Source organism: Streptomyces sp. NPDC088350 (genome assembly GCF_044753545.1).
Taxonomy (GTDB): Bacteria; Actinomycetota; Actinomycetes; order Streptomycetales; family Streptomycetaceae; genus Streptomyces.
This window is the reverse complement of the sequence record NZ_JBIVNL010000019.1, coordinates 1-57671: the sequence shown is the minus strand read 5'-3', so window position 1 is coordinate 57671 and position 57671 is coordinate 1. Positions and strand designations below refer to the sequence as shown.

General features: G+C 67.6%; 44 protein-coding genes, 3 pseudogenes and 1 riboswitch (1 of these 48 running past the window's edge). Of the genes and pseudogenes, 23 read left to right on the top strand and 24 right to left on the bottom strand.

Translation table 11 applies throughout. The features are described from left to right. The 3 genes from ACIQBL_RS44405 to ACIQBL_RS44395 all read right to left on the bottom strand — a co-directional run. Positions 1–179 carry the 5' end (the start) of an ATP-binding protein gene (locus ACIQBL_RS44405; RefSeq protein WP_401953732.1) on the bottom strand. It extends 1516 nt beyond the left edge of the window, so the window shows 179 of its 1695 coding nt (coding positions 1–179); it begins with the start codon at positions 177–179; its stop codon lies beyond the left edge, outside the window. A gap of 136 nt (positions 180–315) precedes the next feature. Further along, positions 316–1254: a sucrase ferredoxin gene (locus tag ACIQBL_RS44400; RefSeq protein ID WP_401953730.1), complete on the bottom strand. Its 939-nt coding sequence runs from the start codon at positions 1252–1254 to the stop codon at positions 316–318. Between the two features lie 54 nt (positions 1255–1308). Further along, complete coding sequence (locus ACIQBL_RS44395) at positions 1309–2565, bottom strand: citrate synthase family protein (protein WP_401953727.1); 1257 nt, start codon at positions 2563–2565, stop codon at positions 1309–1311. A gap of 98 nt (positions 2566–2663) precedes the next feature. Between ACIQBL_RS44395 and ACIQBL_RS44390 the strand changes: the two genes are divergently transcribed. Next, the gene (locus ACIQBL_RS44390) at positions 2664–3896 is read left to right on the top strand and encodes a citrate synthase/methylcitrate synthase (RefSeq protein WP_401953724.1); all 1233 of its coding nucleotides are present in this window, start codon (positions 2664–2666) and stop codon (positions 3894–3896) included. A gap of 83 nt (positions 3897–3979) precedes the next feature. Here ACIQBL_RS44390 and ACIQBL_RS44385 read toward each other — a convergent pair whose 3' ends face one another. Together ACIQBL_RS44385 and ACIQBL_RS44380 are read right to left on the bottom strand one after the other, a co-directional pair. Then, on the bottom strand, positions 3980–4216 hold the full coding sequence (locus ACIQBL_RS44385; RefSeq protein ID WP_401953721.1) for a hypothetical protein: 237 nt from the start codon (positions 4214–4216) through the stop codon (positions 3980–3982). A 278-nt stretch (positions 4217–4494) separates the two neighbouring features. After that, positions 4495–4938: a DUF6082 family protein gene (locus tag ACIQBL_RS44380; protein WP_401953719.1), complete on the bottom strand. Its 444-nt coding sequence runs from the start codon at positions 4936–4938 to the stop codon at positions 4495–4497. Between the two features lie 539 nt (positions 4939–5477). Between ACIQBL_RS44380 and ACIQBL_RS44375 the strand changes: the two genes are divergently transcribed. After that, the gene (locus ACIQBL_RS44375) at positions 5478–6635 is read left to right on the top strand and encodes a GTP-binding protein (protein WP_401953952.1); all 1158 of its coding nucleotides are present in this window, start codon (positions 5478–5480) and stop codon (positions 6633–6635) included. 22 nt (positions 6636–6657) lie between these two features. Here ACIQBL_RS44375 and ACIQBL_RS44370 read toward each other — a convergent pair whose 3' ends face one another. Next, the gene (locus ACIQBL_RS44370; RefSeq protein WP_401953716.1) at positions 6658–9114 is read right to left on the bottom strand and encodes a DNA topoisomerase (ATP-hydrolyzing) subunit A; all 2457 of its coding nucleotides are present in this window, start codon (positions 9112–9114) and stop codon (positions 6658–6660) included. A gap of 327 nt (positions 9115–9441) precedes the next feature. Here ACIQBL_RS44370 and ACIQBL_RS44365 point away from each other — a divergent pair, with 327 nt between their 5' ends. The 4 genes from ACIQBL_RS44365 (at position 9442) to ACIQBL_RS44350 (ending at position 14238) form a co-directional block, all read left to right on the top strand. After that, on the top strand, positions 9442–10812 hold the full coding sequence (locus ACIQBL_RS44365; protein ID WP_401953713.1) for a M16 family metallopeptidase: 1371 nt from the start codon (positions 9442–9444) through the stop codon (positions 10810–10812). Beyond that, positions 10809–12197, top strand: a complete 1389-nt coding sequence (locus tag ACIQBL_RS44360) for a M16 family metallopeptidase (protein WP_401953710.1) — start codon at positions 10809–10811, stop codon at positions 12195–12197. The genes ACIQBL_RS44365 and ACIQBL_RS44360 overlap by 4 nt, the downstream gene beginning before the upstream one ends. A gap of 214 nt (positions 12198–12411) precedes the next feature. Further along, positions 12412–12577, top strand: a riboswitch (cyclic di-AMP (ydaO/yuaA leader). A gap of 12 nt (positions 12578–12589) precedes the next feature. Beyond that, complete coding sequence (locus tag ACIQBL_RS44355) at positions 12590–13345, top strand: M23 family metallopeptidase (protein WP_401953707.1); 756 nt, start codon at positions 12590–12592, stop codon at positions 13343–13345. A gap of 188 nt (positions 13346–13533) precedes the next feature. Then, positions 13534–14238, top strand: coding sequence for a GntR family transcriptional regulator (locus ACIQBL_RS44350; protein WP_401953704.1), 705 nt, complete (start codon positions 13534–13536; stop codon positions 14236–14238). A gap of 162 nt (positions 14239–14400) precedes the next feature. Here the strand turns inward: ACIQBL_RS44350 and ACIQBL_RS44345 are convergent, their stop codons facing one another. Further along, positions 14401–14682, bottom strand: coding sequence for an HPr family phosphocarrier protein (locus tag ACIQBL_RS44345; RefSeq protein WP_401953701.1), 282 nt, complete (start codon positions 14680–14682; stop codon positions 14401–14403). Positions 14683–14870: 188 nt separating this feature from the next. On the opposite strand from ACIQBL_RS44345, the gene ACIQBL_RS44340 reads away from it, so the two are divergent. The 5 genes from ACIQBL_RS44340 to ACIQBL_RS44320 all read left to right on the top strand — a co-directional run bounded on the left by ACIQBL_RS44340 (position 14871) and on the right by ACIQBL_RS44320 (position 21066). Further along, entirely contained in the window at positions 14871–17675 is a 2805-nt protein-coding gene (locus tag ACIQBL_RS44340; RefSeq protein ID WP_401953698.1) for a GNAT family N-acetyltransferase, read from the top strand. A gap of 57 nt (positions 17676–17732) precedes the next feature. Next, positions 17733–18329, top strand: coding sequence for a DUF5998 family protein (locus ACIQBL_RS44335; protein WP_401953949.1), 597 nt, complete (start codon positions 17733–17735; stop codon positions 18327–18329). Beyond that, positions 18329–19519 carry an alkaline phosphatase family protein gene (locus ACIQBL_RS44330; protein ID WP_401953695.1) on the top strand — a complete coding sequence of 397 codons (1191 nt, stop codon included), beginning with the start codon at positions 18329–18331 and terminating at the stop codon, positions 19517–19519. The genes ACIQBL_RS44335 and ACIQBL_RS44330 overlap by 1 nt, the downstream gene beginning before the upstream one ends. Before the next feature lie 233 nt (positions 19520–19752). Beyond that, positions 19753–20403: a thymidine kinase gene (locus tag ACIQBL_RS44325; RefSeq protein WP_401953692.1), complete on the top strand. Its 651-nt coding sequence runs from the start codon at positions 19753–19755 to the stop codon at positions 20401–20403. A 363-nt stretch (positions 20404–20766) separates the two neighbouring features. Further along, positions 20767–21066, top strand: a complete 300-nt coding sequence (locus ACIQBL_RS44320; protein WP_401953689.1) for a hypothetical protein — start codon at positions 20767–20769, stop codon at positions 21064–21066. 847 nt (positions 21067–21913) lie between these two features. On the opposite strand, the gene gmd is transcribed toward ACIQBL_RS44320, so the two are convergent. The 3 genes from gmd to ACIQBL_RS44305 all read right to left on the bottom strand — a co-directional run bounded on the left by gmd (position 21914) and on the right by ACIQBL_RS44305 (position 24078). Continuing rightward, the gene (gmd, locus tag ACIQBL_RS44315) at positions 21914–22906 is read right to left on the bottom strand and encodes a GDP-mannose 4,6-dehydratase (RefSeq protein ID WP_401953686.1); all 993 of its coding nucleotides are present in this window, start codon (positions 22904–22906) and stop codon (positions 21914–21916) included. Positions 22907–22976: 70 nt separating this feature from the next. Continuing rightward, positions 22977–23720, bottom strand: a complete 744-nt coding sequence (locus ACIQBL_RS44310) for an alpha-1,2-fucosyltransferase (RefSeq protein WP_401953683.1) — start codon at positions 23718–23720, stop codon at positions 22977–22979. Then, positions 23713–24078 (bottom strand): hypothetical protein, encoded by a 366-nt coding sequence (locus ACIQBL_RS44305; RefSeq protein ID WP_401953680.1) that lies wholly within the window; start codon positions 24076–24078, stop codon positions 23713–23715. The genes ACIQBL_RS44310 and ACIQBL_RS44305 overlap by 8 nt, the downstream gene beginning before the upstream one ends. Before the next feature lie 887 nt (positions 24079–24965). Between ACIQBL_RS44305 and ACIQBL_RS44300 the strand changes: the two are divergent. Beyond that, positions 24966–25280: pseudogene (locus tag ACIQBL_RS44300) on the top strand (transposase family protein); the annotation flags it as partial. A 118-nt stretch (positions 25281–25398) separates the two neighbouring features. On the opposite strand, the gene ACIQBL_RS44295 reads toward ACIQBL_RS44300, so the two are convergent. From ACIQBL_RS44295 to ACIQBL_RS44255, 9 genes are all read right to left on the bottom strand, one after another. Further along, entirely contained in the window at positions 25399–25983 is a 585-nt protein-coding gene (locus ACIQBL_RS44295) for a flavin reductase family protein (protein ID WP_401953677.1), read from the bottom strand. Positions 25984–26710: 727 nt separating this feature from the next. Further along, positions 26711–26914 (bottom strand): MbtH family protein, encoded by a 204-nt coding sequence (locus ACIQBL_RS44290; RefSeq protein ID WP_401953674.1) that lies wholly within the window; start codon positions 26912–26914, stop codon positions 26711–26713. Next, a complete protein-coding gene (locus ACIQBL_RS44285) occupies positions 26911–28146 on the bottom strand; it encodes a cytochrome P450 (RefSeq protein WP_401953671.1) in 1236 nt (411 codons plus the stop codon). Before ACIQBL_RS44285 ends, ACIQBL_RS44290 begins: the two co-directional genes overlap by 4 nt. Before the next feature lie 2 nt (positions 28147–28148). After that, a complete protein-coding gene (locus tag ACIQBL_RS44280; protein ID WP_401953668.1) occupies positions 28149–29933 on the bottom strand; it encodes a beta-ketoacyl synthase N-terminal-like domain-containing protein in 1785 nt (594 codons plus the stop codon). Positions 29934–29968: 35 nt separating this feature from the next. Then, positions 29969–31789 (bottom strand): amino acid adenylation domain-containing protein, encoded by a 1821-nt coding sequence (locus tag ACIQBL_RS44275; RefSeq protein ID WP_401953665.1) that lies wholly within the window; start codon positions 31787–31789, stop codon positions 29969–29971. Further along, positions 31786–33711, bottom strand: a complete 1926-nt coding sequence (locus tag ACIQBL_RS44270; RefSeq protein ID WP_401953662.1) for a condensation domain-containing protein — start codon at positions 33709–33711, stop codon at positions 31786–31788. The genes ACIQBL_RS44275 and ACIQBL_RS44270 overlap by 4 nt, the downstream gene beginning before the upstream one ends. A gap of 187 nt (positions 33712–33898) precedes the next feature. After that, positions 33899–34723, bottom strand: a complete 825-nt coding sequence (locus ACIQBL_RS44265) for a transglutaminase domain-containing protein (RefSeq protein WP_401953659.1) — start codon at positions 34721–34723, stop codon at positions 33899–33901. Positions 34724–36188: 1465 nt separating this feature from the next. Further along, the gene (locus ACIQBL_RS44260; RefSeq protein ID WP_401953656.1) at positions 36189–36353 is read right to left on the bottom strand and encodes a hypothetical protein; all 165 of its coding nucleotides are present in this window, start codon (positions 36351–36353) and stop codon (positions 36189–36191) included. 93 nt (positions 36354–36446) lie between these two features. Continuing rightward, the gene (locus ACIQBL_RS44255) at positions 36447–36605 is read right to left on the bottom strand and encodes a hypothetical protein (protein WP_401953653.1); all 159 of its coding nucleotides are present in this window, start codon (positions 36603–36605) and stop codon (positions 36447–36449) included. Positions 36606–37812: 1207 nt separating this feature from the next. On the opposite strand from ACIQBL_RS44255, the gene ACIQBL_RS44250 reads away from it, so the two are divergent. The 4 genes from ACIQBL_RS44250 to ACIQBL_RS44235 all read left to right on the top strand — a co-directional run bounded on the left by ACIQBL_RS44250 (position 37813) and on the right by ACIQBL_RS44235 (position 44789). Beyond that, positions 37813–39855, top strand: a complete 2043-nt coding sequence (locus ACIQBL_RS44250) for a beta-galactosidase (RefSeq protein WP_401953946.1) — start codon at positions 37813–37815, stop codon at positions 39853–39855. Positions 39856–40087: 232 nt separating this feature from the next. Further along, positions 40088–41902: an ABC transporter ATP-binding protein gene (locus ACIQBL_RS44245; protein ID WP_401953650.1), complete on the top strand. Its 1815-nt coding sequence runs from the start codon at positions 40088–40090 to the stop codon at positions 41900–41902. Further along, the gene (locus ACIQBL_RS44240; protein ID WP_401953647.1) at positions 41899–43701 is read left to right on the top strand and encodes an ABC transporter ATP-binding protein; all 1803 of its coding nucleotides are present in this window, start codon (positions 41899–41901) and stop codon (positions 43699–43701) included. The genes ACIQBL_RS44245 and ACIQBL_RS44240 overlap by 4 nt, the downstream gene beginning before the upstream one ends. Positions 43702–43916: 215 nt before the next feature. Further along, positions 43917–44789, top strand: a complete 873-nt coding sequence (locus ACIQBL_RS44235) for a hypothetical protein (RefSeq protein WP_401953644.1) — start codon at positions 43917–43919, stop codon at positions 44787–44789. Positions 44790–44955: 166 nt separating this feature from the next. Here the strand turns inward: ACIQBL_RS44235 and ACIQBL_RS44230 are convergent. The 5 genes and pseudogenes from ACIQBL_RS44230 to ACIQBL_RS44210 all read right to left on the bottom strand — a co-directional run bounded on the left by ACIQBL_RS44230 (position 44956) and on the right by ACIQBL_RS44210 (position 50275). Next, positions 44956–45868 (bottom strand): annotated as a pseudogene (locus tag ACIQBL_RS44230) (transposase). Positions 45869–46037: 169 nt separating this feature from the next. Beyond that, on the bottom strand, positions 46038–47432 hold the full coding sequence (locus tag ACIQBL_RS44225) for a GH1 family beta-glucosidase (protein ID WP_401953641.1): 1395 nt from the start codon (positions 47430–47432) through the stop codon (positions 46038–46040). A 159-nt stretch (positions 47433–47591) separates the two neighbouring features. Beyond that, positions 47592–48002, bottom strand: a complete 411-nt coding sequence (locus ACIQBL_RS44220; RefSeq protein ID WP_401953638.1) for a hypothetical protein — start codon at positions 48000–48002, stop codon at positions 47592–47594. Further along, positions 47986–48153, bottom strand: coding sequence for a hypothetical protein (locus ACIQBL_RS44215; protein ID WP_401953636.1), 168 nt, complete (start codon positions 48151–48153; stop codon positions 47986–47988). The genes ACIQBL_RS44220 and ACIQBL_RS44215 overlap by 17 nt, the downstream gene beginning before the upstream one ends. Before the next feature lie 28 nt (positions 48154–48181). Then, positions 48182–50275, bottom strand: coding sequence for an aldo/keto reductase (locus ACIQBL_RS44210; protein WP_401953633.1), 2094 nt, complete (start codon positions 50273–50275; stop codon positions 48182–48184). Positions 50276–51102: 827 nt separating this feature from the next. On the opposite strand from ACIQBL_RS44210, the gene ACIQBL_RS44205 reads away from it, so the two are divergent. From ACIQBL_RS44205 to ACIQBL_RS44175, 7 genes and pseudogenes are all read left to right on the top strand, one after another. Further along, positions 51103–51417, top strand: a complete 315-nt coding sequence (locus tag ACIQBL_RS44205) for a hypothetical protein (protein ID WP_401953630.1) — start codon at positions 51103–51105, stop codon at positions 51415–51417. A gap of 137 nt (positions 51418–51554) precedes the next feature. Beyond that, on the top strand, positions 51555–52811 hold the full coding sequence (locus ACIQBL_RS44200; protein ID WP_401953627.1) for a sedoheptulose 7-phosphate cyclase: 1257 nt from the start codon (positions 51555–51557) through the stop codon (positions 52809–52811). Position 52812: 1 nt separating this feature from the next. After that, the gene (locus ACIQBL_RS44195; RefSeq protein WP_401953624.1) at positions 52813–53931 is read left to right on the top strand and encodes a sugar phosphate nucleotidyltransferase; all 1119 of its coding nucleotides are present in this window, start codon (positions 52813–52815) and stop codon (positions 53929–53931) included. Between the two features lie 5 nt (positions 53932–53936). Continuing rightward, on the top strand, positions 53937–55001 hold the full coding sequence (locus ACIQBL_RS44190) for an ROK family protein (protein WP_401953621.1): 1065 nt from the start codon (positions 53937–53939) through the stop codon (positions 54999–55001). Continuing rightward, complete coding sequence (locus ACIQBL_RS44185; RefSeq protein ID WP_401953618.1) at positions 54998–55969, top strand: SDR family oxidoreductase; 972 nt, start codon at positions 54998–55000, stop codon at positions 55967–55969. The genes ACIQBL_RS44190 and ACIQBL_RS44185 overlap by 4 nt, the downstream gene beginning before the upstream one ends. Beyond that, on the top strand, positions 55966–57102 hold the full coding sequence (locus ACIQBL_RS44180) for a VOC family protein (protein WP_401953615.1): 1137 nt from the start codon (positions 55966–55968) through the stop codon (positions 57100–57102). The genes ACIQBL_RS44185 and ACIQBL_RS44180 overlap by 4 nt, the downstream gene beginning before the upstream one ends. A 52-nt stretch (positions 57103–57154) precedes the next feature. Then, positions 57155–57671: pseudogene (locus ACIQBL_RS44175) on the top strand (hypothetical protein); the annotation flags it as partial.

Sequence of the window (57671 nt, the reverse complement as noted above, 5' to 3'; positions counted from 1 at the left end):
ATGGCCAGGGCGCGGTTCATCGCCTCCTGGTCCAGCTGTTTGCTGAGCGGCGCGAGGAACAGCCCGGTCGCCAGGACGGCGACTCCCGCGGCGATCGCCAACTGCATCAGCAGCACCTGCGAGAACACCCGCCGCGGCAGCCCGAGGCGACGGCGGCGTGCGGGGGGAGTGGGGCTCATACCCCTGACCGTACGTGCCGGGGCGGGGGCTGCCCCAGGGGTGTGGCGTGGATCTCTTGACCAGTTCTTGGGGAAACCGGCCGCCAGGAGAGGGCGGTTTTCTGTACGGGCACCAGGAGACCGGCCGTCGGGCGGCTCAGCCCGCCAGAGCTGTCGCCAGCTCGCGCACCGCCACCACGTCCATCCGGGCCGGTGCGCCGAGGACCGACGTCCCGCAGCTCTCCGGGCGGGGCGGCAGGGAGGCGCCCTGGGCGACGATCACGCGCCAGTGGCGTCCGTCGGTGTGCGCGACGGTCACCTCCCAGCGCGGTGCGCCGCCGTCCGTCCGTACGACGCTCAGCGCGTCCGTCGCGTACTCGTCCGTCGCCCTCCGGACGGCCAGCTCCGCCGCCTGTCCGGGCCGCTCCCAGGCCGAGCCGCCCCGGCAGCCCTCGACGACCACACGGCCCTCCTGGACGCCCTGCAGGATCTCCTTGACGGCGTGGGCCTCGGCCCGTCCGTACGCGTAGCCGTACGGCAGGACGAGCACCGTCGGCGAGAAACGGTGACCACCCAGATGGGTGACCTCCCAGGCGCCCTCGACCCCGGAGGCGGCCAGTTCGGCCGCGAGGGGACGGCCCAGGAGCGCACAGCAGCGGTCGCGCTTGCCGTTGGTGCACACGAGCGCGAGCGGGTCACCGGTGTGGGCCCGCCCGCCGAGCGCGGAGCCGAACGAGCGCGGGTCACCCGCGCCCAGGGTGGCGAAGTCGAGGGCGAGCAGGTCCCGCGGGTCGGTGGTCGTGGCGCTGTGCAGCCACGCGTTTCCGGGAACGGTGTGGGCCGCGTACACCTGGCGTACCCGTGACGGCGCGGGGTCGGCGTGCCGCCCCGGGCGGCGGATGAGCGCGATCCGTACGCCCGTGTTCGCGGCGGCGGCCTCCAGGGCACGCCCCAGCACGGGGTCCAGGTGGCTCGAAGTGAGCGCTTTGGCACCCCAAGGACCGGGCTGTTCCAGCAGCAGCCACGTCGTCGCCGTGGCCGCGGTTCCGGAAATGGGCTCGTCGAGGTCCCGAGAGACGGTCGCGCACGTACTCACAGAGGTGAGCCTAACCTGACTTGCCCCGGGGTGACTTCCGGTCGCGCTCGTGTCCTACTCCGGTAGTGGTTGAGGCGGCTTCGGGCCCACGTAGTGACCACTGGGCCGCATACGCAGCGGGCGCTCCCCGTACTCCTCCAGGGCGTGTGCGATCCAGCCCGCCGTACGGGCGACGGCGAAGACGGTCTCGCCCGCCGTGGAGGGCATCCCGGAGGAGACGGTGAGCACGGCGAGCGCGAGGTCGACGTTGGCGTGCAGTGGGGTGTGCCGCGCGGTGGTGGCCACGATGTCGCGGGCCGCGGCGAGGGCGGGCGCGGCACCCGGAATCTCCTTCAGGAGGGCGAACAGGGCACGCGCGCGTGGGTCTTCACCCGGGTAGAGCCGGTGGCCGAGTCCGGGGATACGGCGGCCGGCGCGCAGTTCGTCCGCGATCACCGGGGCCGCGTCGCCCTGGTCGAGCACGTCGAGCAGCAGCCGGTGCGCCAGGCCGCTGGCCGCGCCGTGCAGGGGGCCTTCGAGCACGCCCAGGCCGGAGGAGACGGCCGCGTAGGCGTGCGCACGGGCCGAGGCGGCGACCCGCACCGCGAGCGTCGACGCGGCCAGATCATGGTCGACGAGCAGGCCGAGTGCCGTGTCCAGGGCGCGTAGTGACACCTCGTCGGACGGTCGTCCGCTCAGCCGAGCCCACAGACGGTGGGCCAGCGGGCCCTCGTCGCGATGGGTGCGCCGGACCGGCGGCAGAGCGGCCACGAGGGTGGGGATGAGGATGCGCGCGGTGCCGAGCACGGCGTCCTCGGAGAGGTCGAAGCGCAGCGGGTCAGCGGTCGCCGCCGCGATGGCCGCGACCCGCAACCGGTCGGTGGGGCCCGCGTGTTCGGGCAGCGCGTCCACCGCGCGGCGGGCTACGGCGACGGCCGCCTTGGGCGCGGTGAACGTGATCCCCGGACGCAACTCCCCGGTCCACAGCCACTCGGCGATCTCTTCGTAGGAGTGACGCGCGGCCAGCTCGGTCGCGTCGACGCCCCGGAAGTAGTACCGGTCCTTGTCGATGAGCGTGATGCGGGTCCGTACCGACAGTTCGCCCCCGGAGCCCGAACTCCCGCTGCTCTCCCGCCTGTTGCGCCGGGCGAGCGCCTCCACCTCCTTGGCGTCGAAGGTGCTGCCCCGGCCGCCGGGCTCGCGCCTGCTGCCCAACTGCCCACGACTCACGTACGCGTACACGGTCTCGGGCTTCACGCCGAGCAGCTCGGCGGTCTCTTTGGTGCTCAGCCGTCGCTCGGGGTGACCGGGGGTGGTGTCTTGATCGCGCATGAAGCTCACCGTACCCACTTCATGGACAGGTTGATTCAATCAATATTGACAGAGATTGAGTCAAGAATGGACATTGGAATCAAGTCCAGGGAGGAAACATGTCCATCAACAGGGCCACAGCCACTCGTATCGAGGTTCCGCGGGGACTCGCGGGCGTCGTCGTCACCGACACCCGAATCGGTGACGTCCGGGGGACCGAGGGCTTTTACCACTACCGCCAGTACTCCGCCGTCGAACTCGCGCAGACCCGCGGCTTCGAGGACGTCTGGCATCTCCTGGCCCACGGTGAACTGCCGGACGCCGAACAGAGCGCCGCCTTCGCCGCCGAGACCGCCGCGTCGCGCCGACTGCCCGACGAAGTGCGGGCCGCACTGCCTGCCGTGGCGGCGGCGAGCGGCACATCAGGACCGCTGTCCGGCATGCGTACGGCGCTGTCGCTGCTCGGCGCCGCGAAGGGATTCCGGCCGGTGTACGACATCGACGCCGACGAGCGCCGCAGGGACACCCTCGTTGCCTCCGCGGCCGTGCCGACGCTGCTGACCGCGCTGTACCGGCTGGGGCAGGGGCTGGACCCGGTGGAGCCGCGCGAGGACCTCTCCTTCGCGGCCAACTACCTCTACATGCTGACGGGTTCGGAGCCGGACAAGCAGCAGGCCAGGGCGATCGAGCAATACTTGATCTCAACCATTGACCACGGATTCAATGCGTCAACCTTCACCGCGCGGGTCATCGCGTCGACGGGGGCGGATGTGGCGGCCTGCCTGGTCGGGGCGGTCGGGGCACTCTCGGGTCCGCTGCACGGCGGTGCGCCCAGCCGTGCCCTGGACACCCTGGACGCGATCGGTACCCCGGACCGTATCGACCCTTGGATCCGCGAACGCGTTCTCGCCGGCGACCGCATCATGGGCTTCGGCCACGCGATCTACCGCACGGAGGACCCTCGCTCCCGGATGCTGCGCGAGGTCGCCCAGCAGTTCGGCGGGCCCCGGGTCGAGTTCGCCGTCGAGGTGGAGCGCCAGGTCGAGGCGATCCTCGCGGAACTCAAGCCGGGGCGTGAGCTGCACACGAACGTCGAGTTCTACGCGGGGCTGGTCATGGAACTCTGCGGGCTGCCGCGGGAGATGTTCACTCCCACGTTCGCGGCTGCGCGGGTGGTGGGGTGGGGTGCGAATGTGGTGGAGCAGGCGGAGGACTCGAAGATCATTCGGCCGGTGGCTCGGTATGTGGGGGTGGGGGCGCCGGTGGCGGTGCCGCTGATGAGCCGACTTCGCGGAACGATCGAAGGCGGAGTGGATCTGGCCCCGCCCTCGGTGCGGATGGGCAAGCCATAGCGAGGTGGCGGAGCCCCGGCACCGTGGGGCGCCGGGTTCTCTGTGTGTGCAGATGGAGAGACGTGCCTTGATGGTCGGAGGTGTCAGGCGTCAGGGATGTCCTGTTTCGCGCGTACGAGGGTCTCGCGACTGATGACGACGATGCGCTCGTAGTCGGCACGTGCGGCGTCAGGAGGGAGCTCGGAATCGAGTTCCGCGGTCGCTTCGCGCCCAATGACGGCGAAGTCGCCGTCACTGAGTTCGAAGATGTCGGGGCAAGTCTGGCCAGTGGTGCTGCCTCGCTCGCGAGGCGAAGCCCCGACACGTCGCACGATTCTCACGTAAAGTTACCAACCTTACTCGGAGTGTTCTCCGAGTGCGGCTCCTTGTGGCTCGGAGGGATGGGGACTCCGAGCGGTGCGGCACCCCGGGCAGGTGTGGCGCCGGAACCGCAGGTCTCCGAGCGTGAAGGGTGTTCGTCGGAGTGCCCGGAGGGGGCCAGACGACAAGGTAGACCATTCCGCGACTGACAGTGAGGCAGTTGAGGGCAGGCATTAAGGTGAACTGGGCCGCCTGCTCTTGACGGAGTGGTTTTTGGGGCATTGGTGCTCTCTTGAGGTCAGGATGGATCGCCCGGGGTCTCTCCGACGACCCACCACTCGTCGGTGTCCGAGTCGTCGAGTTCCTTGATCAGTTCGTCCATGATGTGGCCGAGCGAGGCCTCCTCGGAGGTGACGGGCAGGCTCTTCCTGTGGTGTCCGGTAGCGGCCCAGTACTCGCGGAAGACCTGGTTCTGGCACATGACCCGGAAGTGGCCGTGAAGCTCTGCCAGAGTCAGGGCGCCGATTCGGTGGTAGTACAGGGCATTCACGTAGAGCGCGTTCGCGAAGAGGTACTGACGCTGCTTCTCGGGCGGCACGGGAGTCTCGTAGGTGTCGAGGACGCTGGCCAGGGCGGGGTCGTCCATGGCTTTGCACAGCAGGGCGAAGTGGAGTCGATGCTGTTCGGCGAGGGCGGCTTTGCGCCGATGGCGCGCGGTCGGCCTGGCGAGGGACGCGAACATGGTTCCGATCCACGCTTTGGCGGCTGAGCTGAGCCCCCGTATCCCCACGTTCTGTGTGGCCATGTCAACTACCCCCGAATCAGGCGGCCGTCCGCCGGTCGTCGGGGTGCGGGTCGACTGATGGGGACCGGCGAGCGATGGGCGGCGCTTGCCGTCTCCCAGAGTGCCGAGCGGCTCTGATCGGCAGGGAGGCGGAGAGGAGGCGCACGGAGGGAAGCGAGGGTCGCACGAACCGGCGCCTTCCCCAACGTCTGCCCCGCAAGTGCTGCTAACAATCGTTCACTTCGCGGCGATTCTTCCGGCTCGTATCCTGGGGCGGCATTCAACCTCCGTACGTGTGCCGGACCGCGAGCCGGTGCACGCGTCGGCGTGAAAGAGGTCGCACGTTGAGCCAGCAGAGCCCGAGCGCAAGCCCGAGCCCGAATCCGAGCCCGAATCCGAGCCCGAATCCGAGTACGAGTACGAGTGCGAGTACGAGTGCGAGTCGAGCGTCGGTGCCGACCACGCACACGGCGTCCGTTCCGAGCGAGTTCCCGAGCCTGCGTCCGGCCCCGGTTTCCAGCCCCGTGCAGATCCCCGTCCTCGTCCTCGCCGGATTCCTCGGCTCCGGCAAGACAACCCTGCTCAACCATCTCCTCCACCGCAGCGGAGGCAGCCGTATCGGTGCCATCGTCAACGACTTCGGGGCGATCGAGATCGACGCGCTGGCCGTGGCCGGGGCCCTCGGTGACTCGACTGTCTCGCTCGGCAACGGGTGCCTGTGCTGTGCCGTCGACGCCAGTGAACTCGACGTCTATCTGGAGCGGTTGGCCAGGCCGTCCGCCGGTATCGACGTCATCGTCATCGAGGCCAGCGGACTCGCCGAACCGGAGGAACTGGTGCGCATGCTGCTCGCCAGCGAGCACCCGGGGATCGTCTACGGCGGCCTCGTCGAGGTCGTCGACGCCGCCGAGTTCGACGACACGCGCGCGAAGCACCCCGAGATCGACCGGCATCTCTCCCTCGCCGACCTCGTCGTCGTCAACAAACTCGACCGGGCGGCCGACGCCCCGCGCGTCCTCGGCCTCGTCCGCTCCCTCACCGACCGCGCCGCCGTCGTGCCCGCCACCTACGGCCGTATCGACCCGGAGTTCCTCTTCGACTGCCGGCCGAACGAGGAGCGCGTCGGGCAGTTGACCTTCGACGACCTGCACGAGCACGCCGGCGACACCCACGCCGGCGACACCCACGCCGACCACCTGCACACCGCCTACGACAGCCTCTCCTTCGCCTCCGACGTGCCCATGGAACCGCGCCGGCTGATGGGGTTCCTGGACAGCAGGCCCGAGGGGCTCTACCGCATCAAGGGGTACGTCGACTTCGGCGCCCATGACGTGCGCAACCGGTACGCCGTGCACGCCGTCGGACGGTTCCTGCGGTTCTACCCCGAGCCCTGGGCGAGCGGTGACGCCCGGCTGACCCAGCTCGTGCTCATCGGTACCGGCCTCGACATGGCCGCCCTCGGCAAGGAGTTGGAGGCGTGCAGGGACGACGACGCCCCACACGCCGACGAGCACGGCATGTGGGGCGTCCTCCGTTACGTACAGGAGCCGGAGTCGGGCCAGGAGTCGGAGTCGGGCCACGAGCCGGACCATGAACCTGACCACGAGCCGGGATCCGAGCCGGAGTTGGACCCGGATCCTGAACTCGGATCCTGAACTCGGGCTCTGACAGGGCGGGTTACACCGGACCCGCCACCACCGACACCGTCTTCGGCAGTGACACGCCCGAGCCGTCGCGGCGCGGGTCCATCTCCGGGAGTTCGGCCGGTGTGCCGTCCCGTTGTGCGGCCTTGGCCGGTACGGCGCCGGCCCAGGCCAGGGACAGGCAGTCCTCGCCCTTCAGGAAGCGCTGGCAGCGGACACCGCCGGTGGCGCGGCCCTTGCGGGGGTACTGGTCGAACGGGGTCAGCTTGGCCGTCGTCTGGACGGAGTCGTCCAGGGTGCCGCGCGAGCCGGCGACCGTGAACACCACCGCGTCCACGGCCGGGTCGACCGCCGTGAACGAGATGACCTTCGCGCCCTCGACGAGCTTGATGCCCGCCATCCCGCCGGCCGGGCGGCCCTGGGGGCGGACCTGGGAGGCCTGGTAGCGCAGGAGTTGAGCGTCGTCCGTGATGAAGACCAGGTCCTCCTCGCCGGTGCGCAACTCGATCGCGCCGACGATCCGGTCGCCGTCCTTGAGTGTGATGACCTCCAACTCCTCCTTGTTCGTGGGGTAGTCGGGGACCACGCGCTTGACGACGCCCTGCTCCGTGCCGATGGCCAGGCCGGGGGACGACTCGTCGAGGGTTGTCAGGCAGATGACCGTCTCGCCCTCGTCCAGGGAGACGAACTCCGAGACCGGCGCGCCACCGGAGAGGTTCGGCGCCGCGGCCGTCTCCGGGAGTTGGGGGAGGTCGACGACGTTGATCCGCAGCAGGCGGCCGGCCGAGGTGACCGCGCCCAGCTCGCCGCGGGCCGTCGCAGGGACCGCCGAGACGATCACGTCGTGCTTGACGCGCCGGGCCTCGGAGTCCTCCGGGAAGGGCTCGCCGTTCGCCGTACGGGCCAGCAGACCCGTCGAGGAGAGCAGCACCCGGCACGGGTCGTCGGCGACCTGGAGCGGCACGGTGGCGGCGGGGGCGCCCGCCGACTCCAGCAGGACCGTACGCCGGTCGGTGCCGAACTTCTTGGCCACCGCGGCCAGTTCGGTCGAGACCAGCTTGCGCAGCTCGGTGTCCGACTCCAGGATGCGGGTCAGCTCCTCGATCTCCGCGCGGAGTCGCTCCATCTCCGACTCCAGCTCGATCCGGTCGAACCGGGTGAGCCGACGCAGCGGCGTGTCCAGGATGTACTGCGTCTGGATGTCCGAGAGGGAGAAGCGCTCCATCAGGCTCTGCTTCGCCTGCGCCGAGTTGTCGCTGGAGCGGATGATCCGGATGACCTCGTCGATGTCGACGAGCGCGGTGAGCAGGCCTTCGACCAGGTGGAGGCGGTCGCGCCGCTTGGTGCGGCGGAACTCGCTGCGGCGCCGTACGACGTCGAAGCGGTGGTCGAGATAGACCTCCAGGAGTTCCTTGAGGCCGAGCGTGAGGGGCTGGCCGTCGACCAGCGCCACGTTGTTGATGCCGAAGGACTCCTCCATCGGCGTCAGCTTGTAGAGCTGCTCCAGGACCGCTTCCGGTACGAAGCCGTTCTTGATCTCGATGACCAGGCGCAGGCCGTGCGCGCGGTCGGTGAGGTCCTTGACGTCGGCGATGCCCTGCAGCTTCTTCGCGCCGACCAGGTCCTTGATCTTGGCGATCACCTTCTCCGGGCCGACGGAGAAGGGGAGTTCGGTGACGACCAGGCCCTTGCGGCGCGGCGTGACGTCGTCCACCGCCACCGTGGCGCGGATCTTGAACGTGCCGCGGCCCGTCTCGTACGCGTCCCGGATGCCGGTCAGGCCGACGATCCGGCCGCCCGTGGGCAGGTCGGGGCCCGGGACGTGCCGCATCAGGGTGTCCAGGTCCGCGTTCGGATAGCGGATCAGATGGCGGGCCGCCGCGATGACCTCGCCCAGGTTGTGCGGCGGCATGTTGGTGGCCATGCCGACGGCGATGCCCGACGAGCCGTTCACCAGGAGGTTAGGGAAGGCGGCGGGCAGGGCCACCGGCTCCTGCTCCTGGCCGTCGTAGTTCGGGGTGAAGTCGACCGTGTCCTCGTCGATCGACTCGGTCATCAGGTTGGCGGCCTCGGACGGCCGGCACTCGGTGTACCGCATGGCGGCCGGCGGGTCGTCGTTGCCCAGCGAGCCGAAGTTGCCGTGGCCGTCGGCCAGGGGCACGCGCATGGAGAAGGGCTGGGCCATGCGCACCAGGGCGTCGTAGATCGACGCGTCGCCGTGCGGGTGCAGCTTGCCCATGACCTCGCCGACGACGCGCGCGCACTTCACAAAGCCGCGGTCGGGGCGCAGGCCCATCTCGTCCATCTGGTAGACGATCCGTCGGTGGACCGGCTTCAGGCCGTCCCGGGCGTCCGGCAGGGCGCGGGAGTAGATGACCGAGTACGCGTACTCAAGGTAGGAGCCCTGCATCTCGTCGACGACGTCGATGTCGAGGATCCGCTCCTCGAACGAGTCGTCGGGCGGCGGGGTCTTCGTGCTGCGGCGGGCCATCGCTGCCGGCTCCTCTTTTCTGGTCGCTCGCCTGGGGGTCGCTCCCCTTCGGCTCACTCTTGCTGAAGCGTGAACGGGGTCTTGACGTGAACCATTGTGGACCGCGGCACTGACAACGCGGACCAGGACCCGGCGTTGGCCGCTCGGCTCCGTCACCGACGGCTGCCGCGTGAGTCCACGTGTGCGACTGCCCGCAGGCTACGCGATCTCGCTCTCGGCGTACGTCCGCCGGGAACTTCGCCGACGGTCCGCACGCTTGCATACAGTGGCGGGACGAGCAGGATTTCTGCGGTTCCAGCCAGAGAATCCGCGATCGAAGGGACGTACATGCCCATGGGTCACACGGCCACCGCCGAGGCAGGATCCGGCGGTCTGACAGCGACCGAACACCGCTTGGCCAACGGTCTGCGCGTGGTGCTCTCCGAGGACCACCTGACCCCGGTCGCGGCGGTGTGCCTCTGGTACGACGTCGGTTCCCGCCACGAGGTCAAGGGGCGTACCGGCCTGGCTCACCTCTTCGAGCACCTGATGTTCCAGGGCTCCGGACAGGTGAAGGGCAACGGACACTTCGAACTGGTGCAGGGCGCGGGCGGTTCGCTCAACGGCACCACCAGCTTCGAGCGCACGAACTACTTCGAGACCATGCCCACCCACCAGTTGGAGCTCGCCCTCTGGCTGGAGGCCGACCGCATGGGTTCCCTGCTCGCCGCCCTCGACGACGAGTCCATGGAGAACCAGCGGGACGTCGTCAAGAACGAGCGACGCCAGCGCTACGACAACGTGCCCTACGGCACCGCGTTCGAGAAGCTGACCGCCCTCGCCTACCCGGAGGGCCACCCGTACCACCACACGCCCATCGGCTCGATGGCTGACCTGGACGCGGCCACCCTGGAGGACGCGCGCGCGTTCTTCCGCACCTACTACGCGCCCAACAACGCCGTCCTGTCCGTGGTCGGCGACATCGACCCCGAGCAGACACTCGCCTGGGTCGAGAAGTACTTCGGATCCATCGCCGCGCACGACGGCAAGCCGACGCCCCGTGACGGCGCACTGCCCGACACGATGGGCGCCGAGCTGCGCGAGGTCGTCGTCGAGGAGGTCCCGGCCCGCGCCCTGATGTGCGCCTACCGGCTCCCGGAGGACGGCACGCGCGCGTCCGACGCGGCCGACCTCGCCCTCACCATCCTCGGCGGCGGCGAGTCCTCGCTCCTCTACAACCGCCTTGTACGGCGCGACCGTACGGCCGTCGCGGCCGGCTTCGGACTGCTGCGACTGGCGGGAGCGCCCTCCCTGGGGTGGCTGGACGTCAAGACGTCCGGTGACGTCGAGGTGCCGGTCATCGAGGCCGCCATCGACGAGGAGCTCGCCCGGTTCGCCGAGGAGGGCCCCACGGCCGAGGAAATGGAGCGCGCCCAGGCCCAGTTGGAGCGCGAGTGGCTGGACCGGCTCGGCACCGTCGCGGGCCGCGCCGACGAACTGTGCCGCTACGCCGTCCTGTTCGGCGACCCGCAGCTCGCCCTGACCGCCGTACAGCGCGTCCTGGACGTGACGGCACAGGAGGTCCAGGAGGTCGCCAAGGCCCGCCTGCGACCCGACAACCGCGCGGTGCTCGTGTACGAGCCGATCGCGGACGAGGACGAAGAGGACGACGAAGCAGCGGCCGCGGCCGGCGACGAGAACGAGGAGGCGGCCAAGTGACCGAGCTCGCCACGATGGAATTCCACCCGCAGCCCCAGGCCGGCGAGGCCAGGCCGTGGGCCTTCCCGGCGCCCGAGCGCGAGACGCTGGGCAACGGCCTGACCGTCCTGCGCTGCCACCGCCCCGGCCAGCAGGTCGTCGCCGTGGAGGTGCTCCTGGACGCGCCCCTGGAGGCCGAACCGGCCGGTCTGGACGGTGTCGCCACGATCACCGCGCGCGCCTTCTCCGAGGGCACCGACAAGCACTCCGCCGAGGAGTTCGCCGCCGAGCTGGAGCGCTCCGGTGCCACCCTCGACGCGCACGCCGACCACCCCGGGCTGCGCCTGAGCCTGGAGGTCCCGGCCTCGCGCCTGGCCAAGGGCCTCGGCCTGCTGTCGGACGCCCTCAGGGCGCCCGCCTTCGCCGACAGCGAGGTCGAGCGGCTGGTCCGCAACCGCCTCGACGAGATCCCGCACGAGACGGCCAACCCGTCCCGCCGCGCGGCCAAGGAGCTCTCCAAGGAGCTGTTCCCGGCGACCTCGCGCATGTCGCGCCCGCGCCAGGGCACCGAGGAGACCGTCCAGAAGATCGACTCCGGGGCCGTACGCGCCTTCTACGACCGGCACGTCCGCCCCGCGACGGCCACCGTCGTGGTCGTCGGCGACCTCACCGGCATCGACCTGGACGCGCTGCTCGCCGACACCCTCGGCTCGTGGACGGGCTCCGCCGGCCGGCCGCGCCCCGTGCCGCCGGTCACCGCCGACGACACCGGGCGGGTCGTGATCGTGCACCGGCCCGGCGCCGTCCAGACCCAACTGCTCATCGGCCGCGTCGGATCCGACCGGCACGACCGCGTGTGGCCCGCCCAGGTGCTCGGCACGTACTGCCTCGGCGGCACCCTCACCTCCCGCCTGGACCGCGTCCTGCGCGAGGAGAAGGGCTACACCTACGGTGTGCGCGCGTTCGGCCAGGTGCTGCGCTCGGCACCCGACGGCACGGGCGCCTCGATGCTCGCCATCAGCGGCTCCGTGGACACCCCGAACACCGGTCCCGCCCTGGACGACCTGTGGACGGTCCTGCGCAAGCTCGCCGAGGGCGGCCTCACCGACGCCGAGCGCGATGTCGCCGTACAGAACCTCGTCGGGGTGGCGCCGCTCAAGTACGAGACCGCGGCGGCCGTGGCGAGCACGCTGGCCGACCAGGTCGAGCAGCACCTGCCCGACGACTACCAGGCGACGCTGTACCAGCAGCTCGCCGCGACCGGCACCGTGGAGGCTACCGCGGCGGTCGTGAACGCCTTCCCGGTGGACCGTCTGGTGACGATCCTCGTCGGCGACGCGGAGCAGATCAAGGAGCCCGTGGAGGCGCTCGGCATCGGCGAAGTGACCGTCGTACCGGCCGAGTAGAGAGTCGCGCGGAGAGCCGCGTAGCAGCACGCGCGTGTGGGAGCCCTGGTGACAAAAGAGTCACCAGGGCTCCCTAATGTCCGAATTGGGGAGAGGTTGCCTGTCTGCCCTGTGGCATACCCAACAAAAGCCGTGATCCGTTTGGGGATTGAAAGTGGCCCCCCTTAGCGTCGGTCCGGCTGTCCGTCAGGCACCGCGCCGCACTCGCGGCACCGGACAGTCATCGCCGAGTCCCCGTACGGCGCGAGCCAGGGGAGCCGGGGACCCACATCAAGAGTCCCTGGGGTGAATCGGACGCCCGCGTACCGCGAGGGGGTCCGTAGGAGACCTTCCTGCTCCGAACCCGTCAGCTAACCCGGTAGGCGAGAAGGAAGGAAAGGACCAGCCACTCCATGGCGTTCACCCGCGCCACCGGGAAGCACCGTCGCCCGAGCCGGACCCACCGCACCACCGTTCGCGCCGCGAGCGTCGCGGCGCTCGCCACCACCGGCGTCGTCGGTACCCTCGCCACCGCCCCGGCGTTCGCCGCCGAGACCTCCGTCGAGCAGACCGGTCTCACCCCCGTCGTCGCCATCGGCGAGTCCGTCGCCGACAAGATCGACGCCCAGGCCGCCGCCCAGAAGCAGGCCGCCGCCGAAGCGCTGGCCAAGGAGGCCGCCCGGGCCAGGGCCGCCGCGCAGGCCAAGGCGGAGCGCGAGGCCACGGCACGCGCCGCCCGCGAGGCCGAGCGCAAGAAGCTCAACACCTTCGTCGCGCCGGTCTACGGTTCGTACGTCTCCACCGGCTACAAGACCGGCGGCTCCCTGTGGTCCTCCGGCGCCCATACGGGCATCGACTTCCACGCCTCGACCGGCACCTCCGTCCACGCGGTGGGCTCCGGCACCGTCGTCGCGGCCGGCTGGGGAGGCTCGTACGGCAACCAGGTCGTGATCAAGATGGCCGACGGCATGTACACCATGTACGGCCACCTGTCGTCCATCGGCGTCAGCGTCGGCCAGACGGTCACCCCGGGCCGGCAGATCGGCCTCTCCGGGGCGACCGGCAACGTCACCGGACCGCACCTCCACTTCGAGGCCCGGACGACCGCCGAGTACGGCTCCGACGTCGACCCGGTCGCCTACCTCCGCACGCACGGCGTGAACGTCTGACGACACAACGCCGCCCTTCCCGAAGCCCTGGCCCGCCCGGCCGGGGCTTTCGGCGTTTCCGGAGCCCATCTGTCCAAAAAATATGCATGGATTCCGGTCCGCCATCGGAAATTCCCGCTCATTGCAATAGAGTCACGGAACACACGTCAATCGTCGACGTTTCACGGGGATTAAGGCGGAGGTCGGACATGCGTATTCCGGCGCACTCGGTATGCACGGCGATCCGGGACGACATCGTCGCCGGTGTCTACGAGCGCGGGAGCCGGCTCACGGAGGAACTCCTCGCGCGCCGGTACGGTGTCTCGCGCGTCCCTGTCCGGGAGGCCCTGCGCACGCTGGAGGCCGAGGGGTTCGTGGTGACCCGGCGGCACGCGGGCGCGTGCGTCGCGGAACCGACCGAGCAGGAGGCCGCCGACCTGCTGGAGATGCGGATGCTGCTGGAGCCGCTCGGCGCCTCGCGGGCCGCCCAGCGGCGCACCGAGGCCCACCTGAAGGTGCTGCGCGGCCTCGTCAGGCTGGGCCAGGAGCGCGCCAGGAGGGGCAACAGCGAGGATCTGCGCTCCCTGGGCAGCTGGTTCCACGAGACGCTGGCACAGGCCTCCGGGAGCCCCGCGCTGACCTCGATGCTGACCCAGCTGCGGCACAAGATCGCCTGGATGTACGCGGTGGACGCGCCGGCCAACCCCGTCGAGTCCTGGGCCGAGCACGGGGCCATCGTGGACGCGGTGGCGCGCGGCGACAGCGAGCGCGCGCGGGCGATCACGGCCCTGCACACCGAGCGGGCGGGCACCGCGCACCGGCTGCGCTTTCCCGGCGGGGCGAACGGCGCGCACGGCCCGGATCGTGTGAGGACTTCGCAACCTCCCGTAAACATGTCCGGCCTGCGGCATTAACACGGGCACCGTATACAAAGAGGAGATAATTCGCGGGGGATTATTTCTGCTGCCCGCAAGGGGAATTGCGAAGGGCTCGCCCGGTAATTCGGACGAGCCCTTCGAGCTTGCGGTACATCGTTTTTTGGGCGAAAAGCACCGCCCCCATCAATGGGGAGCCGTTCAGACGGTCTCGGGGAGCTCCTCGAGGCCCTCCGCCACCAGCTTCGCCAGTCGGTCGAGGGCCGTGTCCGCGCCCTCGGCCTCGGAGGCGAGGACGATCTCCTCGCCGCCCTGGGCGCCCAGGCCCAGGACCGCGAGCATGGAGGCCGCGTTGACGGGGTTGCCGTCGGCCTTGGCGATCGTCACGGGGATACCCGCGGCCGTGGTGGCCCGGACGAAGATGGAGGCGGGGCGGGCGTGAAGGCCCTCCGCCCAGCCGACGTTGACGCGGCGCTCAGCCATGTGATGCTGCCCTTCAGAGTCTCAGGGTTGTCTAGACCAGTTTCCCACACGTGAAGCGAGCCCGGAACGGCCCTGCGAACCGTCCGGAGCGGGGCGTCGGACCGCGGCCTCGGCCCGACTTCCCCTCGCTGCTTTCCCCCACAGACTGCCTCGCGCCGTTGTCGGACGCGAGCCGTACGCTGGGGCCCATGCAGACCTCGTCGGACCGGCACGAGTACCCCGCCCACTGGGAAGCCGACGTGGTGCTGCGCGACGGGGGTACCGCGCGCATCAGGCCCATCACCGTCGACGACGCCGATCGCCTGGTCAGCTTCTACGAGCAGGTCTCCGACGAGTCGAAGTACTACCGCTTCTTCGCGCCGTACCCTCGCCTGTCCGCCAAGGACGTCCACCGCTTCACGCACCACGACTTCGTGGACCGGGTGGGACTCGCGGCCACGGTCGGCGGCGAGTTCATCGCCACCGTACGCTATGACCGCATTAGTGCCGACGGGCGTGCCGCCTCCGCCCCCGCCGACGAGGCCGAGGTCGCCTTCCTGGTGCAGGACGCGCACCAGGGCAGGGGCGTCGCCTCCGCCCTCCTCGAACACATCGCGGCCGTCGCCCGCGAGCGCGGCATCCGCCGTTTCGCCGCCGAGGTGCTGCCCGCCAACAACAAGATGATCAAGGTGTTCACCGACGCCGGGTACACCCAGAAGCGCAGCTTCGAGGACGGCGTCGTACGCCTGGAGTTCGACCTCGAACCGACGGACCGTTCCGTCGCGGTGCAGCGCGCGCGGGAGCAGCGCGCCGAAGCACGGTCCGTACGACGGCTGTTGGGGCCCGGCTCGGTCGCCGTCGTCGGTGTGGGCCGCACCCCAGGAGGGGTCGGCCGCAGCGTTCTCGACAACATCAGGGACGCCGGTTTCACCGGCAGCCTGTACGCCGTGAACAGGGCCTTCCCCGAGGAGCAGAAGGAACTCGACGGGGTGCCGGCCCACCGCTCGGTGCGCGAGATCGAAGGGCCCGTCGACCTCGTGGTCGTCGCCGTCCCGGTCGAACACGTCCCCGAGGTCGTCACCGAGTGCGGCGAGCACGGGGTGCAGGGGCTCGTCGTGGTCACCGCCGGATACGCCGAGAGCGGCCCCGAGGGACGCGAGCGCCAGCGTGAACTCGTCCGCCACGCGCGTACGTACGGCATGCGGATCATCGGGCCGAACGCCTTCGGTGTCATCAACACCAACGCCGGCGTGCGGCTGAACGCGTCCCTCGCCCCCGAGATGCCGCGCCCCGGACGCATCGGGCTGTTCGCGCAGTCCGGCGCCATCGGCATCGCCCTGCTGTCCCGGTTGCACCGGCGCGGCGGCGGGGTCACGGGGGTCACCGGCGTGTCCACCTTCGTGTCGTCCGGCAACCGCGCGGACGTGTCCGGCAACGACGTCCTTCAGTACTGGTACGACGATCCCGACACCGACGTCGCCCTCATGTACCTGGAGTCCATCGGCAACCCCCGCAAGTTCACCCGCCTCGCCCGGCGCACGGCGGCGGCGAAGCCGCTGGTCGTGGTCCAGGGCGCCGGATCCGCCCCCCAGGGACACGCCGTACGCGCGACGCGCCTTCCGCACGCGACCGTGTCCGCGCTGCTGCGGCAGGCCGGGGTCATCCGCGTCGAGACGATCACCGAACTGGTCGACACGGGGCTGCTGCTCGCGCGCCAGCCGTTGCCCGGCGGAGCGCGGGTGGCGATCGTGGGGAACTCCGAGTCGCTGGGGTTGCTGACGTACGACGCGTGCCTCTCCGAGGGGCTGCGGCCGCTCGCTCCGCTGGACCTGACCACGGCGGCTTCCGCGGAGGACTTCCATCGGGCGCTGTCGGAGGCGTTGGCGGACGAGGCGTGCGACGCGGTCGTGGTGACCGCGATACCGGCCGTGGGGGAGGGGCCGGCGGAGGACGCGGCGCTGGCGGAGGCGTTGAAGTCGGCGGCCGAGGCCGTTCCTGGGAAGCCGGTGCTGGTGGTGCATGTGGAACTCGGGGGGCTTGCCGAGGCGTTGTCGGCGGCGATGAGTACGGCACCACAGGCCGTTTCGAAGCGGGGCGACGCCCCCCGCCCCGCGGAACGACCGTCCACCGCGGTGCAGGCACCCGAAGGCGGCGGCCTCATCCCCGCCTACCCCGCCGCCGAACGCGCCGTCCGCGCCCTCGCCGAAGCAGTGAAGTACGCGCAGTGGCGGCGCGAGGCAGTCGACCCCGGCAGGGTGCCCGAGTTCGAGGACATCGACGAGAAGGGGTCCGCCGAGCTGATCGGCGGCCTGCTCGCGCGCGGGCAGGGGCTCACGCTCGGCGTCGACGAGACGTGCCAGCTGCTCGGGAAGTACGGCATCGACGTCCACCGCGCGCTGCCCGCACCCACGCCTGAAGACGCCGTCGAAGCCGCCCGCACCCTCGGCTACCCGGTCGCCCTCAAGGCCACCGCCCCGCACCTGCGGCACCGCGCCGACCTGGGCGGCGTACGGCTGGATCTCGCCGACGAGGAGCAACTGCGGCGGGCGTACGCCGAGTTGGGCGAGTTGTTCGGGACGCCGCAGGAGCTGCGGCCGGTGGTGCAGCGGATGGCGCCGCGCGGGGTCGACACCGTCGTACGGGCCGTCATCGACCCGGCGGCCGGAGCCGTGCTGTCGTTCGGGCTCGCCGGAGCCGCCTCGCAGCTGCTCGGGGACACGGCGCACCGGCTGATCCCGGTCACGGACCGGGAGGCCGCCTCGCTGATCCGGTCGATCCGGACGGCGCCGCTCCTGTTCGGCTGGCGCGGTTCGACGCCCGTCGACACGCCTGCCCTGGAGGAGCTGATGCTGCGGGTGTCACGGCTGGTCGACGACCATCCCGAGGTCGTCGCCGTGACCCTGGAGCCGGTCGTCGTCGCGGCGCACGGCCTGAGCGTGCTGGGCGCCTCCGTCCGGCTGGCCCCGCCGCCCGTCCGCGACGACCTCGGCCCGAGGACGCTTCCCGTGTACTGAGACAGCTGAGATGAGACAGTCCTGAGCGGTGCCTCGCAGTCAGTGCGCCACCGTAGGATGGACATCATGGCCAAGACCAGTACGACGACCCAGGGGCTGCGTGCGGCGATCGAGCGCAGCGGCTACTACCCGGCCCTCGTGGCCGAGGCGGTGGAGGCCGCCGTCGGCGGCGAGCCCATGCGGTCGTTCCTGGTCCACCAGGAGACCACGTTCGACCAGAACGAGGTGCGCCGGCACGTGACCGTGCTGGTTCTCACCGGCAACCGCTTCATTGTCAGCCACACCGACGAGCAGTCCGCCGACAGCACCTCCCCGACCCCGTACGCCACGACGTCCACGGAGTCCGTGAAGCTCGGCCGGATCTCGTCCGTGGTGCTCAGCCGCGTGGTCGCCAACCCGGAGTCGTACACGCCGGGCACGCTGCCCCGCGAGGTCGTGCTGACCATCGGCTGGGGTGCCGTCGCCCGGATCGACCTGGAGCCGGCCGCCTGCGGCGACCCCAACTGCGAGGCCGACCACGGCTACACGGGCAACTCGACGGCGGACGACCTGAGCCTGCGCGTCAGCGAGGCCGGGGACGGCCCGGAGACCGTGCGGCAGACCCTCGCCTTCGCCCAGGCGCTCTCCGAGGCGACCGCGGACGTCACCCGCTGATGTCCCACCCCACCACCTGGGAACACCCCGAGCCCCTCGCTGTCGCCTCCGCGCCCGTCCCCGCGTACGGCTCCGGATCCCTCGCCGACCTGCTGCCCACGCTGGCCGCGGGCATGGGCGTACCGGGCATGACCGCGGCGATCCCGGAACTGACCGCGGCCGACCGCAACTGCGTCTTCCTGATCGACGGCCTCGGCTGGGAGCAGATCAAGGACCACGCCGACGAGGCGCCCTACCTGCACGCCCTCCTCGGCAGCTCGCGCGGTGGCACGGGACGTCCGCTCACCGCCGGCTACCCGGCGACCACCGCGACCTCGCTGGCCTCCGTCGGCACCGGCCTGCCGCCCGGCGCGCACGGCCTGCCCGGCTACACCGTGCGCAACCCGGACACCGGCGCGCTGATGAACCAGCTGCGCTGGCAGCCGTGGACCGAGCCGAAGACCTGGCAGCCGTACCCCACGATCTTCCAACTGGCCCAGGACGCGGGCGTGCACGCCGCCCAGGTGTCGTCCCCGACCTTCCAGAACACCCCGCTGACGAAGGTCGCGCTCAGTGGCGGAACGTTCCACGGGCGGCTGACCGGCGAGGAGCGCATGGACCTCGCGGCCGAGCAACTGGCCGCCGGGGACCGCTCCTTGGTCTACACGTACTACGCCGAACTCGACGGCGCCGGACATCGCTACGGCGTCGCCTCCGACACCTGGCGCGGGCAACTCATGTACGTCGACCGGCTCGTCCAGCGCCTCGCCGAGCAACTGCCGCCGCGCAGCGCCCTGTACGTCACCGCCGACCACGGCATGATCGACGTGCCCTTCGACGAGGACCACCGCATCGACTTCGACGCGGACTGGGAGCTGCGCGCCGGCGTCGCCCTGCTCGGCGGCGAGGGCCGCGCCCGGCACGTCTACGCGGTGCGCGGCGCCGAGAACGACGTACTGACCTGCTGGCGCGAGGTGCTCGGCGAGCAGTTCTGGGTGGCCTCGCGGGACGAGGCGATCGCGGCGGGCTGGTTCGGCCCGCACATCGACGAGCGGGTGTACGACCGCCTCGGCGACGTGATCGCCGCCGCCCGGGACGACGTCCTGATCATCGCGTCCGAGCGGGAGCCGAAGGAGTCGGCGATGGTCGGCAACCACGGTTCGATGACCCCTGCCGAGCAGTTGGTCCCCCTGCTCGAAGTACGCTCCTGAAGTCCCACCGTCCTCCCTGCCCCCTCTTCCCCCGCTTCGCCGAAAGGTGCTCAACTCCCCATGCCCGAGCTGCTGTTCTTCTCCGGAACGATGGACTGCGGGAAGTCGACTGACTTGCTTGGGTATTCGCCATCGGTTGTTGGTGCCGTGGACGGTGTTGTCCCACGTGGTTCCGGCGTTGCCCGTGTTGGTTGCGTCTGCTCTCGCCCGTCCTGGAAGGCCCCGGTCCGCTGATGTCCGAATTGGTGTTTTTCTCGGGAACGATGGACTGCGGGAAGAGTACTTTGGCGCTACAAATCGGTCACAACCGGTCGGCCAGAGGGCTTCAAGGTGTGATCTTCACGCGGGACGATCGCGCGGGGGAGGGGCGGCTGTCGTCGCGGCTGGGGTTGGTGACCGATGCGGTGGAGGCGGGCCCGGGTCGGGATCTGTACGGCTATGTGGTGGAGCAGCTGTCGCGGGGCGGCAGGGTCGACTACGTGATCGTGGACGAGGCGCAGTTCCTTGCGACGGAGCAGATCGACCAGCTGGCCCACATCGTCGATGATCTGGAGCTGGACGTGTTCGCGTTCGGTATCACCACCGACTTCCGTACTCGCCTGTTTCCCGGCTCCCAGCGGCTGATCGAGCTGGCCGACCGGCTGGAGACGCTGCAGGTCGAGGCGATGTGCTGGTGCGGTGCCCGGGCGACGCACAACGCACGGACGGTGGGCGGGGAGATGGTGGTCGAGGGCGAGCAGGTCGTGGTCGGCGACGTGAACCGGCCGACGGAGGACGTGGGGTACGAAGTGCTGTGCCGGCGCCACCACCGCAAGCGGATGACGAGTGCCTCGGCTCGGGCGGCTGCGTTGTCCCCTGACGTGCTGCCGGTGGCCTCGGCCTGACGGTGGCTTCGGTGACGGCGCGAGTGGCGCGGGGCTGCCCGGTGGTGCGACGGGGCAGAGGCTGATGGTGTGACTGCGCGAAGCGCTCGAACGGTACAGGTGCGGATCTCGATGCGCGCTTGCTCGCCGCAGGTTCGAGTCCTGGGCGGGCGTCAGACGAGTCCCCTCGTTCATATGTTGCTGTGGTCGGCTTCGCCACATCTCGTCCTGCGGGGAAGCGGTTGGGGGTTGGGGCACTGACCTGTTGCGCGGCTCCTGGGGTTGTCGCGGAGGGCTCGCTGCTTCTCCCCATTCGTGAGTAGGTGGTTCCAGATCAGCCCCGGCAGGGACTGCTGGACTGACTGATGCGGACAAGTCTCGCAGTTGCTCGCGCCACCCGTCCGGCTTGATCGCGGCGACTCGAGCCTCGTACCCGAGCGCGATCAGGCCGGAGAGGACGACGGACTCTACTCCAAACACGAGCTCCGGGCACGACCGTTCGTCCAGGCCGACTTGGAGGAGATAGCTGTCACCGGCGTCCACGATGGCCGCTTCCTCGACCTGCTGCTGATCGAGGAGGAGGGCCAACTGCTGAAAACTCCCCGAGGAGCAATTGCGTGCCGCTACGGGGAGTCGCCCGACTTTGCCTGCCTGCACGTACTCGATGCCAGACGGTTTCATTGAACGCCGACTCGCCCTGGTGCACCACCAAGTCTTCATCGCCGATGAGGATGAACTCACGCATCGTGCCGTGCAACAACGCAGGTCCCGGCGTTCGCTAACGCCCGAGAGGTGGGCGAAGGCATGGTAGCAAGTGGAAGGACTGAGCACCCACTCTTGCTGCTTTGAAATCTCGGCCGAAGAGACCTCATGGGGCACCGCACTCATGGGAATGCAGGGGAGCTTGTCGAAGAAGCGAACCAGCGCTCGGTCCAGCGCCTCGAAGGCCTCGAAGAGCGGACCAAGGAACCGGTATCCGATTAGCCCGGTCTCGTTCGCTGCCGATGAAATCAATCGCTTGGCATGCAACTCGTTGAGCATGGTACTGCCGCGAACTGCGGCGACGTTCTGCAGTCCTTCCATTCAGTCCACCGCCGTGATCACCAGATCCTTCGGAAGTTCCGCGACGGGCCCCAATATTGCTCCAAATCGGGCATCGGGCATTGTCGCTCCATCTTATTTCTTCCAAATGGTGAGCCGAGCTGTAATCGGTACATGCTGCGAGCACTCACGAGAGACGCCAGCCCATGTGGGGCTACGCAAGATATTTCAGTACCGTGAGCCGCAGGCTGCGGATGCTCTTGAAGGTCCCAAAAGACAGATCCTCATCGGACAGTGAGACATTAAATTCCTGCTCCACTGCTACGGCGGAGCATGAGGTTCGAGATCGGTGCAATGTCCTCGGACGATGCCAGGGAGTCGGAAACTAGGGAGTTGTTCATGGTCGAGGAGACGCAGAGCATCGCGCCGTGGGCGGCCACGCGACCACGGCGCTCCTCTCACACTCATGCCCGATCGCCTGGCCGTGCATTCATTCTGAAAGCTGTGCGAGCACTGTTTTGAGGTCCGCCTCGACCATCAACGAAACGAGCTCCGGCATGAGCGTCTTCGGTTTCCAGCCGAGTTCGACGGCGGCCTTCGAGGCATCACCGATCAACGAATCCACCTCCGTCGGCCGCAGGTACCGGTCGTTGAACCTGACGTACTTCTGCCAGTCCAGTCCGGCGTGCCCGAAAGCCTGCTCGACGAAATCCTTGACGGTGTAGGCGGTCCCGGTGGCGATGACGTAATCGCTTGGTTCATCGGCCTGCAGCATGAGCCACATCGCCTCGACGTATTCCTTGGCGTATCCCCAGTCACGTACGGAGTCGAGGTTGCCCATGTAGAGCTTCCTGTCGTACCCGGCCTTTATCTGCGCGACGGCGTGTGTGATCTTGCGCGTGACGAACGCCTTGCCTCGCCGCGGCGACTCATGGTTGAACAGGATGCCGTTCGCGACGAACATGCTGTGCGCCTCCCGGTAGTTCCGGGCCACCCAATACGCGTAGGTTTTCGCCGCGCCATACGGGCTCCTAGGCCAGAGGGGAGTGCTCTCTTTCTGCGGTGGCGGTGCGGAGCCGAACATCTCCGAGCTGGACGCCTGATAGAAACGGCAATCAAGTTTTATCAGCCTGATCGCCTCGAGGATGCGAGTCGTCCCCATGCCGGTGACGTCACCTGTGAACTCGGGTTGGTCGAAGCTGAGTCGCACGTCACTCTGGGCGGCGAGGTGGTACACCTCGTCGGGCTGGATCTGTTGGAGGAGAGCGATCAAACGGGAGCCGTCCGTGAGATCCCCGTAGTGCAGGTGCAGTCTGGGCTCCTCGGCGTCCAATGCGGCACTCAGATGCGCCAGACGCCCGATGTTGGATATGGACGCTCGCCGGATTACCCCGTGAACCTCGTATCCCTTGTCCAACAGCAGGTCCGCCAAATACGAACCGTCTTGGCCGGTCACACCGGTGATTAATGCCTTCTTAGTCATATCCTCGCGTCTATCCATTTAGGTAGCAATCCAATGGCTGCAGAGAGCGGGAGAGGAGAAGCCGGTGTCGTCAGTCGCCTGGTGTCCAATGCGCGGGAGTTATCCATTCCGACACGACGTCGCGATGCTCGGGTGTATACCAATGACGGGGGTAGACGATCTCGGTTGAGCCGGAGAGGAAGGCTCCCCACCAGGAAAATGACGAATTGGCGATGACAAGTCGGCTGCAGCGCGTCATGCAGGCGAGGTCGAGGAAGCCGACCGGCTGACGGGTCATGCGAGCACCGTCGAGGAACGGCATGTGTTCCGCAACCCACTGGGGGTCGTCGGTGAAGACGATGATGTTCGCGGCCGAGAAGCGTTCAATAGCCTCGCGGTAGTAGCTCGCCGTCGGCAGCGGATATTTGTCCGGGTACTGAAGGTAGTCGCCGCGTCGAACATGGATGCCCGTCACATCACCGCGCTCGAGAACATCGCCGTAGAGGGCGTCCACTTCGTCGAGAACGTGCTTGGCCGGCGTCAGATACTCTCTGACCTGCTGTTCATATGGCCACCACAGTCGGATGTCCTGGAGTACGAACCTGTCCACCGGCTTGAGATAGTCCACTAGATCGTAGACTTGAACGTCATTCTCGTCGGGCAAGGCGAACCATGAACGCGGAAGATTGAAGGCATTGCCGTATACCCAGGCCGGCAGCCGTATCGGCAGGCCGAGTTCCAGCGAGCGGCCTATCACTGCGGCTATCTGCCACAGCTGGTTTCCAAGCCTGCCCTCAAGGCCGAGCAGAGAGAACGTGACTGCGCGCTCACGCATTGCGCGATACCTCCTGCGGATTGATCGCCCGTGCCGCTGACCGATGTGTGGTGCCCAGGATCCGGGCGAGACGCTGATAATGCGTGAAATGAGATCCAGCTACGAGCAAATCGTCGCCCGGGCCCGGATACCTTCCCGACCAACCGCTGACCTGGCCGTGCGCTTCGGAGATCAGCAGCGCGGTGGCAAGCCTCGCGTGCTGATCGGCCGCACTGCTCAGGAAACCGACCGCGCGGCCCTCGGCTACGTCGAGCAAAGCCAGAATTTCCGACCCGGCCGGAATCATGCGGCAGCCGGATTCTGTAAGTGCTTTCTCAACGGAGTCCAGCCGCACTTCGGCAGGCACCGACCAGCCCAAGGGACGTGGTGTAGCCGATAACGGATCCTGTGTCGTCATTAAGTGCCGAGGATCCGAGATACCAGCGAGTCCGGTCTTTTGGATTCTCTGGTCCACCTGTCGGACAGGCACGCATCAGAAAATCGAAAATCTTCCGATCTGGAATTGGTCCACATGTTACCCGCCTTCGAAGTCTCTCCACGAGTACCACTTCAACCGAGCCGCGCCGCGTCACGGGTTCGAGTCAACCTGCAGGCCGGTTTGCCGATTCATCATTTCTATAGCTTCCTTCCTGTGAACGTTCACAGACTCGGGCTTGGGAGGCAAATGATTCGCTCGACTCGGGTGAATCCAAACAGGTGAATCCGGCTCCAGGCTGATGGCATGCGTAAATCCAGCGTGCGTGAGGGCGGTGGAACCGAAGTCAACGCGGGGCGTTATGTAGCCGCGTCTGCCGCACGTCACTTTGGATATCAGATCAACATCGATAAGTCGGGTTGTCAAGGCGTCAGGCGTGCGGCATTGGTCCCTTTTATGCAATCTGTAGTGTAATTTCGTCCACTTTGACACCTCTCCTCGAATCGGAGGTGCTCCGAGGAGCAGCCGATGGCTGTCCATCCGCAGGGTGAGGAGAGACAGGAAGAGCTTCGACGAGATCGTTCGAAGGTGGAGGGGCTGAACGCTTGGCCGTAGTCCTGTGCCGGCTCGGCCACGAGCCGCGGGGGCGATGTCCTGTTCGGCGTAGCGGCTGTTCCGCTGACGCATCGAATGCGACTCCCGCGAGATGGGTCAGGCCCTCGGTTTGGCTCGCTTCGAGGGGCTACCTGGGTCGACTGACATTCGCAGGTGCCTCATTGACGTCATCGCGGTTCGAAATTAGCGTGCCGTTCGATGTTGCGATGGGTAGTCGGAATCACGGGGTGAACGTGCAGGTCGTCACGGACCCGGCCGGTGAGATTCTGCGGCTGTCGCCGGCGTTGCCGGCCGACCCACGATCTGACGGCCGCCCGCGCCCACAAGATCCTCCGGATCTGCGCGCGCCAGGCGGTGAACTCACCCTCACCGAGCGGACCGAGAACCGGGCCCTGTCCGCGGCCCGGGCACCTGTCGAACGAGGCATGGCACGACTGAAGTCCTGGCAGATCTTCCGCAGATCCCGCATCAGTCCCAACCGCATGAGCGTTGTCACCAAGGCCGTCCTCACTCTGGAGAAGCAAGGCTGAAAACGCTCCTTGACCGAACAGACAGAAGCCCCCAACACGCCGCTGCCGACCCTGCGCCGCCGAAACGTGTGACACCTCTTCGCGAAGGGTCGCGCGTTCTGCCGGACGGGAGGCGCCGTCAGATCAGCCCCCGGAACCGCCCCCGGTAATACGCCAGCGGCCCACGCTCGCCCTCGCCGAGCCGCGTGCTCAGTACCCGTCCGATGATCAGCGTGTGATCCCCGGCCTCCGTCCGCTGCTCCGTCACGCACTCCAGCGACGCCAGCGCCTCCGGGATCAGAGGCGCCCCGGTCACGGCCCCCCGCTTGCACCGCAGGTCCTGGATGAGCAGCCGATCGCTTAGACGCCCCTTCGTCGCGAAGCCGGCCGCCACCTCCTTCTGCGTCTCGTCCAGCAACGAGACCGCCCACAGCGACTGCTCCGCCAGGATGTCGTCCATCCGCGACCCGGTCCGCACGCTTACCAATACCAGCGGCGGTTCCAGGGACACCGACAGGAAGGCCGTCGCGGTCATACCCGCGTCATCGCCGTTGTCCTTCTCACGCGCGGTCACCAGCACGACACCGGCGGCCAGTCGCCCGAGTGCGGCCCGGAACTCCTCGGCGCCCACCCCGCCGGCTTGGGCGGGCGCGGCGGCCTCAGCCGTACCGGAAGGGCCGGACGAGGCGGCAGGAGCAGGAGGCAGGGGGAGTCGTCTCAACATGTCAATCCGCTGGCCTCGGACGTATTCGCTCCACATCGGACCTTGGTCGTCGGCTCACCACCCGATCCTGCCTCGCCAACCCGCCGCTCCCGCTTGGGACTCGACCCGCACCACACCCATTGCGCTGACCCTGCGTACCAATAACACGGCATCCCGCGCTTCAGCGGCGTAGTCACCTTGAGTTCTCTCCGGAGATGCACTGATATCGGCCCACTTTCGGCATGCCTGTTCTTGAATGAGGGAATTGGCGCGTTCGGGACTCCGCTGCCGAGGCCCGGGGGAAGTGCTGCCTCGCCGACACATGCAGACCGTCTCCGGGGGCCGGTATGCCGCCGCCGATGTACGGATTCGGTCGAGCCTTGGGGTACGGCCAGGGAGTTGTGGCCGGTTGGCAGTCCTGCGTCGGTGCGCTCGGTCACGTGGTTGACGCTTCCGTCCGTCGCCTTGACGCTGTCGCCAATCGTCCATCGCATCGCGTCCCGGCCGCAGTACAGCCGCAGCCGGCCGGGGTGGTCGCCGCGGGCGGAGACGCTACTGTTCGCTCCTTCAGGGATGTACGTCGGGCGCAGTTCGTCCGACTCCGTCCATGAATCGTCCGGACGGAACGCCCAGGAGGGCGGGCGGTTCCAGGACAGCGCGTCGCCCTTTTCGGTCCGGCCCCTGCGTGCCCATGGCGCGCCCGCACCAATGATCTTGTGGCCTTCGTTCAACCGTGCTTCCGCGACCTTCATCGCGAATGTCCCTTGTTTTGAAATGTGGTGAAGTGCTGCTCGACGTAGGCGAGGGCATCTTCGCGGTCAGCGCAGGAGTGGACGATCCGCCAACCCTTCGGCACATCCAAGTGCGGGCGCCACAGGGAGTACTGCTCTTCGGCGTTCGTCACCACAAGCCAGTCGGCCCCGCCATCCTCGTCGAAGGGGTTGCCGCTCATCGGTCGACCTCTTTCAGTCCGGAGTGATCGGGCAGGAACCGCACCGGGAGAGTGGAGAACCCGGTCAGGAAGTTGGACCGAATGGGCAGTGCCACGTCGGTCTGCTCAATGCCGGTGGTGAAGTCCCGCAGAGCCATCAGGAGTTCGGAGATCTCCACCTTGGCCAGGTATGAGCCGAGGCAGAAGTGCGGGCCGTAGCCGAAGGCCATGTGCTTGTTCGGGGTGCGGCCGAGATCGAATTCCCCGGGCCGCTCGAAGACCCGCTCGTCCTGGTTACCCGAGGCGTGCCACAGGGTGACGATCTCACCCGGCCGTAGTGCCACACCGTGCAGTTCGGTCTCGCGGACGACAGTGCGCCCGAAGTGCATTGTGGGCGACGCCCAGCGCAGCACCTCGTCCACGGCGGTGTCGACCGCGACCTCACCGTGCTTGAGCCGCCGCCACTGCTCGGTCTCGGCCGCGAGTGTGCGGACACAGTCGATCATCGTGAGCCGGCTGGTCTCGTCGCCCCCGATGATCAGGCTGTAGCAGTTGAGCACGACGTCCTCGTCGGACAGCGGGACACTGTCGACAGCGCTGCCGATCAGCATGCTGATCACGTCGTCGCCCGGTGACTCACGCCGTTCCTCGACGATGTCCATGAAGTACATAAGGATCTCGTTGCGGGCCATCTCGGAGTCGACCTCGTCGATGTCCTCGTCGTCGGTCGACAGCGCGGTCTTCGTGAGGGAGAGAAGAAAGTCCCGGTCCTGCTCCGGCAAGCCGAGCAGGTTCGAGATCGTGGTCATCGGGATGCGGCTCGCGACCTGCTCGGCGAAGTCGCAGCCGCCGGACTCGACAGCCTCGCGGATCCGCTGGCGGGTGTTGGCCCGTACCGTCCGCGCGACCTTGTTGAGCACTCTCGGCGAGAGCACGCGCTGAAGGATTTTGCGCAGCTCGTGGTGGCGGTGGCCGTCGGTGACGGCCAGCATGCGGCCGGCTCCTGCGTCACCGCCCTCCAGCAGCGTGACGAGCACGTTGCCGCGCTCGGACGTGAAGTTCACGTTGTCCCGGTAGGTGGCCAGGATGTCGTCGTGGCGGGAGAGTACCCAGAACCCGCGGCGGCCGTTGACCGGAGGGTTCCAGTGCACCGGGGCGGCATCCCGCAGACGGCGCAAGAACGCGTCGAGGTCGTGGTCGGCGAAGGTGTTCGGGTCGCCGAGGTCCAGAGTGTCCAGTGTCGGTGAGTCCATGGTCACCAGTCCGTACGCCAGAACCGGCGGGGCTGGAACGGGTAGGTGGGCAGCGGCACACGATGGCTGGCCTCCCCCTGGTGCAGGTAGCCGAAGTCCACCTGTTGGCCGGTCACCCAGGCGGCGGCCAGCTCGGAGAGAGCCTGCGCGTCGTTCCCGCTCTGCATGATCCCGTTGTCGTTGCGCCGGAAGGAGCGCAGGTCCACCTGCAGCGCAGAGGCGGTCTCGGTGGCAAGGCCAGTGGCGGAGTCGTCGGACAACGCCGCGATCAGCTCCGCACGGCTGCGCACCACAGCCGCCCAGCGGCGGGCCATGACCCTGCGGCCCAGGTTGAGACTGAAGCAGATGTCGTCAAGTCGCAGGTCGGGGTTGGCCACCAGCCAGTCCTTCAACCGGGCGCGCTGCCGGACAACGGCCTCGTCGTCCAGGGCGGACAGCGTGGCGAGGCGTGGCCGCCCCTCGGCCTCGGGAGCACGCTCGGCGAGGGTCGGCGCCTCCTCCAGAACCAGGTGTGCATTGTGGCCGCCGCCGCCGATCGAGGTGATGCCCGCACGGCGGATGCCGACTTCCGTCTCCCAGTCCGCCGCCTCGATCTGGGGCACGAACGGGGTGCTGGGGAAGTCGAGGGCCCCGTTGACCTGCGTGAGGTTGATCGTCGCGGGAAGCTTCTTGTGGTGCAGCGAAAGCGCGGCCTTCAACGCGCCGAATCCACCCGACACCACACCACCGTGGCCAACGTTGCCCTTGACGCTGCCGATCGAGGTGGTGGCCGTCTGCTTGCCGAACGCCATGCTCGCGGCGTGCACCTCGAGCTCGTCGGTCATCGGTATGCCGAGACCGTTGGCCTCGTACATGGACAAGGTGTCCGGAGTGACGCCGGCGACCTCCAAGGCGGCGGCGATGCACGCGCTCAGCCGCTCGGGCTGGGCCAGGCCGTAGGCCATCGCACTGACGCCGTTGTTGTTGATGGCCGAGCCCTTGATCACGGCGTAGACATGGTCACGGTCGGCGACGGCCTGCGCCACCCGTTTGAGCAACACCGTGACGACACCGCTGGACAGTGCGAAGCCGGTCCCGTTGGCGTCGAACGGGCGGCAGTGGCCGTCCTTCGACAGGGAGCGGTTCTCCTCCCACAGGTGACCGCGGAGGTGCGGCAGGCGGACCATCGAGCCGCCGGCTATCGCCATGTCGATCTGGCCGAGCAGCAGCGACTGGCAGGCCAGGTGCACTGAGTAGTGGAAGCCCGCGCAGACCGCGGCGACGGTGACGGCCTCGCCGGTCAGCCCCAGGTAGTAAAGGGCGTTGGACGTCATGGTGTCCGGCGACCAGGCCAGACTGGCCTCGATCGCCTCGGGACCGGCCGAAACCCGGTCCGGCGGAGGGCTGTACACGGCGGCGGTCTGAGGGTTGTTGGCGCCGTAGACGCCGACCTCGCCCGAGACACGGTCCGGGTCGTAGCAGCCGTCCTCAAGGGCCTCCCACGCGCTCTCCAGGAACAGCCTGTTCTCTGGGGTCATCGTGGTCGCCATCCGGTCGCCGATGCCGAAGACCGTCGGGTCGAACTTGTCGTACGTGTCGAGCACGCCGCAGGCTCGCACGTAGAACGGGTTGTGGATCAGGGTCTCGTCGACGTGGATGTCGTCCTTGGCCAGGAATGACACGGACTCCCTGCCGTGCACAAGGTTGTCCCAGAACTGCTCCTTCGTGCGAGCTCCGGGTGCCCGCAGGGACATGCCGATGACGGCCACGTCGCCCGGGTCGTAGTCTTGCTCGGGGCTTTCGGTCATGAAAAGGCTCCTGCTTCGTGGCAAGTCGGGGTGGCTCAGATTTCGCCGGCGGAAGAGCGACCGCGCAGCGCGGCGCGGCGGGCATGAGCGCGCAGGCGGGCCGACTGGACCACCTCAGGGGCGGTGTCGCTCTCCTCGTCGAACCAGCGGGCCAGGGAGGCGATGTCACGGAAGCGGAACAGATCCGGCACGCGGACGCGGCGGTTGAACCGACGGGTCATCAGCCGGGCGAGGCGGACGAGCAGCAGCGAGTCGCCGCCGAGATCGTAGAAGGTGGACCGGACGTTGATGCTCGTCGGTTCGAGACCGAGCAGCTCGCCCCAGATCTCCGACACCGCCATCTCGGTTGGCGTACCAGCCGCTGTCAGGGCCGCGTCGGGACCGGCGGCCGGTGGCTCGGGAAGGGCGGCCCGGTCGAGTTTCCCGCCCGGCGCCAACGGCAGAGCGGGCAGGAACACGATCGTCCCCGGCACCATGTAGTCAGGCAGTTCGGTGGCGAGCCTGCGATGGATACTGGTCTGCAACCGGGCATCCAGCCGGACGTCGTCCTGGACGTCGCCTTCGGGTACGGCGTAGCCGATAAGCCTGTTGTCCCGTACGACGGCCGCGGCTTCCCTGACCTCGGGGCAGCCGGCCAACCGGGCCTCGACCTCCTCCAGTTCGATGCGGAAGCCGCGCACCTTGACCTGGTGGTCCGTACGGCCACCGAACCGGAGCTCGCCGTCGACAGTGAACGTGACGATGTCACCGGTGCGGTACATGCGCTCGCCGTCCATGAACGGGTCGGGCACGAACCGTTCGGCCGTGGTGCGGGGCCGGTTGACGTAGCCGTGGGCGAGACCGACGCCGCCGATGTAGAGCTCACCGGGAACTCCGACCGGCTGCCGCTTCAGGTTCTCGTCGAGCACGTAGGCACGGGTATGGGCCGACGGCGGTCCGATCGTCGGCTCGTCGGTTCCGTCCTGCGACACAAGGCTGTGCGAGCAGAAGACGGTTCCCTCGGTGGGGCCGTACGCGTTGAACACCCGGTTGGCGCTGGTCTCCTGGTAGACCCGGTCCACCAGCTTGCGCCTCAGGGGCTCACCGCCAAACACGACCGTGCGCACGTTCGGCGGCAGACATCCGGCGTCGAGCAGACCGTTCATCACCGATGGGATGACGTTGAGGTGGGTGACCTTGTCGACGTAGCTGCTCTCCGGCAGGTGGACGGCGCTCTCCACGAGCACGACCGCGCCGCCGCGGCACAACGCGGCGAAGATCTCCATCACGGACATGTCGAAGCAGACCGAACTCGCTGCCGAGACACCGCTCAGGTCGCAGCTCTCGAAGAGCCGGTCCATCTCGGCCAGCATGGCGACGCAGCCGCTCTGGTGGATGGCTACACCCTTGGGCCTGCCGGTGGATCCCGACGTATAGATGATGTAGGCGGTGTCGCCAGGCACGACAGGAACCGGCTTCTCGCCGTGCTCGGTCGTCACCGTCCCGTCAAACACGACCACGGTCGGCCCGGCAGGACAACTGGCCCGGGACACCGGCGTGGTCAGCAGCAGGCGGGTACCGCTGTCCTGGACCATGAACGTCAGCCGCTCGGAAGGGTAGTTCGGGTCCAGGGGTACGTAGCAGGAACCGGTCCGCAGCGTGGCCAGGATGCTGATGAGCAGGCCGGGTGTGCGCTCGACGCAGATGCCGACCGGGACGCCGGGCCCCGCGCCTGCGGCGACGAGCTGTTCGGCCAGCGCGCGGGACCGCTCGTCCAGTTCGCCGTAGGTAAGAACCCCGACCTCGGAGTAGACCGCAGTCGCGTCGGGGTTCTTGACCGCTTGCTCGATGAACTTGGAGTGCAAGGTCTCGGTCATTGGTCCGTCTCCTCAGGGAGGCCACTTGACGCAATGTCGTCGAGGGCCAGGTCGGGTTGGGCGATCGAGTCGACAAGCACAGTGCGGTAGAGCTCGAGCAGGCCCGTCACTGTCTGCCTTTCCAGGTAGCTGGGTTTGTACTGGACGTGGCCCGCGATCCGGCCGTCAATGTCGGCCATCGAGATCTCCAGGTCGAACTTGGCGAGGTGCCTGCGGACCTGGAGCGGTTCGAGCGGCAGGGCGCCGTCGGGCGCGACGGTGTCGCCGATCCCATGGAAGAGCTTGACGGACCGAGGGAAGGCGTCTGAGGACAGCCAGTTCACCACCACGTCGAACCACGGGGAACGGCCCTCGGCCCTCGGCGGCTTCAGCTGGGACGTCAGCAGGTCGAGGGGGTAGTTCATGTGCTCGAGGAGTCCGAGCGAGAAGGTGTGAACCTCGCGCAACAGGTCGCGGAAGCTGCGGTCACCGGCGGGATACGCCCGGACAAGTACGGTGTTCAGGTAGTAGCCGACGGCCGATTCCCAGCCGGGTTCGGTGCGTTGGGCGATGGCGGTGGCCAGGATGGCGTCTTCGGTCTTCGTCGCGCGGTTGAGCGCAGCGAAGAACCCGGCGAGCATGACAGAGCTGATCGACACGCCTTCGCGGACCGCGAACTCCCGGAACAGGCGCGACTCTTCGGTGTTCCAGCGGAACGCGATATCGCGGCCTTCATAGGTGACGTCCGGGGGCCGCTGTTTAGCGGAAAGGTCGAGGTGGGCGGGTGGGTCGGTCAGCTTCCGCGACCACCAGTTCAGCGCCGCTTCGGCAGCGGGTCCCGCCAGCCACTGGCGCTCCCACTCGACGAACTCCGTGTACGGGACGACCGGTGCGCTCTCGGCGGGGTCTGCGCCCTCGTAGTATTCCTGGAGTTCGCGGATCATCACTTCGGCCGAGACCGCGTCCGAGGCGATGTGGTGGACGAGCACCAGCAGATAGTGTTCCGCGGCCCCTCGCGTCATGATCACGACCCGCACGAGCGGCCCGTTGTCCATGTCAAGCGGCCGGTGACCGTACCGGGCCAGTTGCTCGCGGGTCTCCTCCTCGTCCACGTCTGTACTGTCCACCACCAGGAACTCGTACACCGGTTCGTCAAGGATGACCTGGTACGGACGCCCGCCGGCCTCCACGAAGATCGTGCGCAGTGCGGGATGCCGCTCCACCACGGCGCGTACGGCCCGGTCGAGCGCCTTCTCGTCGACCGCGGTCCTGATCCGGGCGGCCATCATGAAGTTGTACGGCACGGCCTCCGGCGAGACCATCTGCATAAACCACAGCGAGGCCTGGCCGTGCGACGCCGGGGCCAGTGTGAAACCGAGTTCTTCGGCGCGCAACTGCTCCCATGCCGGTGCGTCAGTGAAGTCGAGGAGTCCGCGCGCGCCCAGTTCCTCCACCAACTCCTCGGCTTCCAGCTCGGACAGGTCGTCGAGGAGGATCCGGGTCGGCTCAGTCCTGGGCGCGAAATCGGCCACGGTCTCGGACACTGACGTCTCCGCGGAAGCAGACTTGGGCCGGGCGGCTGGGGTCGACGGGGAGGCGGAGGGCATGGCCGGCCCGCCGGTGATCTCGACGAAGTGGCCGACGATCTCGGAGATCGTCCGGCCGTCAAGGAACACCACCGGCGACACCGGCTGGCCGAACAGCGCCTGCGTCCTGTTGACGAGGAGGATCGCCAGCATCGAGTCCAGACCGAACTCGCGTAGTCCGGCGCTCGCGTCGAGCCTGCGCACCGGTACGCCCAGCACGTCGGCGAGTTCGGCGAGGACGACCTCCTCGACCGATCTGTTCTCTGCGAGCTCGTTCTCCACCGGAACGACCGCAGAACGAGAAATAACGGAACTTGATAAGTCATGCGAATTCCGCACTGCGCGCTCTTGGGGCATTTCGACTCCTAAGTGGGGCGTATGGCACGGACTAATAGAAGTTCCGGCCGGCTTGTTAGGGGCCCGGGAATTGGGTCAGCCAAGTAGCGATAGCGGGACTAAGGATTGAAAGCAAGATCACTTCGAGCATGTCGGGCTGGTGGCCACTCGTACCGACGAGGCTGGCATCCTGAATGACGTTTCGCCTTCAAGATTCGCGATCCACGGTGTCGGCGTCGTAACTCATCCGGGCTATAAGCTGCACGGGTGTATCCATGGCGCCATGCTTTACCAACTGCTCTTTGTTTAGGTCGCTACGAACTCGCCAGAGGACGTTGCGTGGAGATCGGTCAGGCGGCCAGCTCTCGGCGTCAACCACGCCCCAGCGTCCTAGGGTCTGAAGAAAATAGGGATCGGCGGCGATCCATCGACCGTTCACGTTGACCTCGAGCCAAGTGTGTGGCACGAGAAATGGGGCACCCACGAAGTATCCCGATGCCTGACGAACCACCAATCCAAGCTCGGCAGCCACCTCAGCGAGATAAATACTCGCCGACAGACAGTCGGCAATCCGGTGCTCTCGAAGAAATTCCATGTCTTCTGCAAGCTCGGGAGTGAGTCTGTGGAAGTGAAGCCTCTGCGATTCTTGAACGAGAACCGAGAATTCGCCTCGGAAAAGATATTCGTCGTTCAAGAGCTGAACTTCCAGGCTGGTTTGCCAGGTGGATCGCCCATTGTTGACTGCTGCTTCCGCCTGATCTCCGATTCTCGGACTTATGGCGAAGTCGCAGTCCCCGTCATGCCCAGGAGTTGGACACGACCACGACATCTGAACACTGCAGTTCGCCGTGGCCAAACGGCTCGGTCTTCTGAACGATCTGGCCCAGAGTGATGTGGCGGCGCGACTCGCTGACGGAAGCCGCAGATCCAACCCGACGTTTTCAAGGTCCAGTGGATCGAATATGACACCTTTCCCCCGGCCCTCGCTCGGGAAACCCGCGCCAAGTAGAATGTCGATTAGTTCGTCGTTCATGCCGTAGAGCGCCTGGGCTTCAGTACGCGATACCTTGTAAGTCCTGGACCACTCTGGTTTGATCAATGCTCGATCTACAGCTTGTCTGAGATTTTGCTGGTCCGCATCCCCATATCCCATTATGCTCAGTCCCTCCGGATCGCCAGGAATGCAAGGTATCGCTCTCGGCGAGACAGCTTTTATCTCATAGGTTTCGAACTTGTATACCGCTTCTCGCGGCCGGCGGTTCTGCTCACCTCGACGCGATCTATACCTGTGCGCGTCGTACCCATTCGGTCCAGGAGAATCGGACGGTCGGGCCGTTCCGGCATCACAATTCCAAACATGGGCCGACCTGACTGTCAAGAGGCTTGAGTGAACGGCAACGATCCCCCCGGGCTGCTGCCGATATGTATGTTTGACCGTTTTGGTAAGCTTGCGATATAGGTTCTGTAGCCACAGCCGTGACGTGCGGTTTCGTGTGTTCCCGTGCCGACGGGGCAGCGCCAAACAAATATCGTCCAGTGGTGCCGAGACTTCACGTCGCTGAAGGAAAACCCCCATCGCGCAAACCGCCGCCGGGCGGCGCACTCACACGGAATGGCACCGCCTCCGGCCTGCCCACCTTCTGGGTACATGCCTCATTCACGTCGACGCACTTCGATTTTACGGTTCGTTAGAGCCTGTGAGCGTAGGACGAGATATCGAACAACCTCGGCGGTAAAGGCAGGTCATGGGGTGACATGGCCTGAGGACGTGCCGACGCCGTCGATACCCGGGTGCGCTGCGTGCCACGGCGGTCTGAGCTGAGGACGGTACGGTCACGGTCTTCGCAGTGAACCGCAGCCAGACGGAGTCCCTCCCGGTCGAAGTCACACGGACCTGCCCAGCCGTTGGCGTCCTCCAAGTGGATCGCAACGATCTTGAGGGCACACCGGGTGATCGAAAACAGGCTCCACTTCATCCGCGACACCGCCTTTCGCGAAGACCGCCTTCGCGAAGACCGCCTCCAAGATCCGCACAGGGCGCAGCCTGGAGAACATGGCCGCCCTCCGCAGCTGTCAGCGGTCATGAAATGCGGCTCTGTCGGGGATCTGGTGACGCCGGCGGGGTCACGGGCTGTGAAGGATGCGTCTTTGGTCATGATCCAGCGGACCACGCGCCGGGGTTTCGGGGCGGGCCGCAGCACGGGAGCAGGCGCGGGCGGGTTCTTCGGCTTGGGCTGTGCGGCCTTTTGAAGGGGCGGACGTAGCCGCGGACGCACGGGACGTCTCCGGTGAAGCCGCGTGCGCGCGGTTCGCGGTGCAGCTGCGGAATGTCGTGGCAGCCCTCACGCCGGCGTTGGTGCGGGTAAGGCTTGTGTCTGTCAAGGATCGAGGCCCGGTTGGTGGCCTTGACCCGCAGTTCGTCGAGACTCCGGGCGCGGGCGAAGCGCCGTACCGTCGAGTGGTCCAGCCGCAGTTGGCGGCCGATCGTGGCCAGGGACTTACCCGCGCCGTCCTTCCAGGTCCACCAGGATCGTGGCGTACGAATCGCCCGTGCGTAACGCGAAGTCGTCAACCCCGATGACCCGCACGCTGAACTGTGGTAACTCCGGCAACCCACGGAGGAGTTCAAGGAGTTCGTCCTTGGCGACGCGGATGCTCGGCACCGCCGCGAGCCGCGCACCCGGCCGACCCGAGAACAGCGGCGATCGACGTGAGCAGCGTGCGCAGCGGCGGCGTGTGGCGAACATACGGTCTGGTCAGCGCTTCGAGCTGCTCAGCGCTTCGATCTGCTCAGCGAACATCACCGCCGGAATATGCGGATTGAGGTACTTGAACCGGCGCACCATGAGTTCGACCACCGCCGAGGCTCCGCCGACGGGCGCGTCAGCGAGCCGGCGCGCGTACTGGCCGTGCACCTGTGACTGTCTCGGACCGTCGTGCGGCGGTGGTGCGCCTTCTGCGGGCGCGCCCCGAGTGGTCGGATCGAGCCATTGCGACCACGGCGGGTGTCTCGGCGCAGACTGTCGGCAAGGTACGCCGTTCAACTGTCAGGGCCACTCAGTTGAACGGGAGGGTGGGGCGTGACGGGCGTGTCCGGCCGTTGAGCACGGCAGAGGGGCGACGCAAGGCCGAGGAGATCATGACAGCCAGGCCTGTGCCGAGTCCGAGAACGGTGGTCTGCCGCGGTGGCTACTGAGCTGGTTCGGCGTTGCCAATCCAGGGTGAGGGAGGCGGCGGTGATGGGCGTCATTCGATTCGAGCAGCGCCGGGCCCTGCGGAATCTGCCATGACGTCAGTCGTGCGATGCGGCGCTCGACCGGTGCCCGTGTCACGGACAGTGCACGGTCGACGGTCTGTTGGGTGGGTGTGAGCCCGCGGCCCGGCAAGCGTCCAAAGGCTTTCGCCACCCATCGGTCGGCCTCGTACAGGCACCGTCGGTGCGGACCGGGATGCCCTGGCGCTCACAGATCCGGATCGCGGCCGGCACGCTGGCCGAAACCCTGACCCGTTCCCGCCCGGTCGGCGAACTCGAAGATCCGGCCTGCGCGGTGGGGATCGCCCTGCGTCGGCACGCCCGCCGCTACCAGGTTCTCGACGAGGAGATCAACGAGGCGGACCGGGAGGTCCGCCGGTGGTTACCGGGGTCGCCCCGTGGCTGGTTTTCTTTGCTTTTGCCGGTGTCGGTCCTGAGGTCGTCGGGTATCTGGATCTGTGCCTGGCCAACGGTTTTCGCAGGGCTTTCAGATCACTACCGTGTGCACTCTCGACCTGTTACTGTGAACGCTCCCAGGAGATCGTGCTCGCGCTCACGAACAGTGTGCGTTCCATAGCGAAGGAGGCGGACCGGGAGGTCCGCCGGTGGTTACCGAGGTGGCCCCGTGGCTGGTTTTCTTTGCTTTTGCCGGTGTCGGTCCTGAGGTCGTCGGGTATCTGGATCTGTGCCTGGCCAACGGTTTTCGCAGGGCTTTCAGATCATTACGGTGTGCACTCTCGACCTGTTACTGGGAACGCTCCCAATGGATCATGTGAGCGCTTACGAACAGAGCGCGTCTCATAGCGAAGGAGAGATGAGCCAGATTGAGCGAGCCCGAACAGAAGACCGTTGCCGACCGCGAGCCGTATATGTTGCCACGCCTTGACCGTCTGGCGTTCGGAGCAGATTACTACCCGGAGCAGTGGCCTGAGGAGGTATGGAAGCAGGACGTCCGGCTCATGCAGGAGGCCGGCGTCAACCTGCTGAGCGTGGGAATCTTCTCGTGGGCACTGGTGGAACACGCTCCGGGTGACTTCCACTTCGAGTGGTTGGATCGGGTCATGGATCTCCTGGCCGAAGCCGGGATCAAGGCTGCGCTGGCCACGCCGACGGCCGGCCCGCCAGCTTGGTTCATCGCGAAGTATCCGCAGGCCCGTCCGGTCACGGCAGACGGCCGGGTGCTGGGGATCGGCGCCCGTGAATCCTACTGCCCGAGCTCGCCGGAGTTCCGTGACGCAGCTGCCCGTGTCACCGGTGCTTTCGCCGAGCGCTACCGAGACCATTCGGCACTTGCGGTATGGCACAGCCACAATGAGTACGGTGCGCACGTCAAGACCTGCTACTGCGACCGGAGCACCGAGGCGTTCCGTGACTGGCTGGCGAATCGCTACGGCACTCTGGAGGAACTCAACGAGGCCTGGGGGACGACTTTCTGGAGCCAACGCTACTTCGCATGGAGTGAGATCCAGACGCCTCGGATCGCACCAATGCCCGTAAACTCGGCCCAGAAGCTGGACTTTATGCGGTTCACTACTGACGAGTACCTCGCTTGCTATCTGCTGGAGCGTGACATCCTGCGCGCGGCGACCCCGGATGTTCCAGTCACCACCAACTTGATGGCGGGGGCCCATAATGCGATGGACTACTGGCGCTGGGCACCGGAAATGGATTTGATCGGCAGCACCAACTACCTGATGGCGGAGCAGCCCAGGAACCACCTCGGCCTGTCTCTTTCCGGCGACCTGTCCCGGTCCTTCGCATATGGTCGGCCGTGGCTTCTGATGGAGCATTCCACTGGTGCAGTCAACTGGCAGAATCGCAATATTGCCAAGCTGCCGGGGCAGATGCGCTGCAACAGCCTTACCCACATTGCCAGGGGCGCCGACGGCGTCATGTTCTTTCAATGGCGAGCCTCACGCTTCGGTAGCGAGAAATTCCATTCAGCCATGATCCCTCAGGCTGGAACCGACTCGGCTCTCTGGCGGGACGTGGTCGCGCTGGGCAACGATGTTCGGGCCCTCGGTGAGGTCCGCGGCACCCGTGTGAAGGCCGACGTCGCCGTCGTGTTCGACTACGAATCCTGGTGGGCCATGGAGTTCGAGGACAAGCCCATCGCGGATCTGGCCTACGGGGATGGGATGCAGGCGTTCTACGAAGCGCTCTGGAACCAGAACCTGACAGTCGACTTCGTCAAGGCCACTGACGAACTCGGGCACTATCCACTGGTGCTCCTGCCCAGCCTCTACCTGCTGTCCCGCGAGGGGACCGAAAATCTCACGCGCTACGCCGAGGCCGGCGGCACGCTGCTGGTCTCGTATTTCTCCGGCATCGTCGACGAAAACGACCGCATACACGAGGGACCGTTTCCGGGAGGCCTGCGCGATGTCCTCGGTCTGACAACTGAGGAGTTCCACCCTCTGTACGTCGACCAGACGGTCGATATCGACGGATCGTTCCGCGGCGACTATTGGTCGGAGCGGGTAGTCCTCCGCGGCGCCGAGAGCGTTCTTGCCTTCCGCGGTGGTCCGGACCAGGGACACCCCGCGCTGACCCGGAACACGGTCGGGAACGGTGCTGCCTGGTATCTGGCCACCCGGCTCGACCCCGCCGCTCTGGAACGAGTGCTGAACCTGGTCCGCGAGCAGAGCCCAGCGATACCGCACCGCCCGGAGATCCCGGCGCAGGTGGAATCGGTAACCCGGGTCGGCGACGGGGTGAGCTACCGATTCCTGATCAACCATGGCACGGCGGCGGCAGCTGTCCCGGCGGTTGGCACCGACCTGCTCAGCGGGGAGCGATACGAGGGCTCCGTGCTGCTGCAGCCCTTCGGCGTCGTCGTCCTTCGCACCCCTGAACCGGTGGGAACCGGTGACACGCACCGGAAGGACGCCGCAGAAGCGAGCAGCCGGTAAAACGGCCCGAGAGCTGAGTTTATTTATGGCTCGATGGAGGTGGCTGTCCGGGCAGCACTTTCCGAGCGAGATCGAGCAGGATTGCTGGCCACCCATGCGGCAGGGGAGGGTGCGATATCTGCGACCAAAACCGCGGCAGGCGCGGGACCTCGAATGGCAGAGATCCACGCTGCATACGCCGTGACGGAAGCCGTTGAGGCTGTCTTTAGGAAGCATATTGACATTCCTGTGTATGCAAAGACTGCTGCGTGCGATGCGGGACGGCGGGGGGAGGCTGGCTTCCGTCGTCATTACCCTGACACTGCTGCAGAGTCTTGTCCCGGCCGCTCTCGCGCAGGCCACCGCCGTTCTCCTGGGGCACGTGCAGTATGCGCATAGGGAAGGTCTCTTCGGCTCGGCGATCGCCCCTCTGGCAGTGTTTGCGCTGTTGTTGGGACTCGGGCACGCGATCGAAGCCCTCGCCGAACCCCTGATCTTCCTGTTCGAGTCCAGGATCGACGGAGCGCACCGCGAAAAGATCATTGTGCGCGCCGTGTCGAGCCCTACGATCGGCCAACTGGAAGACAAGCGCACTCAGCGCCTCATCCGCTTGGCGAAGGCTGACCCGGCGAGCTGGACGGAGCGCAAACCCGGTGAGGGAGCCGTGGCGCTCATCCGGATGGGCACCATGTTTCTCGGCGTCGCCGCGTCCTGCGCTGTCGTGTGCCAATACGCCTGGTGGCTCGTCCCCGTACTGCTCGTGCCCGCCGTGCTCCGCTGGCAGTACATGACGCGGGACTACGTGAAATTCGTCTGCAAGTGGCGTGCGCAAGTACCGCACATGGTGCGGTCCACAAGGCTTGAACGTACGGTGACACTCCCGGGAGAGGGCAAGGACATCCGCGTCTATGGGGCGGCGGACTGGATTGTCGACCAGTGCGCGCAGCACCTGCAGACCGCGTATGCTCCGATCTGGAAGACGTTCAGCAACTTCTGGTACGACATCGTCGCGTTGCTCACCGTCGGCGTGCCGATGACGCTGGTCTTCGGTCTTGTCGCGAACGGCGCTGCCACCGGGCACAATTCCGTGGCCGTCGCGGCGGCGGTCATGGCCGCATCCTGGTCGATCTTCCTGTCCTTGGGCTGGAATGACTTCGTGCTGACCGCGATCAATGCTGGGGAATGTCTGGCCGCGAGTGAGGAACTGCGGCAACGGCTGGCGCCGGAGCGAGGTTCGGGGCGAGTCCGGCTCGCTCAGCGCGATGTGCCGCCGTTGATCCGCTTCGAGGAAGTCCGCTTCCAGTATCCCGGAACGGATCGCGTCGTCACCGACGGCCTGGACCTGGAGATCAAGCCGGGGGAGCTGCTCGCGATCGTGGGATTGAACGGAGCCGGGAAGTCCACGCTGATCAAACTCTTGGCCGGCTTGTATGAGCCGACCGGCGGGCGGATCACGGCGGATGGCGTGGACATCTGGGATCTCGGTCCCGGGCCGTGGCGCGAACAGATCTCGGTGATGTTCCAGGACTTCGTCAAGTACGAATTCAGCATCGCCGACAATGTGGCGTTGGGGTACGCATCGGTGCCGTTCGACCAGGCGGTCGTCGAGGCTGCCGCGAGGGACGCCGGCCTCGATGGGCTCATCAGTCAACTGCCACAGGGTTGGGATACACCGCTGGCCCGTACCCGTACCGGTGGAGTGGATCTGTCGGGTGGCCAATGGCAGCAGGTCGTGCTTGCGAGAGCGTTCTACGCTGTGCGACAGGGAGCAAAGATCCTTGTCCTGGACGAGCCGACCGCGCACCTGGACGTTCGCACCGAGTTCGACGTGTTCGACCGGCTCGGGCAGCGCAAGGGAGAGGCGAGTGTCGTGCTGATCTCGCATCGCCTTTCGACGGTGCGTCAGGCAGACCGGATCATCATGCTCGACGGCGGCCGGATCACCGAGTCCGGCACGCACGAGGAACTGCTGGCACTTGGTGGCAAGTACGCGGAGATGTTCGTTGTCCAGGCCAGCAGGTTCAACTCAGGCTATGAAGACGCCCTCGAAGAGGGAGAACTGATATGAGCCGGCAGCGATATCTCACGTTGTGGGTCGACCTGCTGGCCATGTCCTGGCGGCTTGTCCCCGGCCGGGTGTCTCTCATGTTCGGCGGCTCGGCTGCCGCGATCACCGCCGCGGCCGTCGCGGCCCTTGAGATGCGCGACACGGTGGACGCATCGCTACGCGGCGACGCCCACGGCGCAGTCTTCGCGGCCTGCACCGCCGCGTTGGCCGGCACCCTCAGCGTTGTTCTCCAGGGCATCCTGGGCGGCTCGACGGTCCTGGTGGTGGAGAAGGTCGCCATGACCGAGCTCTACCGACGGACCCACCTGGAGATCGCCGCCCTTGAGGGTATCGAGCATCTGGAGAACCCCGAATTCCTCGACCGGATGGAAATCGTGCGGGGCTCCGGCTGGGGCCTGGTGCAGAGCCTGTGGACCGCCGTGCGCGTGGCCTTCGCCGTGGTGCAGTTGGTCGTGATGATGACGCTTCTCGGGTCGGTCAGCCCATGGCTGTTGTCTCTGGTGGCTTTCGCGGCAGTGCCGCCGTGGTTCGAGCAGCGCGGTAAGCAGGCAGTGGTGGACGCGGAGACCGAGACGGGTGAACAGTTCCGGCTGCAACGCCATCTGTTCGAACTGGGCACGGAGGCGTCCGGGGGCAAGGAGATCCGCATCTCGGGTGTGGGAGCCGAACTGGCCCGTCGTCAGCGTGCCGCTTGGGACGAGGCGGTCACACGTCGATACCGCGCGCGAGTGAACGCCGCTGCGTGGAAGATCGTAGGTTGGGCGCTGTTCACCGTCGGCTTCGCCGTTGCGATCGGCCTGATCGTCTATCGCGCGTCCCGTGGCCACGGCAGCATCGGCGACATCGTGCTGACGATCACCGTGGCCACCAGCTTGCGGCAGGCGCTGCACGAAACGGGTCGGCAATCCGTTGAGGCGGCGTCGTCCCGCAGCCTGATCGAGCCATACCTTTGGTTCCAGGATTACGTCGCCATGGATCGGGCGCGATCGAAGGGGAGCGAAGAGACACCGCGGGCCTTGACTGAAGGCATCGTGTTCGACGGTGTCGGCTACATGTACCCGGGCACTGATCGCATGGCACTGGAAGGCATCAGCCTGCATATTCCGCCGGGCGCGGTGGTGGCCGTCGTCGGTGAGTACGGCTCGGGTAAGACCACCCTCGTCAAACTGCTCGGCAAGTTCTACCAGCCGAGTGAGGGCACGATTTCAGTAGACGGGATCGATCTTGCCGATCTGGAGACCCACGGCTGGCGCGCTCGCTCGGCCGCTGTGTTCCAGGACTTCGGCCGCTTCGAAACGACATTCGCCGCCAACGTCGGTATGGGCGACCTCCCGCACGTGCACGACCGCCCGGAGATCGAACGAGCCGTGCACGAGGCGAATGCCGACGTGCTGGTTGCCCGGCTCCCGCAAGGTCTGGACACCGAGCTTGGCACTGCCAATGGCGGCGTTGACCTGTCAGAGGGGCAGTGGCAGAAGACCGCACTGGCCAGATCTCTGATGCGGCAGGACCCGCTGTTGTTCCTCCTGGATGAACCTACTGCGTCCCTCGATGCCGCCAGTGAAAAGGAGATCCTCAAGCGGCACATGTCCCGCGCCCGCGCGCTGGGCGCCCGGACCGGCGCGATCACAGTCATTGTCTCGCACCGCTTCTCTGCGGTGACGGGCGCGGATCTCATCCTTGTGCTGGACAACGGACGGCTGATCGAAGCGGGGCGGCATGACGAGCTCGTCGAAATCGAGGGCGGCCGATATGCCGATCTGTACAAGGTCCAGGCCATGGCGTACGAGGTGGCGTGAAGGGCATGAGTTCCGGCAGGCCGAGATCATGCGCGGCCGGCACGGGTGAGAAAGGCCGGCCTGTTGCCAGACCCGGGCAGCCCCGATCGCCACCGGCATCCGAACCGGGTGGTAGCACGCATCGCCAAGCCGATCCGGCTGAAATCGATACCTGGCTTACTACGCCACTTAAATCATCCTCATTCAAGCAGTTCAGATATCGCTAGGAGGCGGATATGCCGTCGCTGGTCTCCGTAATAGGTCCGGTCGAACCTGATTTGCTCAGAGCCTTTATTGATCATTATCGAGGTCATGGAATAAGGGAGTTCTTCCTCGGATTCCATTTCACCGATCAGGCTTCATCGGAGGTTCGGGACCGGCTTTTGCGGACTTGTGAAGAGCTGGTGGGGCCGCCGGTTATTATAAGCCAAGGCCCGTGGCACGAGACGGTGCACAGTGAGTTGCGGGATCATCTGCGGGTTCGGGCCGGTGTTGGTTGGCATGTGATTGCGGATATTGACGAGTTTCACGATTACCCGGCTCCGCTGGATGAAATTATCGACGGTGCCGAAGAGCAGAACAGTGCCATAGTGGGTGGCATTCTGTTTGACCGCGTTGCCCGCGACGGCAGCCTTGGTCCGTGGTCCTTGGGGGCGGGTTTGGACAAGGCGTTTCCGCTAGGCGGGTTCCTCACCGCCAGGCTGCTCGGTGGAAATCCAGGAAAGGTGGTTGCTGCCCATTCTTCGGCCAGGCTCAGTTTGGGAAGTCATCGATGCCTGGACGAGGCGCCGACCAATCGGCCTATTGTTCCCGTGCATCATTTCAAATGGCGCGCGGGAATTCTTGAAGATCTCCGACGGCGTGTCGTGAACCACACAAGTGGCGCTTGGCGAGAAAATGGCCCTTGGATTCGGAACGAGGCCACAAAACTGCTTGATCATATTGAAGGAAATTTTGGCCGCATTGATGTCACTGATCCGATCTTGGCCTTTCGGCCGGCATGTTTGGGTGACCTGCCCGAGGGGTGGGATAATGACACTCTCATCCCCATTGAAAGGGCATTGGGCGTAGCTCCTTTGAAGGGCGTTACTCGGGCATCCGGTGAGTGAGCCTCTTTCATCCAGTGCTGTGTTCCACCGGAAGTGAGAGGAGTTGTCGATCGTTCCCCACGGCCATTCCAGCGTGATGCAGCGATCTACCTCGACCACCCGAGCGGGTTGTCAGCTCACTCGCGATGAGGGGAGACACGACAGATTCTGGACCCCGTCCTCCCGCTCAGGCGGCTTGCTCCTGACGCTCGGCCAGGACCCCGTTCTCAAACCTGGCACCAGCTCGGACCAGGGGCACCAGGTGTGCTCCGGTGATCGCCCGCCACTCAATGGGGTTGGTGGTTCTCAGGTGGATCCAGTGCTCGGCGGGGAAGTCGTAGAACGCGAGCAGTTCCTCGGCGTTGTAGATCTCCTGCATCGCCTTCGTCGCGCCCAGCTGCGCAGACTTCGGCAGGGCGCTCGTGACGTTGCGGGCCTTTGGACCCCGCCGTCGCCGACAACCAGCTCGGGGCGCGCATGCCGCGGCGGCAGTCGCGCAGCAGGTCGGCCCACGACTCGGTGGACGCGCAGTCCCTCGGCCAGGGCGACGAGCTCCTTGGTGCCGTCCGGGCGGACGCCGAGCAGAACCAGGACACAGGAGTGGGTCTGGCCGAGCCGGACCTTGGGGTGGACGCCGTCGGCCCACACGTAGACGTAGTCGCTCTGCGACAGGTCGCGGTCCTGGAAGGCGGCGTGGTCGTCCTGCCACTGTCTGGTCAACCGGGTCACCGTGGCAGGTGACGGGCCGGCCGTACCGCCGAGGAACTGCTCCAGCGAGGGCACGAAGTCGCCGGAGGACAGACTGTGCCAGTACAGCAGGGGCAGCACCTCGGAGACCTTCGGGGACTTGCGGCACCAGGGCGGCAAGATCTTCGAGGAGAACCGCTCGCGCTCGCCGCTGGTGTCGTCGACGCGCCGGTCGTTCACGCGCGGGGCCCTGACCCCGACCGGTCCAGCCGCGGTGACCACGGTCCGGGGCCGGTGGTGCCCGTTGCGTACCGCCAGGCGGCGACCAGCATACGGCGGGCGCCTTCGCGGACGATCTCGTCGATCAGGGAGCCGGACCGGGTGGAACCGTCGTCGGTGACCACGCTGAGCACGGGGCGTGCCGTCCCACCCCGCGCTGCGAACGCGGGCCTGCTCGGTGACCATCACAGGATCATGCGGGAAGGTACGCCTTGGGCTTGCCCTCCCGGAACCGATCCACAGGTCCTGAGCATTGCTCGGGGTGCGGTGGAAGCCGATCTCGGTGTCGCTCTGTTGGCGCGACTAGCTTCCGTCCTGCGCGCGGATGAGCTCTCGATACCAGTGGTAGCTGGACTTCGGGATGCGGCGCAGATCGTCGTCGTAGTCGACGTAGACGAGGCCGAAGCGCTTTGCGTAGCCGTAGGCCCATTCGAAGTTGTCCAAGAGGGACCAGCAGAAGTAGCCCTGGACGTCGATGCCTTCGGCCATGGCCTCCTGGAGTGCTCCGAGGTGGGTCTCGATGAACGCGATGCGCTCGGGGTCGGACACCGCGCCCGTTGCGTCGGGTATGTCGCGGTAGGCGGCGCCGTTCTCGGTGATGTAGACCGGGGGCAGGTCGCGGTAGTCCTTCTGTAGCCGGCGGAGCAACTGGGTGAGCACGGAGGGGTCGACCGGCCAGCCCATCGCGGTGCGCGGGAGGTCCGCGGGCGCCGCGGACACGACGTCGATGTCGGCCGCCGTGCGGAATCGCGGGTCCGGGTCGGCGGTGGGCGCGAACTTGGCGTAGGTGGGGCAGTAGGCGTTCAGACCGAGGAAGTCCAGGGGCTGTTGGATGAGAGCGAGGTCGTCGGGCTTGCGGAAGCCGAAGTCGGTGATGTCCGACCACACTTCGTCTTCCAGCGATGGCCAGGTACCGCCCAGGATCGGGTCGGTGAACACCTGGTTGTGCATCAGGTCGAGGCGTTCGGCGGCGGCCCGGTCGGCCGGGTCCGCCGAAGCGGGCCGGGCCTCGCTCATGTTGAGGGTGATGCCGAACCTCTCCTCCCCGCGCCGCTGTGCCCTCATGGCCTGTACGGCAAGACCGTGGCCGACCATCAGATGGTGCGCGGCGGCCAGCGCGCCGTGCCCCTCCCGGGCGCCGGGGGCGTGCTCGCCCGTGGCCATGCCGAGGAACGCGACGCAGTAGGGCTCGTTGAGCGTCGACCACCAGGTGACCCGGTCGCTCAGCGCGTCGTGCACCAGCGCGGCGTAGTCGGCGAACCGCTCGGCGGTGTCCCGGGTGCGCCAGCCGCCGCGATCCTCCAGGTGCTGGGGGAGGTCCCAGTGGTAGAGGGTCAGCCACGGTTCCACTCCTGCGTCGAGGAGTTCGTCGGCCAGCCGACGGTAGAAGTCCAGTCCCCGCTGGTTCGCCGGGCCGTGGCCCTCCGGCTGGATCCTGGGCCACGCCACCGAGAACCGGTAGCTTCCCACCCCGAGGTCGCGCACCAGCGCTACATCCTCACGGAACCGGTGGTAGTGATCGCACGCGACGTCGCCGTGGTCGCCGCGAGCGATGGCTCCCGGGGCATGGGAGAAGACGTCCCATATCGACTGCCCACGTCCGCCCTCGTGGACCGCGCCTTCTATCTGGTACGACGCCGTCGACACGCCCCACCGGAAACCGTCCGGGAACTTCTGGAATATCCGCTCTGAAGGCATCTGACCTGCCCTTTCTCTCACTTGCCGATGGTCGTGGCATCGATGACGAAGAGGTAGCGCACGTCTCTCTCGCGCAGCCGGCGGTAGGCGGCGTCGACTTCCCCCGCGTCCCCGACCTCCACCTGGGCATCGCGAGAGGGGCCGAGACGGTGTTGAGGATCAGGTCGAAGCGGCTGCGGGCACCGCCGGGACCGGCCGCACCCTCGGACGCCAGGACGTGAGTGCCCCCGGTCGTCGGGCGGTCGCGTGTCTGCCGATGCTCCGGCTGACGGCGGTAACCTCGCCGCCCGTTGCCGCCGCCATCCGCACCGCGAGATGCCCGAGCCCGCTCACTCCGTTGACGGCGACGCTCTTGTCCTTGACCGGACCCCAGCGGCGAATCGGCGAGTACACCGTGATCCCGGCGCGCACCCAGCGGTGCGGCGCCGGCCAGTTCGATGAGCTGTCGTGGTCAAGGGAGTTGTACCTCGCCACGACCCCCTCGGCGCGGAACTGCTCCGTGCCGTCGTGACACGGTCCGCAGCCGCCGCAGGAGTTGACGATCACGCCCACGTCAACGCGGTCGTTCACCCGTGTCGACCCGGTGCGGATCGATGTGGCAGATCCCGGTGAAGGTGATCTCGACCTGCACGTCGCCACCGCGTGGTTCGCGGCGGCCGAGGCCGGAGGGGACGAAGGGTCCGCCCACGGTGGTGACGGACAGCGCCGGTGTTGTCGTCACGGCGTGCCGGCCCCCGGTACGGCGCCGGTCACGGCTTGTCGCCGTGCAGCCATGCGACCTGCTCGGGGGTGAGGTCGACCTCGACGGCTCGGAAACCGTCGCGGGACTCCGCGAGCGTCTTCGGGCCGTACATGGCGAACGTCGGGAAGGGCTGGTGCAGGACATACGCCATCGCGATCGCGGAGGGCGAGACACCATGGTCCTGGGCGAGCTTCTCGGCCCGCCGTTTGCGCTCGAAGTTCTCAGGACCGTAGAAGCAGCGCACGAGGAGTTCGTCCGAGCGGTCCGACGGGTCGGCACGGGCGAAGAAATTGCGGGACCGGGCCGACCAGGCGAACAAGGGCAGCTGCTGTTCCGTCAGCCAGCTCCGCGACTCCTCGTCACAGGCGCCCAGGCAGCCGGGCCAGGGCAGTTCGGACGGCTCGGCCAGACCGAAGTAGTTGCTGAGCACCGAGAAGCCGCGTTTCCCGTTGGCCCGTGCCCAGGCATTCGCCTCCGCCACCCGTTGCACCGACCAGTTCGAGCCGCCGAAGACCCGTATGAGTCCGGCGTCGGCGTGCTGGTCGAGGACGTCGACGAACTCTCCGGCGGGGATGTCCTCGTTGTCACGGTGCAGCATGTAGATGTCGAGGTGGTCGGTGCCCTGGCGGTCCAACGACTCGTGCAGCTGCCGGGTCAGCGCCTCCGGGTTGCAGTCCGGGGTGTGGGCGCCCTTGCCGATCACCACCACGTCGTCGCGGATGCCGCGGTTGGCGATCCACCTGCCCAGTTGCCTTTCGGCCTGGCCGCCGAGGTAGAAGTGGGCGGTGTCGAAGACGTTGCCGCCGAGCGTGACGTAGTGATCGAACAGTGCGGAGGCGGTGCGGAGATCGGGCTGGTGGTCGCAGCCCATGACGATCCGCGCGACCGGTTTCTCCAGGCCCTCTATCCGGGCGGTTGTACGTCCGCCCTCGCCCGTGCCGTTGCTCTCGCCAGGTGCGGGGACGCGCAGCGGCAGCGCGGAGATCGTGCCGATCGCCGCATCGTCCCGTTCGAACGGGTAGCGAACCCCGATCGCCTCACGCCAGCGGTCCAGGGCCGCGGCGTTGCCCAGGGAGTCGGCGTTGCTGATCGCCTCCGGCTCCGGTCCGGCGATGCTCGCGGCGAAGGCGTCCATCTGGAGGGCGTACGCGCCCGACGCCGGGAACGCCTGCTCTTCCGGCACGTGCCCGAGGCGGCGGACGACGACCCGGGGGCTCACGGACAGCGCCCACGGGTCGAGCATCTCGATCGTGCCCCTCGACCCGACGATCTGCACCGTGTTGTTGTCGACCATCCACACGCCGGTCCGCAGGGACGCTGTCACGCCGTTGCCGAACCGCAGTTGGGCGGTGGCCCACTGGTCGACGCCGTCGTCGCTGAGAGTCCCGTCGCCGGTCAGCTCCACCGGCTCCAGGTACTCGACCCCCGCGGCGGCACCCGCGATCGCCCGTGCCATCGACACCGGATAGCAGCCGACGTCCAGGATGCCGCCACCGGCGAGGTTCGGGTCGAACAGTCGCCCCTCGTGCCCGCCTGCGTCCGGGATGACCAGGTCGGGGGTGACGATGGTGGGCTCGTGGCGTTCGGTGGGCACCAGGAAGGAGAAGCCCGCGTCGATATGGCGTACGTCCCCGATCGCACCGCCGCGGACGAGTTCACGGACGGCGGCCATCTGCGGATGGAAGCGGAACATCATGGCCTCGACCAGGCGGACTCCGGAGTGCTGCGCCGCGTCCACGGCGGCCATCGCCTGGGCGTGGTTGACGGTCAGTGGTTTCTCGCACAGGACGTGTTTGCCGGCGGCGATCGCGCGCAGGGAGATCTCGGCGTGCGTGGTGTGGACGGTCGCGATGTAGACCGCGTCCACCTGGTCGGAGGTGATGACCTCGATCTCGGTGCCGCAGATCAGCTCGCCCTCGTAGAGGTGGGTGACCTCGTCCGCCAGCAACCGGGCCGACGCTGGATCGCGGTCACCGATCGCGCGCAGCTCGCACCGTTCACTGTCCGGTAACTGCTTGAGGAATCGCCGGGCCATGTTTCCGGACCCGATGACCGCCAGACGCAGCTTGGCTGTATCTCCCTTGTACTTGGTCATAGACATGCCTATCCCTCGAATCGTTGTGAGCGACATCGCGTGTTGGCGTGTGACGGTGCGCAAGAAAAGATCAAGAGGAGATCTGGAAGAGGTGAGTGAGGATCAGTGACCGGAGTTATGACACGGTCAGCTCGGTGCAGGCGGACTCGCAATGGAGCGACGTGCGGTCTTTGATGAACGCAAGCACAGAAACGAACGAGTTCCCACACCAATCACCAGCATGCGGGCAGCTTCGAGTAATTGTCAATCACGTTCGATCAGTTGGTCTGGAGTCCGTGCTGCGAACGCGGCGTTTTCAGATGTGACACCCGGATTCCATGCGTTGGGCGCGGCGGTTGGACGCCCTGCTCCTGATGCCGCCGCAGGGTGCCCTCCGTCGTCGGCGGTCGTATTCCGACGGCACCGTGGTCGCGCCCCCGCATCCTGCCGGGTTCGCAGAAGCAGACCGGTGTCTTTGTCCGCCCCTCAAGGCTCCTGGGGGAACATGTCGGCCAACTTCCGTGAACGAGGCACCTTTCATCTGTACCGCGATGTCGCTAAATGCAAGTGGTGTGTGTGGTGCATGTTGCTGATGTGACGGAGTTGCCTGACTGAAATATGACGCATCCGCTCTTGACTGTTCATTGTTGTTTCGTCTTGAATCGATCACGCCCAAGATCGAGCGTTTCCGCTCACCGTCTCGTGGCCCCTGATTACTGTCCGGTCCCCATTCGCCCTCCACTCGCAGTGCGGAGGGTCGCGGCCGACGGGTCGAACATCAAGTCCGCTATTTCCCAGGGAAAGGCAGAATGGTCAGATATTTCCTCGCTGTCCATACACGGCCCGCACCGGGCATGGAAGTCGAGTATCACCGCTGGTACAACGAATTCCATCTCGACGAGGTGCTCCAAGTCCCGGACTTCGTCGCGGCCGAGCGCTACTCCCTTGTGGAGAGCGACAGTTCACCCGTTCTCGATGACACGAGCCATCTCGCAGTGTTCACCGTCACGTCGGACGACATCAGCGCCACCATGTCGGCATTCCGGGATGCGCAGAAGTCGATGCCGCAGCCCGCGTGCCTCGATGCCGACAGCGTCACCCTGTCCTGGTGGCGTCCCCTCACGCGCCGGGTGACCTCGGGATCCCCCGTGGTCACGGACGACGCATAGCCCTCAGGCTCCGTCGGGCGCGTCACCGAGTTCGCCGTGCAATGCCGGCCGCCATTCGCCGAGGAGTGGGCCGGGCCACCCCACCGGCATCGAGGGCTGACATCGCCATGCCCTGATGCGAGGAAAGGCTTGACGACATGACAGTCCAGACCGAATCGACATCCACGTCGAAGGCGTTACGACCCCGCATGTCCGTGGCCAGGACGCCTCACCACACCTGGCAGGTCAGCACGAGCAGGGCGGTCAGCTACGAAGTCGTACTGAGTCCGGGCCTGCTCGACCCGTCGAACCCGATCCTGGCCACTGCGGGCGTCCAGGAAGAGGCGCGCCCCGGACGGCGTCTCGTCGTGGTCGACGCCGCCGTGCACGCGCTGTACTGCGCGAGGATCGGTGACTACTTCACCCAACAGGCCGTCGAACACGAGGTATTCGTCGTCGACGCGTACGAGTCCGTGAAGAGCATGGAGACGGTCTTCGAGATCGCCGCCGCGATGGACGCCTTCGGAATCTCCCGCCGACGTGAGCCGGTCGTCGCCATCGGCGGCGGTGTCCTGACCGACATGGTCGGCCTGGCCACAAGTCTGTATCGCCGCTCGACGCCCTACCTGCGCGTGCCCACCACCCTCATCGGCATGGTGGATGCGGGGATCGGTGCCAAGACCGGGGTCAACTTCCGCCAGCACAAGAACCGTCTGGGCACCTACCACCCGTCCGCCGTCACCCTCAACGACCGGGAGTTCCTGGGCACGCTCAGCCCTAGGCACCTGTGCAACGGGCTCGCCGAGATCCTGAAGATGGCCATGGTCAAGGACGAGGTGCTCTTCGATCACTTGGAGGCACACGGCCCCCGCCTGGTCGAGGAACGGATGCAGGCCGCCGGCTCCGCCGACGGCGGAACCGTGGCCGAGGACGTAATGGCCCGCGCCATCCACAGCATGCTCGAGGAGCTCCAGCCCAACCTCTGGGAACACGAGTTGCAGCGCTTGGTCGACTTCGGGCACTCCTTCTCTCCGGCGATCGAGATGGCGGCTCTGCCCGAGCTGCTGCACGGCGAGGCCGTCTGTATCGACATGGCGTTCAGCGCCGTCCTCGCACACCGGCGCGGGCTGCTCAACCGCACGGACCTGGAGCGGATCCTGCGTGTCATGGACGGTCTCAACCTGCCGACCTGGCACCCCGTCTGTACCCCGGACCTCATGGCGCACGGGCTCGCCGACACCGTGAAGCACCGGGACGGCAAGCAGCTGCTGCCGCTGCCCCTAGGGATCGGACAGGCCTGCTTCGTCAACGACGTCAGCCGTACGGAACTGGACACGGCCCTGGCCGTGCTGCTGGACCTGGGCGGCAGCGGGGCCGGCGCGCTGGCCGCCACCTCCGGAAACCGAGGAGCCTGACATGGACGGCGTACGGGCGGTACTGCTGGCCGGTGGCGAAGGGCGCCGTATGGGCCCGCTGGGCCGTGGCCGGCTCAAGCCGCTGATCCCTTTCGGCGGCAGCAGCCGACTGATCGACTTCAGTCTCGCCAACGCCCGCCGCTCCGGATTCCGCGAGACGTTGTTGCTGTCGCAGTATGAGGAGCGGCAGCTCATGGACGATCTGCACACGGTGTGGAACGGCAGCCCGCGCCAGTTCCGGGTGCACTTCGGGCCGTACGACGAGGTCTACCGCCAGGCCACGGCCGGAATCCCCGACCGACTGCCTGAGCGCACCTGGCCCAGCGAGCGCGGTACCGCCGACGCGCTGATCAGCAAGGCCGAGCACGTCTTCACCGCGGACACCACTGAGGTGCTGGTGCTGCACGCCGACCACGTCTACCGGTTCGACTACGGCGACATGATTCGCCGCCACCGGGCCGACCGGGCCGCACTGACCGTGTCGTACCAGCGCATCGAGCGCCGCTATGTGCATCTGTTCGGCATGGTGGAGTTCGACCCGGCAGGGAACCTGTCAGGGTTCGTCGAGAAGCCCACGGAGCCGACCAGCGACCTGGTGTTCGCCGCGTTCTGCGTCTTCGACGCGGAGACCCTGCGCCGCTACCTGGAGCAGCTGGACGGCACGGACTGGCAGCACGACATCAGCCGCGACGTCATCCCGGCCATGCTGGCCGCGGGCGAGCGGATCCGCGGGTACGAGGTCGCCGGCTACTGGGAGGACATCGGCACCGTCGACCGCTACCACCGGGCGCACCTCGCCCTGCTGGGCGACACCCCGACGATGGGTCTGGCCGACCTGCCGCTCACCGTGCGCCCCGCGGTGTCCCGCCGGTACGTCGCGAGTGAGGCCGCCGTGCACGCCAGCATCGTCCCCGCCGACCTGGTCAACGCCGGGCGGGTGGAGCGCAGCGTGGTGTATCCCGGGGTCACCGTCGGGGCCGGGGCGAGCGTGCGGGAGTGCGTGCTGCTGCCCGGGGCGCTGGTCCCGGAGGGCGCCCGCCTGGAGGCTGCCGTCCTCCTGGAGGACGGCACTGTGCAGCAGCGCGATCCGCTCGGTGTCCTCGGCGGTGTCGCCTCATGACCGCGATGTCGACGACTGCCACGGCAGTGGGCGCTCCTCGTCGGTACGTCGTCGCCGATCTTGGCGGTACGACCTTGCGCATCGGTCGGATCGCCGAAGGGGCGGACTCGGTTGAGGCGGTCCGCCGGATGGCGACCGAAGGGCTGGACCGCCACCGGGGGCTGTCCGCCCAGGAGTTGCAGGACCGGGTGGTTGAGCAACTCGTCCAGGAGCTGGAGAGCTACCTCGCGGAGCCCGAAGGGGCCGGGGCGAGCGCGGTCGGGGTCTCGTTCGCGGGGCCGATGACGAAGGACGGCACCGTGCTGGCCGGACCCACCCTGTGGGGCGGGCCCGCGGCCCCGCTGCCCATCGCGGACATCCTGAACCGGCGTCTGGCCCGGCCGGTCGTCGTGGCCAACGACATCACCGCCGCCGCCTGGCGTTACGCGAGCGCCGAACCCGACCCCTTCTGCCTGATCACCGTCAGCTCCGGCATCGGGCACAAGGTCTTCCGCAACGGTGAGGTGCTCATCTCGGACTCCGGGCACGGTGGCGAGATCGGCCACTGGCGCGTCGACCCCAGCGAGGACGCCGTGCGCTGCGAGTGCGGTGCACGGGGCCACCTCGGCGGCATCGCCTCCGGCCGCGGGGTGCTGACGGCCGTCCGCCGGGCCGCCGCGGCCGACCCCGACGGCTTTGCCGGTTCCGCGCTCGCCGGGTCCGCGCACGGCACCCCGGACGGCATCACCAACGAGGCCCTGGCTCGCGCCGTCCGCGTCGACGACGCGTTCGCGACCCGGGTGCTGCGCGGCTGCCTGCTCCCGCTGGCCATGGCGGTCAACTGCATCTTCACCGCGATAGGCGTCCGGCGCTACCTGTTCATCGGTGGCTTCGCCATGGCCGTCGGACCCCGCTTCATCACCCTGCTCGGCGACGAGCTGACCAGGCTGGGCTGCTTCGGGCTCGGCGAGGAGGAGACCCGCGCGATGCTCACGCTGGGCGTCCCGGACGACGACCACTGTCTCCTGGGGATGGCACGGATGCTGGTCGGAACACTGCCCGCCGCGGCCGGGAGCGGGGGAAACACATGAAGACCCTCGTCGTCGGCAGCGGTTTCGTGGGCCGCGCCCTCGCCCGGCACCTCGCCGGCTCCGGTGACGAGGTGGTCCTCGCCTCACGGACCCCGCCCCTCTCCTACGACTCCCACGCGGGCGGCGATGCCGTACCGGACTGGATCCGTCTCGACATCACCGAGGACGGGGCCTTCGCCGGGGCGCTGGAGGACACCGGAGCGGAGACCATCGTCCTCGTCCACGGGCCCTCCGACTCGACCTGGTGCGAGGAGCACCCCGACGCGGCGCTGTACGGCCACGCCGAGGCCGCCCTGCAGGTGGTGCGGGCGGCGGGGGAGCGGCGCGTCGTGTTCATCTCCACCGACAACGTCTTCGACGGCACCGCCGGAACGCCGCCCGACGAATCGGCCCCGACCGGGCCCGCCAACGCCTACGGCAGGGCCAAGATCGCCGCCGAACGGATCCTGGCCGACCTGCCCGCGGTCACCCTGCTGAGGGTCAGCCTCATCTACGGCTGGGAGCCCGCCGACACCCCGAAGTGGCTCAACTTCTTCGCCGCCTGTGCGCACCGGCTGCGGGCCGGGGAGCCGGTGACGGTCCCCGTCGACCAGTGGACCACCCCCGTGCTCCTCGACGACGTCGTCGACGTGACCGCCGCGCTCACCCGGTCCCCCCACCCCCCTCCGCCGCTGCTCCACCTCGGCGGCCCGGACCGGATCTCCCGGGCCGACTGGGCGGCCGTCATCGCCGAGGAACTGGGCGCCCCACCGGACCTGGTCGTCGGGGAGCCGCGCGCGAACGGCTCCTACGCGAGCCGCCCCGCCTCCACCTGCCTGTCCAGCACGTTGCTCGCCACGCACCCGGCGACCGCGAAGCTCGCGCCCCGGCCGGTCCGTGCGGGGAGCCGCCTGCTGATCGACCGGCACCTCCCGACACCGCGGGCGGCGACCCCGCACACCCCCGCGACCCCGAGGAGCAGCGTGTGACGACGAAACGCGGCGCGCCCGACACCGCCGTACCGACCCTCGTCCCGCGGGGTGTGCCTACCGCGCGCCGGGTCGACCACATGGCCCTCACCGTGCCGGACCTCGACGAAGCGGTCGACTTCACGGTGCGCGTCCTGGGCGGCGAACTCGTCTATCGGCTGCCCGAGTTGGCCCACGACGACGATTGGATGCGCGAGCACCTCGACGTCCACCCCCGGGCCGCCGCGGAGATTGCCCTGGTCCGGCTCGGCCCGACCACCAACGTCGAGCTCTTCGCCTACCGTTCGCCCGACCACCGGGCCGATGCACCCCGCCCGCACGACGTGGGCAGCAGCCACCTGGGCCTGTACGTCACCGACGTTGACGCCGCCGTGACGGCGCTGGCGGAACGTGGACCGTGGCACCCCTACGGCCCCGTACGGACCGTGCCCCGGGGACACCCCGCGGCGGGAACCCGGTGGGTGCGGGTGAACACCCCGTGGGGCATGCCCCTCGAACTGCGCGCGGTGCCCGCGGCCCTGCCGTACGAACGGCACACCCCGGCGCGCCGCTTCGGCCCGTGCGACCGGTGGCACAACCGCGACGACGGCTCCGGTCCGGCCGCCGCGCTGCCCGGCGCCCGCAACGTCGACCACCTCGCGTACGCGGTCGCGGACCTCGACGCGGCGGAGGACTTCTTCTCCCGGGTCCTGGGCGCCGAGCGCCTCTACCGCACGAGGGCCGACCTCGCCGACCCCGGCCTGGCGCAGGCCCTGGGCGTGCCCCCGGGCGGCACCCTGCACCAGGTGGCGCTGCGCATGGGCCCCACCGACACCGTCGAGCTGAACCATTTCCCCGGCGCGCGCCGGGACTGGCCGCGCAACAGCGACGTGGGCGGCAACCACCTCGCGCTGTACGTGGACGACGTCGACGCGGCGGCCGCGTATCTGGCCGCAGAGCCGGGCTGCACGGTGCTCGGCGCCCCCGAGACCATCCCGGACGGGCCGCTCGCCGGCGACCGCTGGGTGTATGTCCGTACCGGAATCGGACTGTGTGTCGAGGTGGTGCACATGCCCGACGGCAGCCTGCCCTATGAACGCGGCACCGCCGCCAGGCGCCGTACGGCGTGCGGCGCGCGGTGGTGGGACCGATGAGCACCGCGCCCGCAGCGCTGCCCTCCTCCGGCCGACGATGGAAGGACGACCCGTGACAACACTGGCCCCCACTGATCCGGACCTCCTGGCCGCGGCCGTCGTCACCACGCTGGCCGTGCACTTCGACCCGCAGGCCCGCGAGGCCAGCATCTTCTACTGGGAACGCGGACTGTCGTACCGAGAGAAGGTGCTGGAGGCGGTCGAACGGACCGGCGACAAGACCGTCGTCGAGCTGGTCGGCGAGCTGCGGATGCGCCCCGCCGCCCCTGCCCTGCACCTTTCACTGCACGCGCGGCTCGTCGAACTCGCCGGTAACGGAAGCGACCCCGTCCTTCACACCCTCTTCGCGCGGGGCTGGGAAGCGGAGTCCAACTCCCGCCTGGGCTACCAGCTGGGCCGGCACTACGACGGCACTCTCCAGGCCACCGTCCGCCCCGAGCGGCTCGCCACCCTGGCGCCGGGCGACGGGCCCGGGCCCGGCGACGCGCCCCGGGTGCGGGTGGTGGTGCCGTTCCGCGACCGGGGCCCGGGGCTGCGCCTGCGCAATCTGCTGGCCTGTCTGCTGGCCC

Bases quoted from the DNA above. Each gene is read 5' to 3' on its own strand.
- ACIQBL_RS44395 (WP_401953727.1), bottom strand. From the start codon at position 2,565: ATGCGCGATCAAGACACCACCCCCGGTCACCCCGAGCGACGGCTGAGC.
- ACIQBL_RS44390 (WP_401953724.1), top strand. From the start codon at position 2,664: ATGTCCATCAACAGGGCCACAGCCACTCGTATCGAGGTTCCGCGGGGA.
- ACIQBL_RS44380 (WP_401953719.1), bottom strand. From the start codon at position 4,938: ATGTTCGCGTCCCTCGCCAGGCCGACCGCGCGCCATCGGCGCAAAGCC.
- ACIQBL_RS44370 (WP_401953716.1), bottom strand. From the start codon at position 9,114: ATGGCCCGCCGCAGCACGAAGACCCCGCCGCCCGACGACTCGTTCGAG.
- ACIQBL_RS44365 (WP_401953713.1), top strand. From the start codon at position 9,442: ATGCCCATGGGTCACACGGCCACCGCCGAGGCAGGATCCGGCGGTCTG.
- ACIQBL_RS44355 (WP_401953707.1), top strand. From the start codon at position 12,590: ATGGCGTTCACCCGCGCCACCGGGAAGCACCGTCGCCCGAGCCGGACC.
- ACIQBL_RS44350 (WP_401953704.1), top strand. From the start codon at position 13,534: ATGCGTATTCCGGCGCACTCGGTATGCACGGCGATCCGGGACGACATC.
- ACIQBL_RS44345 (WP_401953701.1), bottom strand. From the start codon at position 14,682: ATGGCTGAGCGCCGCGTCAACGTCGGCTGGGCGGAGGGCCTTCACGCC.
- ACIQBL_RS44340 (WP_401953698.1), top strand. From the start codon at position 14,871: ATGCAGACCTCGTCGGACCGGCACGAGTACCCCGCCCACTGGGAAGCC.
- ACIQBL_RS44335 (WP_401953949.1), top strand. From the start codon at position 17,733: ATGGACATCATGGCCAAGACCAGTACGACGACCCAGGGGCTGCGTGCG.
- ACIQBL_RS44330 (WP_401953695.1), top strand. From the start codon at position 18,329: ATGTCCCACCCCACCACCTGGGAACACCCCGAGCCCCTCGCTGTCGCC.
- ACIQBL_RS44325 (WP_401953692.1), top strand. From the start codon at position 19,753: ATGTCCGAATTGGTGTTTTTCTCGGGAACGATGGACTGCGGGAAGAGT.
- gmd (WP_401953686.1), bottom strand. From the start codon at position 22,906: ATGACTAAGAAGGCATTAATCACCGGTGTGACCGGCCAAGACGGTTCG.
- ACIQBL_RS44310 (WP_401953683.1), bottom strand. From the start codon at position 23,720: ATGCGTGAGCGCGCAGTCACGTTCTCTCTGCTCGGCCTTGAGGGCAGG.
- ACIQBL_RS44295 (WP_401953677.1), bottom strand. From the start codon at position 25,983: ATGTTGAGACGACTCCCCCTGCCTCCTGCTCCTGCCGCCTCGTCCGGC.
- ACIQBL_RS44290 (WP_401953674.1), bottom strand. From the start codon at position 26,914: ATGAGCGGCAACCCCTTCGACGAGGATGGCGGGGCCGACTGGCTTGTG.
- ACIQBL_RS44285 (WP_401953671.1), bottom strand. From the start codon at position 28,146: ATGGACTCACCGACACTGGACACTCTGGACCTCGGCGACCCGAACACC.
- ACIQBL_RS44280 (WP_401953668.1), bottom strand. From the start codon at position 29,933: ATGACCGAAAGCCCCGAGCAAGACTACGACCCGGGCGACGTGGCCGTC.
- ACIQBL_RS44275 (WP_401953665.1), bottom strand. From the start codon at position 31,789: ATGACCGAGACCTTGCACTCCAAGTTCATCGAGCAAGCGGTCAAGAAC.
- ACIQBL_RS44270 (WP_401953662.1), bottom strand. From the start codon at position 33,711: ATGCCCCAAGAGCGCGCAGTGCGGAATTCGCATGACTTATCAAGTTCC.
- ACIQBL_RS44265 (WP_401953659.1), bottom strand. From the start codon at position 34,723: ATGAACGACGAACTAATCGACATTCTACTTGGCGCGGGTTTCCCGAGC.
- ACIQBL_RS44250 (WP_401953946.1), top strand. From the start codon at position 37,813: ATGTTGCCACGCCTTGACCGTCTGGCGTTCGGAGCAGATTACTACCCG.
- ACIQBL_RS44245 (WP_401953650.1), top strand. From the start codon at position 40,088: ATGCAAAGACTGCTGCGTGCGATGCGGGACGGCGGGGGGAGGCTGGCT.
- ACIQBL_RS44240 (WP_401953647.1), top strand. From the start codon at position 41,899: ATGAGCCGGCAGCGATATCTCACGTTGTGGGTCGACCTGCTGGCCATG.
- ACIQBL_RS44235 (WP_401953644.1), top strand. From the start codon at position 43,917: ATGCCGTCGCTGGTCTCCGTAATAGGTCCGGTCGAACCTGATTTGCTC.
- ACIQBL_RS44225 (WP_401953641.1), bottom strand. From the start codon at position 47,432: ATGCCTTCAGAGCGGATATTCCAGAAGTTCCCGGACGGTTTCCGGTGG.
- ACIQBL_RS44210 (WP_401953633.1), bottom strand. From the start codon at position 50,275: ATGTCTATGACCAAGTACAAGGGAGATACAGCCAAGCTGCGTCTGGCG.
- ACIQBL_RS44205 (WP_401953630.1), top strand. From the start codon at position 51,103: ATGGAAGTCGAGTATCACCGCTGGTACAACGAATTCCATCTCGACGAG.
- ACIQBL_RS44200 (WP_401953627.1), top strand. From the start codon at position 51,555: ATGACAGTCCAGACCGAATCGACATCCACGTCGAAGGCGTTACGACCC.
- ACIQBL_RS44195 (WP_401953624.1), top strand. From the start codon at position 52,813: ATGGACGGCGTACGGGCGGTACTGCTGGCCGGTGGCGAAGGGCGCCGT.
- ACIQBL_RS44190 (WP_401953621.1), top strand. From the start codon at position 53,937: ATGTCGACGACTGCCACGGCAGTGGGCGCTCCTCGTCGGTACGTCGTC.
- ACIQBL_RS44185 (WP_401953618.1), top strand. From the start codon at position 54,998: ATGAAGACCCTCGTCGTCGGCAGCGGTTTCGTGGGCCGCGCCCTCGCC.